The organism is Aromatoleum sp., assembly GCF_032027225.1.
Classification (GTDB): Bacteria; Pseudomonadota; Gammaproteobacteria; order Burkholderiales; family Rhodocyclaceae; genus Aromatoleum.
In genome coordinates, this window is the sequence record NZ_JAVSMM010000004.1 from 169,843 (window position 1) to 223,999 (window position 54,157).

Here is a 54,157-nt window from a genome sequence, read left to right on the forward strand (position 1 = left end):
ACAGGAACTGTCCTTGCGCCGCCGGGCGCCCCACCGCCATCAGCGCGAGCCGGTTGCGGTTCGCACCGATCATCGGGACGATCGCCTGCACCAGCGACAGGATCAGCGCGAGAATCAGGGAAAAGTGGCCGAGTTCGGGAATCATTGTTGCACCGTCTCAGCCGCTTTCTGTGCCTGCGCCTGGTCGACCGCGTGCTGCGCTTCCGGGGGCATGTAGTTCTCGTCGTGCTTGGCGAGAACTTCGGACGCCCGGAACTGACCGTCAGGCCCGAGCGTTCCCTGCACCACCGCGCCCTTGCCTTCGCTGAAGAGGTCGGGCAGCGAGCCTTTGTAGGAAACGGGAATGGCTTTCGCAGTATCGGTAATCGCGAACCGGACCGTGACGCCGTCCGCCTCGCGGCGGACCGAGCCGGTCTCTACCATTCCGCCGATGCGGAACGTCTTGCCGACCGGCGCCTTGCCGGCGGCAACTTCGGTCGGCGTGTGGAAGAACACCAGGTTCTGCTGGAAGGCGGACAGCACGAGCGCCACGGCGCCGACGAGCAGCGCGACCGCACCGCCGAGCAGCACCAGACGTTTGCTACGGGGTTTCATTCAACGATCTCCTCAAAAACTTGCCGCCCGCTTCGGCCATTCGCGCTGGCGCGACGAAGCCGCAGCAGTCGCCGCACGGTCTCTCTACGACGGCGCGCGACCATGATCAGTTCCACGACTACGAGAAATACGGTAAGTCCGTAGCTACCCCAAACGAAGGGGGCGGCTCCGCCCATCTGCCAGAAGGCACTCCACGACTCCCATTGCATCAGACCTTGCCCTCCAGCGCATTCAGCTCCGCGCCCACCCAGTCGGTGTGCCGCTCACGTTCGAGAATCAGCGGGCGCACGCGCCACAGCGTGATCGCAATCGTGTAGGCCCACGACGCGAGCGCCATCACGAACATGCCGGCGAGCATGGTCGCCGCCATCGACGGGGCTTTCGTCAGGCTCACCGACGCCCCCTGATGCAGCGTGTTCCACCACTTGACCGAGAAATAGATGATCGGGACGTTGACGGCGCCGACCAGCGCAATGATGGCGCCGGCGCGGTCGGCCCGGCGCGGATCCTCGATCGCCTGCGTCAGCGCGATGTACCCGAGGTAGAGGAAGAGCAGCAGCAGTTGCGACGTCAGGCGTGCGTCCCAAACCCAGTAGGCGCCCCACGTCGGCTTGCCCCACAGCGAACCCGTGACGAGCGCGAGGATGCAGAACATCGCACCGGTCGGCGCGAGGGCGCGCGCCATCAGGAAGGACAAGCGCGTATTCATCACGAGGCCGACCGCGGACCAGAAGGCCATGATCAGGTAGACGAACATCGACATCCACGCGGCGGGCACGTGGATGAAGATCACGCGATACACCTCGCCCTGCTGCGCGTCGGTCGGCGCGACGAAGAAGCCGAGCCACAGCCCGGCAATCGTGAAGATCGCCGCAACCGCTGCGAACCACGGCGCGAGCTTGCCGGCGAGCGGATAGAACAACTGGGGAGCGGCGAAACGAAACAGGCTCTTGCCTCGTTCTGGTCTGGTCATGGCTTCGATCAATCGACTGCGATTCTGAGGGCCGCCGCGCACGCGATCGGCGCGAGTGCCAGTGCACCGAGGAGTCCGCCGCCGAGCAGCAGGATGTGGGCGTCGGCGCCGGTTCCCGAGAGATGGGCATCGACCGCCCCGGCTCCGAAAATCAGCACCGGCACGAACAACGGCAAAACCAAAAGAGCAAGTAACATGCCACCTCCTCGCAGCCCGAGCGTCAGGGCCGCCCCGACGGCTCCGAGCAATGCCAGGATCGGCGTCCCGAGCGTCAGCGACAGGATCAGGATGCCGAGCGCGCCCTGGTCGACGTCGAACAGCATCGCGAGCGCGGGCGCGACGAGGACAAGCGGCAGCCCGGTCGCAATCCAGTGCGCGAGGATCTTCGCGACGACCCACAGCACCGTCGGCTCGGGCGACAGCAGAAGCTGTTCGAGCGTGCCGTCGGCGTGGTCCTGCGCGAACAGCCGGTGCAGCGACAGCAGGGTAGCGAGCAGCGCGGCAACCCACAGGACGCCCGGCGCGATCGAACGCAGCTGGTTCGTTTCGGCGCCGACCCCGAACGGGAAGAGGCACACGACGACGACGAAGAACGCGAGGGTGACGAGCACGTCGGCCCGGCCGCGCCAGGCGAGCAGCAGATCGCGGCGCAGTACAGCACCGAAAGGACCGAGCGCGCGACTCAAACGGCCACCTCGGCGAGATCGAGCACGCGAGGCGGCTTGGCGAAAGGGGCGTCCTGGTGCGTCGTCAGGATGACCATCCCGCCCGCGTCACAGTGGTCTGAAAGCGTCATTGCAAGATCGGCGACGGCGGCGACGTCGAGTGCGGTGAAGGGTTCGTCGAGCACCCACAAGGTCCGGCGGATGCCAAGAAAGAGCCGTGCGAGTCCGACCCGCCGCCGCTGCCCTTGAGACAGCACACGGGCAGGCAGATCGAGCTGCTGCGCGAGCCCGATGCGCACCAGCGCGTCCACGCAGCGATCCTCGTCGACGTCGTCTCCGGCAGAGGCACATGCGAAGCGGAGGTTTTCGAGCGGCGTCAGGAGGTCGTTCAGCGCCGGCGCGTGGCCGAGGTAGAGCAGCGAGCGGTGGAAGGCCTCGCGGTCGCTGCCGATCGGACGGTCGTTCCAGCGGATTTCGCCTGCTTCCGCGTGGGCGAGCCCGCACAGGATGCGCAGCAGGCTGGTCTTGCCGAAGCCGTTCGGTCCGGCGATCCTCAAAAGCTCACCGGGCACCATCTTGAGGGAGAGGCCACGAAACAATAGGCGGTCACCTTTCAGACAGGCGAGATCTTCGGCATAAAGCATGGGCGTGGATTTAACCACAGACGGACCGGCTCGGGGGGCGCGGCGTGACTGTGGAAAACCACGATTGAGCGCTTGGCGGACGCATACGGTCGGGGCGCGCGAGCTGTCCTGCTTCGACCCCGTTTCCGAAGCCTTCCGCCGGACGGAGTCGCACGCGAGGCGGATTTCCTCGACAGGCAACGACGAATGCATTGCCGTGTCGTCGCCAGCGGACACACGAGCGCCGACGCGGAATCGGAACGAGAACGCGGACACGGGGGACGACAGGCGGACACGGCGCTGCAAGAGTGCTCGAGCGGACGTGGTGGCGCGCGGCCTCACCGCTCGTTGCGCGGATTGGACACCGCCCACACGGCGGCCTCGACGCGGGAGCGGAAATTGAGCTTGCGCAGCAGGTGCTTGACGTGGACCTTGACAGTGCCTTCGGCGATGTTGAGTTCGCGCGCGATCAGCTTGTTCGACAGGCCGGCAGCGATCTTGTCGAGGATGCGCTGCTCCTGCTCGGTCAACCCGGCCTCGGCCGGCGTCTCCGGCCGGCGCTCCTGGCGCAGCGCCGCCGCCATCAGATGCGTCAGTGCTTCCGATACGACGATCTTCCCCGCCGCCGCCGCGCGCAGCGCCTCGACCATTTCCTCCGGCTCCATGTCCTTCAGCAGGTAGCCGTCGGCGCCGGCGCGCAGCACCGCGACTAGGTCCTCGGCCGCATCCGACACGGTGATCACGACGACGCGCGTGTCGAGATCGGCCTGGCGGACGAGCTTCAGCACGTCGAGACCGGACATGTCCTTCATGTTCAGATCGAGGAGCAGCAGGTCCGGCCGCAGGTGCAGGATGCGCGCCATGCCGTCCTTGCCGTCGGCCGCTTCGGCGACGAGACGGAAGCCGGGCACGGTGCGCAGCAGCTGGATCAGTCCCTTGCGGAACAGCGGATGGTCATCGACGATGACGACGGTTTGCGGGGACTCGATCATCTCGCCTCCGCACCGGCCGTTGGCGCCTCCTGCCCCCCACGGGTCGCGAAGCGCACGACGATGCGCGCACCGCCGCCGTCACGCTGCCCGACCTCGAGCGCCCCGCCTAGGCCGCGCGCCCGCTCGCCCATGATCGTGAGGCCGTAATGGTGCGGCTCGACGACCGGCAGTGGCGGGATGCCCCTGCCGTCGTCCTCGACGACGACACTGATTTCGCCGCCGGGCGACGAAAGCAGCTCGACCCGGATGCGCCGGGCCTGCGCGTGGCGCGTCGCGTTGGAAAGCGCCTCGCGGACGATGTGCAGCACGTGGATCTCCTGGTTCGGGTTCAGGTGGCAGCCCGAGAGGCGAATCTCGAGGTCGATCGGGAGGCCACTTCGGCTGGCGTATTCTTCGATCGTGCTGCCGAGAAGGCCGGCAAAATCGCCTTCGATCCGCAGACGAAAGGTCGACAGCAGTTCGCGCAACTGGCGGTATGCGGCGTTGATCCCCTCGCGCAGGTCCCCGAGGATGGCCACCGCCTCTTCGCGCTGGTGGGCCGTGGTCAGCGCAGGCGATAGCAAGCTCGCCTGGATCTTCATGTAGGTCAGCGATTGCGCGAGCGAATCGTGGAGTTCGCGCGCGATGATCGACCGCTCCTCCTGCAGCGCCAGCAGGCGCTTGCGCTCGCTCTGATGCGAAATCCCGAGCGCGACACCCATGTGGCGGGACACCGCCTCGAGCAGGGTGTGCTGCCACTCCTGCAGCCGCGCGCCCGGCGGCAGCGCGAGCCGCATCATCCCGTACAGATGCTCCGCGTCGCGCAGCGGGACCAGCAGCACGTCGCGACCCGGCTCTCTGCGATAGCTCCACGGCGACTCCCGGCCGGGACAGTTCAGGCACGCGTCGCCGCTCGTCTGGCGGCTGCCGCACTCGCCGATGCTGGAGAACAGCGTCTCGCCCGGGCCGCCGTGTTTCGGCAGCATGCACACGAAGCTGCCGTCGAGCCCGAGCAGCTGTTCGAGATCCTTCAGCGTGGAGGCATACGTTTCGGAGCTCGCCGGCGCGTGATAGAGCCGCGAGATCACGTGATAGAGCAGCTCGAGCGACTTGTTGCTGCGCGTCAGGTCCGCGGTCTTTTCCTCGACGCGGCGTTCGAGTTCGCGGTTCGCGTTGGACAGCCGGTCGGCCATTGCATTGAACGCCGCCGCCACCTGGCCGAGCTCATCGGCGCTGACGTTCGTGCTGCGCGCCGCGTCGTCGCCGTGCGCGACCCGCACCGCACTCGCGCGCAGGTCGCGCAACGGCAGGAACACGCGGCGGCGCAGCGCGTACAACGCACCGAGCATGCAGGTGGTCACGAGCGCCATCGCAACGCCGAGCGTCGCGCGCAAGCGCTCGATCCCGGCCTCTGCGTCGTGCTCGAGCACCGAGACGAGCGTGTCGATCTGCGCCGCGAACGCGTCGACGTCGGCCAGGAGCCCGCTGTAATGCTCCGCGTCACCCGCGCCGCCGCCTGCTCGTGCGCCGAGCAGCCGCGGCCTCATCCTCGCGCGCCAGTCGGCCTCGACCCCGCGGTAAGTCGACGAAAAGAGGCTTTCGGGCGAGCGTTCGACCTGGGCGCGCAGCACTTCATCATCGAGCCGTTCCTCGAACGCCTCGACCGCGGCGGCGAGCTCCACGTTGCTGATCCGCCCGTCGAGCGCACTTGCGACCGCAATGCTGCCCGCGCGCTGCACGAGCCGGCGAAGGCTTCCCGCGGCGTTGATCGCGCTACCGCTACCCTGCACCGTCTCGACGACGGCGACGGATGCACCGATACCGACAAGGCTGACGAGCGCGACCACCACGAAGGGGAGCACGAGCATCAGGAGAACGCTGCGCGCGGCGATTCTGCCGAACAAACCGCGCGTCGTGCCGCGCAGGCTCAATGGCATATCGCCGCCTAACGCTTCATGGAGATACCTCCATTTCCCCGAACGCTCCACCTGCACCTTCCGTCTGTATGAAAAATACCAATAATCAATTATTTACGATCTACCACCGATACCTCTGAAGTGGTAGTCCACATGCTCCTGCGCACTTTCGCCGAGCGCGGTTCGGTGTGTCGACAAGCTACAGTGGGCCCGCTTGGACCGGGCGGACGTCCCAAAGGAGCATACCCATATGGCGATCGTAATTCAGGCGCAAGCAATCCAGAACCTTTCGCGCATGGAACCGTTCCGTCGGCTCGACGCCGACGCCTTCGACGTGCTGGTGCAGGGCGCACGGACTTCGCGCGTGTCGCGCGGCGAGATGCTCATGAACCGCGGTGACCGCCCGTCGGGCATGAGCGTCGTCGTCGACGGCGAAGTCAAGCTGTTCCTGATCTCCAGCTCGGGGACCGAAAAGATCATCCGGCTCGCGAGCGCCGGCGATTCGTTCTGCGAAGAGAGCATTCTGAGCGACAAGCCGCAGATCTTCGCCGCGCAGGCGACGTGCAACAGCACGGTGCTGACGCTCCAGCGCACGGCGCTGCGCAAGACGATGGCGGCGCAGCCCGCGCTGACCGAGGCACTGATGACGAGGCTGTCTGAGCGCATGGGCGAGCTCGTCGAAGGCATGGAGCAGTGCATGCAGCGCAGCAGCACTCAGCGCGTCGCGCACTACCTCGTCCAGCACGCGGCGCCCGGGGCACGTTCGGCCGAAGTGCGCCTTTCGAGCGACAAGCAGACGATCGCATCGCAACTGAACCTGACGCCGGAAACGTTCTCGCGCGTGCTCAACCGGCTGCGCCGCGAGGGGTTCATCCTCCCGCATGGGCGCCGCTCGATCACGCTGACCGACGTCCAGCGACTGCAGTCGATCGCGGCCTAGCGCACCGCTGTCCTGGGCGGGCGCCCGCAGCGGGTCGGCATTGGCGGAGCGGAAGGCTCCGTCTGCGCGGGCCCGCGGCGCAACGGGCCCGCATCAGGCCGGATCGAGCGGCCTCACCGCGTCGATATTCGCGTCGGACGCGAGCCAGCGCACAAGGATGCGATAGACGTCGAGATCGAACCGCCGCGCCGGCGGATCGGCGACCAGCAGGTCGAGCGCTCCGCGATCCTCGACGCTGCCAAGCACGCACCAGTGGTCGACGAGGTGGAAGGCTTCGCGTCCCGAATGCGCGCAGCGCTCCTCGATGACGACCGCTCCCGCCCACGGCCACGCGCGCAGCCTGATCGAACCGAGCGCGCCGATCAGCCGCTCGTCGTGCGCCGCGAAGCTCTCGCGACCGACGCACACGCCAGCGCACTGCTTGGCGAGGTGCGCGCTGCAGGCGCAGTTGCTGCCACTCTCGAGCCCGAGCCGCTGCGGGCACAGACGGTAGTGCTGCGCGAGCTCGCGCAGCACGCTGTCAGCCTCCTTGCGGTGGCGGAACGCGCCGTGAATGTCCTGCCACGACGCGGGGTCGGTGTCGGTCAGCGCGACGCGCTCGAAAATCGGCGGCCGCCGACGGTTGGGGACGAAGCGCAGTCCGAAGACGTCCTCGCGCCCCGGCGCCGCACGGTTGTGCGACGGATGCTTCGCCCGCACGAGCGCGGTTTCCAGCAGCGAAGCGGCGAGGTCGCCGGCCGCCTCCTCCCACTCGACGCGGCGCACCTTGCGCGCAAGCGTTGCGTCCTTGCTGTTGCCGCCGGCCGAGGCCGAGAAATGCTCCGTGACGCGGGCGCGCAAGCTCCCGCCGCGGCCGATGTAGAGCACTTGACCGTTCTCGGCGAAGAACGAATAGACACCGGGAGCGTCCGGCAGTCCTTCGAGAATGCCCTCGGGCAATCCGGGCGGACGGGGCGCCGCCTTCATCGCGCGCTCGCAGGCGCGATCGAGCACCTCGGCCGGAAATTCGTCGCGGACCTTGCGCGCGAATTGCCACAGCACTTCGGTATCGCCCATCGCGCGGTGGCGCGCTTCGCAATGGAAGCCATGGCGCGCGATCAGTGCGTCGAGACCGTGCTTGTGATGTTCCGGGTACAGCGCGCGGGACAGTTTCACGGTGCACAGCACCGCGGCGTCGAACTGCTGCCCGAGCCGGGAAAATTCGTTGCGGACGAAGCCGTAGTCGAAGCGCGCGTTGTGCGCGACGAACACCGCGCCCGCGAGCCGTGCGCGCACCGCATCGGCGAGTTCGGCGAAAGTCGGCGCGGCCGCGACCATCTCGTCGGTGATGCCGATCAGCCGCTGGATCAGCGGTGGAATCCCCCGGCCCGGATTGACGAGACTCTCCCAACGCTCGACGAGTTCGCCGCGCTCGATGCGCAGCACCGCGATCTCAGTGATGCGGTCGGACACCGGATTCGCGCCGGTCGTCTCGACGTCGATCAGGACGAGGGAATCAGGAAGCGGCACGCGACAACCGGCCAGACGCGCGCTGCGGTGCGTCCGTCAGCAGAGAAACGGGAAAATGCGCCCGCGCGAAGCGCGACGCGAACTCAGTGATTCGTGTCGTAGTAATACCCCTTCGGCGGAACCTTCGTCTCGTCGAGCCGTGCCTGCGCCTCGACATCCTGCGGCTTGTCCCACCACAGCGCGCGGCCCTTGCGCTGCTCTTCGAGTTCCTGCGGATGCTTCTCCAGCCACTCGCGAATGAATTTCGTGTGTTCGGATTCGTAGATCGCCATTGCTTGCTCCGTCGGAAAGGCGCAATTGTAGGGCCGCGCCGGCGCCCGCGCCAATCGTGCCGCCGTTTCCGGTCGCGTTCTGTCGGGGGCGCAGCGGATCGCAATCGAACGCGGCGCATCCGAGCGCGTCGGTCCGCCCGATCGCGATGTCGAACCTGCGGCCATCCTGGACCGAAAACGTCTTGCGGGCGCAGAGCGACATCCGCGGCCTCCAGAAGCCTCGCCACCGCTCTTCGTCGACGGATCACACCAACCGACATTCCCAGCGCACGACATCGCGCCGGAACCACATTCCGCCGCCGGCAGCCCGCGCTTCAGCCCTCGATTCCGTGCGGCGCCTGTCCGCAGAAGCTCCCGAGAATGCTTTCGACTTCGGCACGCGGCAAGTCGCGCACGATGAACACCAGCCGGCTGCCGCGATCAGCGTCGGGCCAGGCGGACAGGCTCGCGGGCGGATAGGCGACGTGCTGCACGCATTGCACGACACGCGGCAGCGGGTCGCCGGCGACGTTCAGCAAGCCTTTCACGCGCAGGATGCGCGCGCCGTACACCTGCAGGATCAGGCCGAGACCATCGGAAAACCCAAACCAGTCGAGCGGTTCGTCGAAGCGCAGGACGAAGCTCGTGACGTCGCCGTCGTGCCGGGACGTCGGAACCGGCGCACCGCCCGCCCTTCGCCACGCCGATGACGGCGCCGCCCGCAAGCGCAGCGCTTCGTCACCGAGCCAGGCGGCAACGTCCGGGAGCTTGCCGGCCGGGTCGTAGAGGCCGCAGCCCGACACCGCGTCGACGCCAACTCGGCCCTCCGCGACCTCGATCTGAGCTGCACCGGGATTCAGCGCCGAGAGCCGTCGCGAGAGCTCCGCGCGCTGCCCGATCGGAGCAAGATCGCATTTCGTCAGCAGCAGCCGGTCCGCCATCGCGACCTGCCGCACCGCTTCGCGATGCGCGTCGAGCTGGCCGTCGGCAAGCGTGGTGTCGACCGCGGTGACAACGCCGTCGCAGCGGTAACGCTCGGCGATGAACGGCTCGCGCATCAGCGTATGGATTACCGGCGCCGGGTCGGCGAGGCCGGTCGTCTCGATCAGCACACGGTCGATCGCCGGGATCTCGCGGCGCAGCGCGCGCATGAAGAGGCCCTTCAAGGCTTTCACGAGATCGCCCTGCACGCTGCAGCAAATGCAGCCGGAGTCGAGCACGACCAGCGTTTCGTCGACCTTGTCGACGAGGTGATGGTCGATCGACACTTCGCCGAACTCGTTGATCAGTACCGCCGCGCGCGCCATCGCCGGCTCGCGCAGCAGGTGGTTGAGCAGCGTCGTCTTGCCGGCCCCGAGAAAGCCGGTGAGGATCGTGACCCGGATGCGGCGGTCGGCCGGCGCGTCGAGCGGAGCCGGCGCGACCCCCTGCCCGTCCGCCATCAGCTGCGCGTGTCGGCCTTCATCCGGCCGATGCGCACGACTTCGGGGACGCGGCGCACGCCCCGCATCACGCGGGCAAGATGCACCCGGTCATGCACCTGCAGCACGAGATTGATCGCGCTGTAGATGCCTTGTTCGCTGTCCATGTTGACGTTGCGGATGTTGCAATCCTCTTCGGAGATCGCGCTGGCGATGCGCGCGAGCACGCCGCGCGCGTTCTTCGTCAGCACGCGGATCGTCACGTCGAAGAGGCGCTCTTCGCCCGATTCCCACTCGACATCGACCCAGCGGCCGCGATCGCCGCGCAGCTTCGCGACCACCGGGCAGTCGTGCAGGTGCACTTCGAGGCCCTGCCCCTTGCGGATCGTGCCGATGATCGGGTCGCCCGGGATCGGCTGGCAACAGCGCGCGAGCTGCACCGCAATGCCCTCGCTGCCGCGGATCAGGATCGCGCCGGCGGGCTTCGGCTTGATCACGTTCGGCCGCCCCGACTCGAGGTCCTGAGCCTGCGCGACGCGACGAGCGACGATCGCCGGCAGGCGGCGGCCAAGGCCGATGTCGGCGAACACTTCCTTCTTGCCGCGTACGCCGCGCTCGCCCAGGAAGCGCTCCCACGCGAACGTGCTGATCTGCCCGAGCGTCAGCCCGTGGGGACGCAGCGCCTGGTTCAGCAGCCGCTCGCCGAGCGCGACCGACTCTTCCTGCTGCGCGCCTTTCAGGAAATGCCGGATCTGTGCGCGCGCCTTGCCGGTGCGCACGTACGTGAGCCACGCCGGATTCGGATTCGCATGCGCGGCGGTGATGATCTCGACCTGGTCGCCGTTGCGCAGTTCGGTGCGCAGCGGCATCAGGTCGCCGTTGACGCGGCACGCGACGCAGCGGTTGCCGATGTCGGTGTGCACCGCGTAGGCGAAGTCGACCGGCGTCGAGCCTTTCGGCAACGACAGGATCTTGCCCTGCGGCGTGAAGACGTAGACCTCGCCGGGAAAGAGGTCGATCTTCACGTGCTCGAGGAACTCGGTCGCCTCGCCGGACGCCGATTGCAGCTCGAGCAGCGATTGCAGCCACGAATGCGTCTTCTGCTGCAGCTCCGACAGCGTCTTTTCGTCTTCCTTGTACAGCCAGTGCGACGCGACGCCGCTCTCGGCGATGTGGTGCATTTCGGCGGTCCGGATCTGCACTTCGACCGGCGTGCCGAACGGGCCGATCAGCGTCGTGTGCAGCGACTGATAGCCGTTGGCCTTCGGGATCGCGAGGTAATCCTTGAACTTGCCCGGCACCGGCTTGTACATCGAATGCAGCGCGCCGAGCGCGAGGTAGCAGCTCGGCACGTCGCGCACGATGACGCGGAAACCGTAGATGTCGAGCACTTGCGAGAAGGTGAGCCGCTTCTCGGCCATCTTGCGATAGATCGAGAAGAGATGCTTCTCGCGACCCTTCACTTCGGCCGAGATGCCCCACTGCGGCAGCCGCTCCTCGATCGCGTTCAGGACCTTGCCGACGACTTCGCGACGGTTGCCGCGAGCGGCCTTGATCGCGCGCGACAGCACGCGGTAGCGCAGCGGGAACTTGTGCTCGAACGACAGCTCCTGCAGCTCGCGGTAAAGGTTGTTCAGCCCCAGGCGGTTCGCGATCGGCGCGTAGATTTCGAGCGTTTCGTTCGCGATCCGGCGCCGCTTCGCGGGACGCACGCAGTGCAGCGTGCGCATGTTGTGCAGCCGGTCGGCGAGCTTGATCAGGATGACGCGCAGATCGCTCGCCATCGCGAACAGCATCTTGCGGAAGTTCTCGGCCTGCGCCTCTTCCTGGGAGCGGAATTCGATCTTGTCGAGCTTGGAAAGACCGTCGACGAGCTCGGCCGCGGTGCGGCCGAAGCGGTCGGTGATCTCCTGCTTGGAGATGTGCGTGTCCTCCATCACGTCGTGAAGGAGGGCGGCGATCAGAGCCTGGGCATCCAGGTGCCAGTCGGCGACGATGTCGGCGACCGCGACCGGGTGCGAGATGTACGGGTCGCCGCTGATGCGGAATTGCCCTTCGTGCGCCCGGGCCGAGAAGTGGTAGGCGCTCTCGACCCGCTCGACGTCTTCGGGCCGGAGGTAGGCCGAAATCTTTTCCCTGAGCTCGGCGAGTCCGCAGGAGATTTCGGGCATCGGGGGCGAATCGGAGGCGGGGACCGCGGCGGCATCCATGGCGTGTGTTCCCCTCCCCCGACGGGGGATCAGGCCTGCCCGCGGTTCAGGACTTCGAGTCCGACCTTGCCGGCGGCGATTTCGCGCAGCGCGATGACGGTCGGCTTGTCCTTGTCGCCTTTTTCGAGTTCGACCTGCGGCGCGGAACCGATCGTGATCTGGCGTGCGCGGTAGGTCGCGGCGAGGGTCAGCTGAAAGCGATTCGGAATCTTTTTGAGGCAATCTTCAATAGTGATACGCGCCATAATTCAGTCCTGTTCAAGAAAATCGAAATATTGCAGGTGCCGCAGATGCTGGTTCGCGTAGCGCAGCCGAGCGGCGCGCACGACCGCAACAAGATCATCCACGGCGCACTGCAACTCGTTGTTCAGTATAACGTAGTCGAATTCGCCGACATGCCGCATCTCGCCGCGGGCACCGAGGAGCCGGCGCGCGATCACGTCGTCGCTGTCGGTGCCGCGGCCACGCAAGCGCGCTTCGAGTTCTTCGAGCGACGGCGGAAGGACGAACACGCCGACCGCCTCGCAAAACGCCTTGCGCACCTGCTGGGCGCCCTGCCAGTCGATTTCGAGCAGGATGTCGCGACCCGCGGCGATCTGCTCCTTCAGCCAGACCTTCGATGTCGCGTAGTAGTTTCCGTGCACTTCCGCCCACTCGAGGAACTCCCCGCGATCGCGCAGTTCGCGGAATTTCGCGATGTCGACGAAGTGGTAATCGCAGCCGTCCGCCTCGCCGGGGCGCGGTTCCCGCGTCGTGTAGGACACCGACAGCTGGATCTGCAAATCGCGTTCGAGCAGACCGCGCACCAGCGTCGTCTTGCCCGCCCCCGACGGGGCGGTGATGATGATCAGGGTTCCGGGCATAAGTCTTCGTGCTGAGTGGGCAGGCGACGGATCGCCCGAAGGGCGGAGCAGCCGATGCGGGCTTCGAATCTCCCCGCTCGCCACCGGGTTTCCGATTGTGCCAGCGCGCACGGCCTATTACCAACGGAAGATGCGAGGGCGGGCGCCGCAGCGGCGGAGCTTGCGGACCCCGGCAAGCGGTGAAGGACGCCCGAGGTCGGCACGGAAGCCGACGACGGGCGCTTCCCGTCGCCCGGTCGCGCTCGCCTCCCGCCGCGAACGTCCGCCCCTGACCCCGGCTGTTGAGGCGACGCCGATCGCAGAACCGGCACCGCGCGGGGCGCCCCTTCCGCGAGCTTTGCAGGATGGCAAAACAATCGGCCGTTACAGCGCCCGCTATCGGTTGCCGGATGCGCTCGGCTAAGCTTCCGCTTTGCGCTCTGGATACCCCTGATGCTCCGACGTCTTGTCCTGTTGTTCAATGTCCTGATCGCGCTCGGTGCCCCCGTCGCGGCTGCGGCGGACGCGCCGCCGCTGCCCGCGCTCGCCGCGGACGCCGGTCGCTTGACGGTGTCGGGCATCTCATCGGGCGGCTACATGGCGGTGCAGTTCCACGTCGCGCACTCGACGCTCGTCGACGGCGTCGGCGTCATCGCGGCCGGCCCCTACGACTGCGCCCGAGGCAGCGTCACGCGAGCCTTGACCAACTGCATGGCACCCGAAGCCGGTGCGCTCCCACCCGACCCGGCTTCGACGCTCGCGCGCGTCGAAGCCGAAGCGCAAGCCGGACACATCGACCCGCCCGCGGGCTTTCGCGGCGATCGCGCGTGGATTCTCGCGCTCGGCGCCGACGCGACGGTCCGGCGCCCCGTCGTCGACGCGCTGCTCGGCTTTTACCGTCGCGTGCTCCCGCCGGCAGCGGTCGGTTTCGTCGAGGTGCCCGACGCAGCGCACGGCTTCGTCTCGATCGCCGACCCGCAGGCGAACAGCTGTGACACGTCCGAATCGCCGTTCATCAACCGCTGCGGCGACATCGATGCGGCGGGTTTGCTGCTGGCACACCTGATCGGACCACTCGCACCGCGGTCGCCCGCGCCCGACGGCGAGCTGCTGAGCTTCGACCAGCGTCCGTTCGCCCCGCTCGCGCCGCTCGATCTTAGCCTCGCCGACCGCGGCTACGCATATGTGCCGCGTGTCTGTCGGAACGGAGGCTGCGCGGTCCACATCGCATTCCACGGCTGCCGGCAGACCGAAACACAGATCGGGCGGCGCTTCGTCGAGGGCGCGGGCTACAACGCGTGGGCCGACGCGAACCGGCTCATCGTGTTGTATCCGCAGGCGCGCCCCCGCAGCGGTTTCGCGTGGGGCTCGTGGCGCTGGGTGTACAACCCGCGCGGCTGCTGGGACTGGTGGGGTTACACCGGCCCCGCCTACGCGACGCGCGACGGCAAGCAGATCGCCACCGTGCGCGCGATGATCGAGCGGCTCGCGCAGCCGCCCACCCCTGCGCCCGTGGACCGCTGACCGGATGGACTCGCACGGTCTTCTCGGCCTGCCGCCGGACGCGGGCGAGCGCGAGGTCAAGCACGCGTTCCGGCGCCTCGCGATGCGCTGGCATCCGGACCGCAACCCGGATCCCGCCGCGCTCGAACACTTCAAGCGGTTGCGCGCCGCCTACGAAGCCATTCTCGCGCGGCTCGCCGCGGCGGATGACGACCGCTCGGGCGACGAGGGCGACGAGGGCGACGAGGGCGACGGAGATGCCGCCCACCCCGCCGACGACTCGGCCGCGGGTGCGACTCGCGGGTCTGCGGGCGGATCGACCGGTAAATCGACGGACGCCGGGCGCGACGAAGGCACGTACGGGCGCGGGCGGGATCGCCATCAAGAGCTGACGCTGTCGGTCGAGGAAGCCTTTCTCGGCGGCGAGCGCACCGTCGAGGTCGAGGACACGGCGGTTTGCGAGTGCTGCGACGGCAGCGGTGTGGAACAACTGACGCACACGCGCCTCTGCGCGGCGTGTCACGGCTCGGGGCGGCTGCGCAGCCGCAACGGGCTCGCCTCCTGCGGCAACTGTGGAGGCCGCGGCTATCTCAGCAAGCAGTCTTGCGGAGCGTGCGAAGGCACGGGCCGGCGCCGGGCGCAACGACGAGTGTCGGTGACGATTCCCGCGGGCGTCGTCGCGGGCGACGAACTCCGCGTCGCCGGCGCTGGCGACGCGGCGCCGTCGGAGCGCGGCGTCGCGGGCGATCTCATCCTGACCATCGTCCTCGCGCCGCATTCACTTTACCGGCTCGACGGGCGCGACCTCCTGCTGGACCGGCCTGTCAGCGTATTCCGGATGCTGCTCGGCGGCGAATTGCCGGTGCCGCTGCCGGGCAGCATCCGCAACGTGAAGCTCGCGCCCGGCAGCGCGACGCCGCGCGAGTTGCGAGTTCGCGGCGCCGGACTCCCCGGGCGCGACGGCACGACGGCTGGGGCGCTGATCATCAGACTCGTCCCGGTCATGCCGGACGCGGCGCCGCCGCGCCTGCGCGCCTTGCTCGAAGAGATCGAGAACGCGCTCGGCGTCGACCGCGACGCCGCGATGCCCGATCTGGCAAACTGGGAGGCGCGCTGGCTCGCAGACGATTGAAACCGGCGTCGGCCTCGCATTCGGACGGGAGCGTTCCGTCAGCACGGTACCGCTCGCCGAAGTCCTGCTATCGCGCTTCGGCGCGCTGCTGAAACTCGCCGAAGGGCCGAATGCGAACGTCGTGTGCCCCCGCCGGCTAATCGAACCGCCTTCGATGCCGACGACGCCGCAATCGCCATCCGGACTCTTCCCGCCGCTTCGCGGCGCTTCCGCTCCTTTTTCCCCAGGTTCCCGATGATTCTCGATATCGATCTTGTTTCCGACTTCGTCTGCCCGTGGTGCTTTCTCGGCAAGGTGCGCCTCAACCGCGCGATCGACCAGCTGCGTGCGGCGCGCCCGGATCTCGAAGTGCGGGTCAATTGGCTGCCGTTCTTCCTGTACCCGGATGCACCGGTTTCGGGCGAACCGTATCGCGCCTTCCTCGAAGCGAAGTTCGGCGGCGCCCGGCAGACCGACGAGGTGCTCGCGCGCGTGTCGGAAGCGGCGGCGCCCGACGACCTGCATTTCGCGTTCGACCGCATCGCGACTCGACCCAACACCCTGAACGCGCACCGGCTGAGCTACCGCGCGCAGTCGCTCGGCCAGACGCAGCAGCGCGTCGGCGCGCTCGGCGAAGCGCTGTTCGCGGCGCATTTCCAGCAGGGACGGGATATCGGCGACGTCGACACGCTCGTCGACATCGCCACTGCGACCGGCGACAACAAGGACGCCGTCCGCGCCTATCTCGACAGCGATGCGGACACGGCAACCGTCAAACGGATGGCCGCGCAGGTCCGGAACCAGGGGATCAGCGGGGTGCCCTTTTTCATCATCAACCGCAAGCTCGCGGTGTCCGGGGCACAATCGGCGACGGCCCTCGGCGCGGCGATCCTGCAGGCGCTCGGATAACGGGAGCTCGCCGGGAGGCGCACTTCGCGGACGAGGCGGGTTGCGACGCGGAAACCGCTCCTACCGCGATCGCTACCGGGAGTGCTCAAAAAAATCGAACACCTTCACCCGTGGCGGGTTGTGCGCGGCCATCGCCTGCGGCGACCGGGAGCGTTCAAAAAATCCCGCACCGCCACGACGTCTCCCCTGCACGGAGCTACGTCACGCGCTCGCTGCCCCGTCAGCGCCCGGCGGCCGCGCTTCCCTGCTGCGACACCGAGTGGCAGCGATAGCAGTTGCGATGCGTGACGAACGCGACGCGGTCGTGGCACATGCCGCAGAAGCGGCCGCGGAAGATGTCCTCCATCCGGATCGCCGTGCCACCGGCCTTCTCGGCGAACGGCGCCGGATGGCAGTTGCCGCAGTCGAGCCACTCGGTGTGCGCGCGATGCGGAAAGCGGACGTTCGGCATCTGCTTCGTGTTGCGCATGACGACGTCGAGATCGAGCGGGGCGGGGCGCGGGGCTCCGTCGATACGCTGGCGCGGCGCGATCGACTGCGAGCGCAGCGCGCTCATCCAGTCGGGCTTGCCGTCCGCGTCCCGCGGCATGCCATCGAGCGCTTCTCCGGCGCGCTGCAGCCGTGAAAAGCCCGGATTGTCGCGATCGTAGAACTCGTCGCGATCGTCGGCGCGCGGAGGCGCCGCACTCGGCGCCGGCGCGGGCGCAACATGCACGGCCGGCGTATCGGGCGGAATCTCGGCGGCCTTCAACGCCGCTTCGGCGCCGTGCATCGCGAGGATCCAAACCACGGCGGCGCTCGTTGCGAGCCGAATACGCTTGCTGCTTGCAGTCATGAAACCCGTGTTCCAACAGTCGTCGGCCGCCGACATGCAAGTTCGGCGCCATCGTTTGGCACGCATCTAGCTTTACTGTACGGATTCTTCATTCGATCGGTTCGTGGGCAATCCGATCCTGGCGCGTCTTTCCATGACCCGAACGATCCGTGGCCTCCTCTGGGGTACGGCGACGCTGCTGGCGGCCGTGCTCTTCGTGTTCGTCTTCGTGACGATGCATTTCGTGCAGGAGCGCTCGATCCGCAAGGACGCGTTCGCGGATGCGGAAGTCCTCGCGCGGGTGACGTTCAACAGCATGTTCCAGCTGATGAGCACAGGCTGGACCCGCGCCCAGCTCGAAGGCTACGTCGCCGGTCTCGATACCGCCGTCGCCGGAAGCCCTGTGCGCATCACGATCTTCCGCGGCGAGCCGGTGTCCGCACTGTTCGGCGCGGTCGAACAGGCGCCGGCGGACCCGACGGTCCGGGCGGCGCTGACGAGCGGCACGGCGGTCGAGAGCTTTCACGGCAATTCCGCGCGCTTCGTCTTTCCGCTCGCCGCGGAGGAACGCTGCCTGGTCTGCCACCGCAACGCCGCGGTCGGCACGATCCTCGGCGCGATCGACGTTTCCCAGTCGGTCGAGGCTGTCATTTCCGAGAATCGGGAACGGATGCTTCTCGCCTACCTGCCGACGATCCCGGTGTGCTTCATCGCGATCCTGCTCGTCGTCGGCCACATCACGCGGCGGCTCGACGGTGCGATCGGCGCGCTGCGGCAGGAAATCAATGCCGTCAATCGCGTGTCGGACCTGCGCCGGCTCGCCACCACCGACAATTCTCTCGGCTTCGCGGAGTTCAACCGTATCGGGCACGGCATCCGCCGGATGACGGAGCGCTTGCGCGAAGTCGCGGTCGATCGCGAGCTTCTCGAATTCGAGATTCGGCTGCTCGAACGCTTCGTCATCACCGCGGAGATTGTGCGCGACTGGCGCGAGCAGGTTGCCCACCTGCTCATCGAAATCGACGTGGTGCTGCCGAGCCGCGCGCTCGTGGCCTTGTTCGCCACCGACGACGGCGGATACGAGGTCGAAGTGTTCTGGCGCCGCAGCGCGGGCGCCGCAGCGCGCGAGGCAATGGCGTCGCACCTGCGCGCAGCGTTCGGACCGCTGCCCGGGCAGAACGCGCCGTCGCTTCCCGTCCGCCACACGATCGCGGACCCTGGCCATCCACTATGCGAAAGCGACGACGGCGCGGACTTCCGTCACCTGCGCCTGCTGACGCTGACCGCGCCGCGCGTCGGCGGCATCGTCGCGGTCGGCATCCACGCCTATCCGACGGATGAGCCGTCGCGACTGCAAGCCGTCGAGGCGGTGCTGTCGACGCTGCTGAACGTCGTCGGCTCGATCAAGGCGATCAACCGCTACGCCGGCGAGCTCGAATACCACGCGACGCGCGACCCGCTGACCGGGCTCTACAATCAGCGCGTGTTCTGGGACCTGCTCGGCGCGCAGGTCGCGCGCAGCCGGCGGCGCGGCCATCCGGCCGGCCTGCTCCTGATCGATCTCGATAACTTCAAGTCGATCAACGACGGCTACGGCCATGCGATCGGCGACACCTTCCTGAAGACGATCGCGGCGTCGCTGAAGCAGGCGCTGCGCACCGAAGACATCCTCGCGAGATACGGCGGCGACGAGTTCGTCGCGCTGCTGCCCGATACCTCGGCGGAAGACACGGCTCATGTCGCGCGGCGCATCCTCGACAACGTCGGCAACACGCAGATCATCACCGAAGACGGCTCGACGCTCGCCAGCACGGTATCGATCGGCATCGCGATGTTCCCCGACCACGCGGACGATTCGCACGATCTCTTCCTGCTTGCCGACAGCATGATGTACCGCGCGAAATCGGGCGGCCGAAACCAGGTCGCAGTGCCGAGCGCCGACGATCTCGCCGAGCAATTCCGCAGCGCCGGCGAACACACGCTGCGCATTCTCCGCGCGGTCGAACAGCAGCGCATCGAACCGTTCATCCAGCCCATCCTCGACACGCGCACGAACCGCGTCGTCGCCGTGGAGGTGCTGTGCCGTCTGCGCAGCGAGTCCGGACAGCTGATCGGCGCGCACGATTTCGTACCGGCAGCCGAGCGACTCGGCATCATGCACCGCATCGATCTCGTCGTGCTGCGCAAGGCGATCGAAGCGCTGGCGGCCGAAGGCTTCGACGGGCTGATTTTCGTCAATACCTCGCCGCGCTCGCTGGTGATGGACAAGGTCGTCGAGCAGATGACCGCGATCGTCGCGCGCACCGGCACCGACCCCGCGCGCGTCGTTTTCGAGATCACCGAGCGCGAGGCGCTGCACGACACGGACCGCTTCGATGCGTTCATCGCCGAACTCCGCGCCCCCGGCTTCAAGCTCGCGCTCGACGATTTCGGTTCCGGCTTCTCGTCGTTCCAATACCTGAAGCGCATCCCGGTCGATTTCCTGAAGATCGAAGGCGAGTTCATCGTGAACATGATGACGAGCCCGACCGACCATTCGCTCGTCTGCAGCATGGTGTCGCTCGCGCGCGAGCTGGGCATCCGCTGCATCGCCGAACACGTGGAAACCGGCGCGATCTTCGAGCAGGTCGCGAGCATGGGGATCGATCTCGCGCAGGGCTATCACATCGGCCGCCCGCGCCCCGCCGGTCCGGACGCCGCGAACGGCTTGCTGCCCGCCCTCGCCGCCTGAGGCGGCCGACCGCACATCGGCTTTCGACGCGAAAGCCGGCGCTGAGACGAAGCCGGGCGCCGCCCCGCAGCCTTATCCCGGCTGCCGCCGTTCGGCTCTGCGCGTCCCGCACCTTCCGCTTCATCCTTCGTTGCGACTGGCTTCGCCGCGTCCGCGCAAGCACGCGCTTCACGCGTCTATACTCCGTGCCATGCCCGGCGAAACCGAACTGCCTGCATTGCCCGAGGAAGAGCTGGAAGAGCGCTTCATCCGCTCGTCGGGGCCGGGAGGGCAGAACGTGAACAAGGTTTCCACCGCCGTCGAACTGCGCTTCGATGCGGCGCACTCGCCGTCGCTGACCGACGCGGTCCGCCAGCGCCTGATCTCACTCGCTGGCCGGCGGGCGACGTCCGATGGCGTGATCGTGATCACCGCGCAGCGGTTCCGCACGCAGGAGCGCAATCGCGCCGACGCGCGGACGCGACTGGCTGAGCTGATCGCCCGCGCAAGCGAGCTGCCGACGCCGCGCATCGCGACGACGCCGACGAAGGCGTCGATGAAGCGCCGCCTCGAGAGCAAGCGCGCGCAGGGAGAGCGCAAGCGACAACGCGCGGGGCGGGACTCCCTGGATCCTTCCGACTGACGGAAGGATCCGACCTCGACAAAAAGGGACGGATCGATGAACGAATACCTTCCGCGCCGGCGCGCCGCCGCTTGCGCACTCGCCGCAGTCGTTTTCGGGCTCGCGCCCGGCTTCGCCGCGCAGGCGCGCGCCGAACAGGTCGGCGAAGTCTCGACGGTCTGGAAGCTGATCGGTCCCGATCACAAGGTCGTCGTCGAGGCGTACGACGACCCGCGGGTGGAAGGCGTGACCTGTTACGTGTCGCGGGCCAAGACCGGGGGTCTGTCGGGCGCGGTGGGTCTCGCCGAGGACCGTTCGGACGCGTCGATCGCGTGCCGGCAGGTCGGGCCGATCCGCGTGCGCGAAGCGCTGCCGCGGCAGGAGGAAGTGTTCTCGGAACGCTTGTCGGTGCTGTTCAAACGGCTGCAGGTCGTGCGGATCGTCGATCCGAAACGCAACGTGCTCGTCTACCTGACCTATTCCGACAAGCTCATCGAGGGGAGCCCGAAGAACAGCGTGACGGCGGTGGCGGTCGATCGCGCAACGCCGATCACGTTGCGGCGCTGATCCCGCTGAGCGGGAAGCCTCGCTCCTGCCGCGAAGGCCAGGGCCTAGGTTCGGATCTGCTCGCGCCGGGTTTGGTCGAGACGCTGCTGCCGCCCTTCCACGGGCACGGGCGAACGGTCGCGACGGGCGCGGCGGTGAAAGGCGTATGAGGCGCAGGGTGGGAACAATCCCCGTTCAGCGCAGCCGCTAAGTGGGGATCGGGCTGACCATCTCATTAAAACCGGGAAGCGCAACGGCTCCCCGGCTTCCGACCTTACTGGATGACGCGCACCGCGCCGGCGAAGACGATTTCGCCGAAAGTGCGATTGAGCGAGCTGCTCTTGAAGTCGCGCATCACCATTCCGCTGTCCCAGCTCACCTTGTCGCCGGCCTTGACCTGCGCCTCCGGCGCCGCGACCCACAGCGTCGAGCCGTTCTGCTCGACTTCGAGGTAGCTGTAACCACCGGCGTTTGCGGCGCTCTTCACGACACCGATACTTTGCGCGGAAGCCCGAGCGGCGTCCGAAGCGGTCGTGGGCGCCGCGGCGTGCGGCATCGGTGGCTGGCCGGGCTGGACGCCGTGCGGCGCCACGCCGGTCGTCGCCCCGCCCGCCGGGCCCCATGCATTGACGAACAGGATCTCGTCGAACACGCGACCGAGCGATTTGGCGGTGAAATTGGTCATCACCGCGTAGTCGCCCCACTGCACCGTGTCACCCGGACGGACGTCGATGTGCCCGCCGGCGATCCACACCTGCTGCCCCCCGGTGGTTTCGACTTGCGCATAGGTATAGCCGCCGCCTTGCTCGAGCTGCACGACTTTGCCCGAGTTCGGTGTCGCCGCCGCGCTCGCGACGGGACCGGAAGCGGGCGCAGCGGACGGCGGCGCCTCTGCGGCCGGCGCGACCGGCTCTTCCTTTTTCGAACACGCGGCGAGTCCGACCGATGCGGCGACAGCGAGCAACAACCAACGATTCACAAGATTTCTCCGATTGGGGCAGCACCGGATGGCCTGCCGGGGAAGCGAATTTCGACATTTGGCGCCGTAGTGGCCGAAGCGTGCGGCGGCTGTCGAAAAGCAAGACCCGTTCCCGCGGAAGGCACGCTGCCCCAACTGCCCCAACTGCCCCAACTGCGTTCAGGCGTACAGCGCGGCCGCGTGGTGGCGCACGTGTTCCTCGATGAAGCTCGCGATGAAGTAGTAGCTGTGGTCGTATCCCGGCTGCATCCGAAGGACGAGAGGATGGCCGGCCGCCGCGCAGGCGCCGCGCAGCGCATCCGGACGCAGCTGTTCGGCGAGGAAGCCGTCGGCGTCCCCCTGGTCGACCAGCAACGGCAGGCGCTCGGGCGCATCGGCGATCAGCTCGCACGCGTCCCACCGCTTCCACGCTTCGCGGTCCTCGCCGAAGAAGCGGCCGAACGCCTTCTGCCCCCACGGCACCGCGACCGGGTGCGTGATCGGCGCGAACGCGGACACCGAGAGGTAGCGGCCGGGGTTGCGCAGCGCGGCGACGAGCGCGCCGTGGCCGCCCATCGAGTGACCGCTCACGGCACGCCGCGAATCGACCGGGAGCTCGGCCTCGACGAGCGCCGGCAACTCATCGACGACGTAGTCGTGCATCCGGTAGTGGCGATTCCACGGCGGCTCGCTCGCGTTGACGTAGAAGCCCGCGCCGAGGCCGAAGTCCCACCCGCCGTCCGGGTCGCCGGGGACTCCGGTACCCCGCGGACTCGTGTCGGGCGCGACGAGCGCGACGCCGAGCTCGGCCGCGACGCGGTGCGCCCCGGCCTTCTGCATGAAGTTCTCGTCGGTGCAGGTGAGTCCCGACAGCCAGTACATCGCGGGCACGCGTCCGTGGTCGGCCTGCGGCGGCAGGTAGACCGCGAACACCATTTCGCAGTCGAGGACCTTCGAGCGATGGCGGAACCGCTTGTGCCAGCCGCCAAAGCTGCGGTTCGCGGCGATCTGTTCCAGTGTGGTCGTCATGCGGGCCTCAGAAGTGGATCACGGTCCGGATGCTCTTGCCTTCGTGCATCAGGTCGAACGCGCGGTTGATGTCCTCGAGCCCCATCGTGTGCGTGATGAAGGGGTCGAGCGGGATTTCGCCTTTCTGTGCGCGCTCGACGTAGCCGGGCAGCTCGCTGCGGCCGCGCACGCCACCGAACGCCGAGCCGCGCCAGACGCGACCGGTGACGAGCTGGAACGGTCGCGTCGAGATCTCCTCGCCCGCGCCGGCGACGCCGATGATCACCGACTCGCCCCAGCCCTTGTGGCAGCACTCCAGCGCCGAGCGCATGACCTTGACGTTGCCGATGCATTCGAACGAGTAATCGACGCCGCCGTCCGTGAGGTCGACGATCACTTCCTGGATCGGCCGGTCGTAGTCGAGCGGGTTCACGCAATCGGTCGCGCCGAGCTGCTTCGCGATCTCGAACTTCGCCGGGTTCAGGTCGATGGCGATGATGCGCGAGGCCTTCGCCATCCCGGCGCCGATGATCGCCGCGAGGCCGATGCCGCCGAGCCCGAACACCGCGACCGTCGCGCCCGGTTCCACTTTCGCGGTGTTCAGCACCGCGCCGATGCCGGTCGTGACGCCGCAGCCGAGCAGGCAGACCTTGTCCAGCGGTGCCTCCTTCGGGATCTTCGCGACCGCGATTTCGGGCAGCACCGTGTATTCGGAGAACGTCGACGTCCCCATGTAATGCAGGATCGGCTTGCCGTCCTTCGAAAAGCGGCTCGTGCCGTCGGGCATCAGGCCCTTGCCCTGCGTCGCGCGGATCGCCTGGCACAGGTTCGTCTTGCCGGAGCGGCAGAACTTGCATTGGCCGCATTCCGGCGTGTACAGCGGAATCACGTGGTCGCCGACCGCGACCGACGTCACGCCCGGTCCGATCGCCTCGACGATGCCGCCGCCCTCATGGCCGAGGATCGCCGGGAACACGCCTTCCGGGTCGGCTCCGGACAGCGTGTAGGCGTCGGTGTGGCAGACGCCGGTCGCGACGATGCGCACGAGCACTTCACCGGCGCGCGGCGGTGCGACGTCGACTTCAGTGACTTCGAGAGGCTGTTTCGCGGCCCAGGCGACGGCAGCGCGGGATTTGATCATTTTGGTTTCTCCGTTGGTCGAACGAGGATGACAGCGGTCGCGCCTGCAAGTTGACTGCGCGCCGGCCGCGATGTCGGCGAAATCGCGCGAAGGCGGCATAATGCGCGGCTTCGTCGAAGAGTAGCAGCCCTCGACGAAAGCTTGCAGCGCGGGCGGCGACGTCCGTGCTGCCGGGGCACTTCAGGCCGATCGGTGTATCGGCTGCCCCGCAAGCGGTCCGAGTACCGCACAGAAAGTGGGATGCGCGCAGGCGCAGCCCCGTTTAAATCCCGGCGGCTTCCGCGCCGGGGTGGCTGACATCAATCGGGAGACGACATGTCCGATCTCAGTTGCGCGTCGCGAAGGCGCGCGCTCGCCGCTTTGGGCGGCCTCGCCGCGCTGGCCGCCGCGCCGCCGGCGTTCTCCGCGCCCGCACGCGCTGCCGTCGCTGCCGGCGTCGCCGCGCGCTTCGAAGCGCTCGATCTGCAAACCCCCGCGCCTGCCGCGCTGCGCGCCGCGCTCGAACCCCTGCGCGATCGTCCGGTGCTCGTGAGTTACTGGGCGAGCTGGTGCGAGCCGTGCCGCGCGGAGATGCCCGCGCTCGTCGCGCTCGACGAGGCCGAAACCGACCTCGCGCTCGTCACCGTCGCGGTCGCCGACCGCCTCGCGGACGTGCGGCGCTTCTTCGACGATCACGCGCTCGAGCCTGCCGTCGTCGTAGACCCGGAACAGGCCATCGCCCGCGCGTGGGACGTGCGCTACCTGCCGACGACGCTGCTCCTCGACCGCTCGCACCGCCCGCGCTACCGCGTCCGCGGCGAGCTCGACTGGGCCGATGCCGCGGTACGCCGTCACCTTCGGACACTCGTCGCCGCCGGCGGCGAGTCACGCCAACACTGAGATCAGGATCTTTGCCATGAACCGCAGAAACTTCCTCCGCTCGACCGCCGTCGCGGCGAGCTTCGCCCTGCCCGCCTGGAGCCGCGCCGCCACGCCGGCAATGTCGGGCGCCTTCGCGCCCCATCCGGCCAACGGCTGGCGGATCTTCGAACTGACAACGCACGTCGAACCCGCAGCGAGCGGTCCGACGAGCGTCTGGGTGCCGCTGCCGTCGATCTCCGACGCCGACTGGATCCGGCCGATGGGCAATCTGTGGCGGGGCAACGCGGAGTCGATGACCACCGTCACCGACCCGGAGTACGGCGCGACGATGCTGCACGCCGAGTGGCCCGACGCCGACAAGCCGGTCCTCGAGATCGTCAGCCGCGTCGCGACGCGCGACCGTGCCGTCGATCTTTCCCGACCCGGCGCGGTGCGCTCCTTGCCCGCTGCGGAGCGGGCGCTCTATACACGCGGGACCGAATTGATCCCCACCGACGGCATCGTGCTCGACACCGCGACCGAAATCGTCGGGCGGGCCCGCAGCGACGAGGATAAGGCGCGGGCGATCTACGAATGGGTCGTCGACAACACCTTCCGCAATCCGAAAACGCGCGGCTGCGGCCTCGGCGACGTGCGCACGATGCTCGAAGCCGGCGACCTGTCCGGCAAGTGCGCGGATCTGAACGCGCTGTATGTTGGGCTCGCCCGCGCCGCCGGATTACCGGCGCGCGACGTCTACGGCATCCGCATCGCCGACTCGCGTTTCGGTTACAAGAGCCTCGGCAAGAGCGGCGACGTGTCGAAGGCGCAACATTGCCGCGCGGAAGTCTGGCTCGAGCGCTTCGGCTGGGTGCCGGTCGACCCGGCGGACGTGCGCAAGGTCGCGCTCGAGGAGTCGCCCGGCGGGCTCGCGATCGACCATCCGAAAGTCGTCGCGGCGCGCCGGACGCTGTTCGGTGCGTGGGAGATGAACTGGCTCGGCTACAACTTCGCGCACGACCTGCGGCTGCCCGGAAGCAGCGGTGCCGCAGTGCCGTTCCTGATGTATCCGCAGGGCGAAAGCGCGGGCAGCCGCTTCGACAGCCTCGACCCGGCGGGCTTCCGCTACACGCTGACGGCGACCGAGCTCGGCGCGACCTGAGTTAGCGCGACCTGAGCGACGGCCGCAGCCACGCACGGAAGCGCCGCGCGAATTCCGGCATCGCGGCGCACAGCGCGACCGCGACGGCGGCGTTCAGCAGCGCGCCGACCATCAGCAGCTCGGCGACCGTCAGGCCGGCGGCGAGCAGGCCCGCGCCCATTCCGGCGGCGACGACCATGAAAAGCGCGTTGAGGATGTTGTTGCCGGCGATCACGCGCGAGCGATGGCCCGGCTCCGAGCGCGACTGCACGAGCGTGTAGAGCGGCACGATGAAGAAGCCGCCGAAGGCACCGATCATCAGCAGGTCGAACAGCACGCGCCAGGTGCCGGCCGAGCCGAGCAGCGCGCCCAATGCCAGCGGCACGCCGGACGCTGCGGGGGCCGGGCTCGCCCACCACAGATCGAGCGCGAACAGCGTCAGCCCGATCGAGCCGAACGGCACGAGGCCAACTTCGAGGCGCCTGCCGGACAGCCGCTCGCACGCGAGCGAGCCGACGCCGATGCCGACCGAGAACACCGCGAGCAGCAGTGTCACCGCGTACTCGTCGCCGCCGAGCACGTCCTTCGCATAGCCGGGAAACTGCGCGAGGAACAGCGCGCCGTAGAACCAGAACCACGAGATGCCGAGCACGCCGACGAAGACGTCGCGGTTTTCGCGCACGAAACGCAGATTGCGCACCGTCTCGGTCAGCGGGTTCCAGTTGACCGCGAGCTGCGGATCCGCAGCCGGCGCGTGCGGGATGCCGCGGCTCGCGACATAGCCGAGCACCGCGATCGTGACGACCGCCGCCGACACCCAGGCCGCGCCGTCGGGCAGCGCGATCAGCACGCCGCCGCCGATCGTGCCGAGCAGGATCGCGACGAAGGTGCCCGAGCCGACCAGCGCGTTGCCACCGACCAACTCGTCCTCTTGCAGATGCACCGGCAGCAGCGCGTACTTCACCGGGCCGAAGATCGACGACTGCGCGCCCATCAGGAACAGCGTCGCGAGCATCAGCGCGAGCGAGTCGACCGCGAACGCGACGACCGCGATGCCCATGACGGCGATCTCGAACAGCTTCGTCAGCCGGATCAGCCAGCTCTTCTCGTACTTGTCGGCGAGCTGGCCCGACGTCGCCGAAAACAGGAAGAACGGCAGGATGAAGAGCCCGGCCGCGAGATTGACGAGCACGCCGGGTGAAACCGTGGTGTATCGCGCCGCCTGGAACGTGATCAGCACGACGAGCGCGTTCTTGTAGACGTTGTCGTTGAAGGCGCCGAGGAACTGCGTGACGAAGAACGGCAGGAAGCGCCGTTCATTCATCAGTCTGAATTGGGTGGTCATGATCCTGCCATCGGTTTCGAGCAGCGCGGATTGTGCCACCGCGCCGCCTGCCGACGGCAGGAAACGTCATACCGTCTTGCCGATCCGTCCCATCAGCCCGCGCACGGTCTCGTGCAGATCCGCCGGCAGCACGACGAGCTTCGCGTTGTCGGCCGCGCCCATGCGCTCGATCGACGCAATGTACTTCTCGCCGAGCAGATACATCATCGGTCCGGCCTCGTTGCCGACCGCCGCGGCGACGCGGCGGATCGCCTCGGCCGACGCCTCGGCGAGCATCACTTGCGCGTTCGCGTCGCGTTTCGCGGATTCGAGCCGCGCCTCGGCTTCGAGAATCGCTGACTGCTTCGCGCCTTCGGCGCGCGTGACGACCGCCTTCCTCTCGCGCTCGGCCGCCGCCTGCATCTCCATCGCGCGCTGCATCGACTCGGACGGCTTGATGTCCTGGATCTCGACCGACTTCACCGTCAGGCCCCAGTCGACCGCCTCGTCGGCGATGCTCTCGCGCAGCCGCGCCTTGATCTTGTCGCGCGACGACAGCGCCTCGTCGAGCTCCATTTCGCCGACGATCGAGCGCAGCGTCGTCATGATCAGATTGCGGATCGCTTCCGAAAAATCGGTGACGCCATACACCGCCTTCACCGGGTCGGTGACTTTTACGAACGCGATCGCGTTCGTCAGGATCACCGCGTTGTCGCGCGTGATGACTTCCTGCTCCTGCACGTCGAGGATGATGTCCTTCGTGACGAGCTTGTACGCGACGTTGTCGAGGTAGGGAATGATCAGGTTCAGGCCCGGCTTCAGCGTCCCGTGGTACTTGCCGAGCCGCTCGACGATCCATTCCTCGCCCTGCGGCAGGATGCGCACGCCCTTCGCGAGGGTGACGCCGACGAAAATCAGTACTGCGATGACGACCAGCAAACCTTCGCTCACGTTTTCCCCTTTATGCCTTCGTGACTTTCAAGAAACTGCCTTCGACGGCGACGACCCGGACCCGCTCTCCCGCGGAAATCGCGACTTCCGACAGGCAGACCCATTCTTCCGCGCCGAGCACCGGGCGCTGGAAGCGCACCTTGCCGCGCGAAAATGGCGCGACCGCACCGACGAGCAGGCCAACTTCGCCGATCACGTCGCCGTCCGCGGTGCCGATGCGGGTCTTGTGCAGACCGGGCTTGAAGATGCTGAACCACAGCGACACCATCACGAGCGACGCGACGGTCCACAGCGCGAGCTGCGCGGTCAGCGACAGGCCGGGCGCGGCGAGCAGCACGCCGGCGACGACGAGGCCGCCGAAACCGAACCAGATTATGAAAAACGCCGGGATCGCCAATTCCGCGAGGATCAGCACGAGCCCTGCGATCACCCAGTGCCACCATTCAAGATTCATAACACCCTCCACGCCGCGATTGTATGCGGGCGGACACGGGAGGGGGGATGGATGACGGCCCGGGGTGTGACGGAGTGATCGGCGCGCAGCTTAAGCACGCCATGCGGCGGGGTCTGCGCGCCGTGACCGGCACGCGGTCGACGACATCGAAGAGTTCGGCGGCGAAGCGTTTTTCCGGCACGCCGCCGCGGCTCAGTGCCCCGGCTGCAGCCTCCCGAATTCGTCGCGAGCGCGCGATTCCTTGCGCCACCCGCCATGAGCCGTCGCGCCGCCCGGGAGCGGATGCAGCAGGTTGCCGACGCCGATCGCGGCCGGGGCGGGCGCGAACTGCTCGCGCCCGAACGCGAACGCGAGGAGCCGGCCGACGAGGCGCGGCGCGAGCGTGAGTCCGAGGAACGCCAGCCGCGTCGCGGCGCCGACGACGATCTCGCCGCGCGGGTGCCGCACCGCACGGACCAGCGCGCGGGCAACTTTTTCGGGACTATCGACCGGGCCGACCGGGCGCAGGCCGCGGCCGCTGAAATTCGCCGCCTGGCGCCACAGCGGCGTGTCGACGCACGCGGGCACGACGGTGCACACCTCGACGCGGGCCGTCTCGTCGAGCGCGAACTCCCGACGCAAGCTGTCGGACCACCCGAGGATCGCAAACGTGCTCGCGCTGTATGCGCTCTGGTAGGGCACGCCGACGCGCCCGCCGAGCGATGCGACGTTGATCAGCGTGCCGCGTCCCTGCCGGCGAAACTGCGGCAGCACCGCGCGCGCGCCGTGGATGTAGCCGAAGAGGTTCGTCTCGATGACGCGCCGGTAGGCATCCGACGGGCAGTCCTCGAACCTGCCGACCATCAGGACGCCGGCGTTGTTGATCCACGCGTCGATACGCCCGTAGGTGGCGACCGCGCGGTCGACCAGCCCCCGCAGCGCCGCCTCGTCCGCGACGTCGGCCGCGATCGCGATCGCCTGCCCGCCGCGCCGGCGGCACTCGTCGCTCAGCGCGCGCAGCGCCTGTTCCCGCCGCGCGACGAGGACGAGCTTCGCGCCATGCGCGGCGAAGCGCAGCGCCGCCGCGCGCCCGATGCCGCTCGACGCGCCGGTGATCGCGACGACGGCCTCCTCGATCCGAATAGCCATGATGTCCTCTCCATCGATCTCCCCAGATTGGGGGCAATCGGCGTGCCGTGCACGGGTCGGCATAGGGCTTGTCGTCGCCGAACCGCCGCGACAGACGTTTCGACGCGGCGGGTAAGCGCGTGTCGGCGAGGCGCCAGACGAAAGCGGCGTCGGGTCGGCCAATTGCGCAAACGCAATTCCAACGCCGCGAGTCGCCAGCGCTGCGGGCAGAACCTTTACCATCGCTTCGCCCGCCGCATCGTCGATCGCGTTCGGATCCGGCGCCGCCGCTGGGGAGCCGGGGGCGGTGCTCGCGTCGACGGCGACGCGCATTTCCCGAACGCATTGCGGAGTTCCGACGATTCCTCCCGCGCCGCCCCGAGCAGGCTTAACCCCCTTCCGCCCATCGCAGAAGCCATTCCGACGCCATGACACTTTCACTCAGCCAGATCATCACCCTCGCCGCCGCGTGGCTCGCTTACGCCGTCGTGCATTCCGTGCTCGCATCACTGACCGTGAAGCGGTCGATCACGGCGCGCTTTCCGGGTGCCGCGCACGGCTACCGGCTGCTGTTCAACGCCGTCGCGATCGTGCTCCTCGTGCCGCCGCTGTGGCTGACCTTCGCGTGGCGCGGGCCGCTGTTGTGGAGCTGGAGCGGCGGCTGGGGGTGGCTTGCCGACGGCCTCGCGCTCGCGGCAATCGTGGGTTTCGTTTGGTCGACGCGCTACTACGACATGAAGGTGTTCGCCGGCACCGCGCAGTGGCGCGACCGTGACGCGACGGCGAGCGACGACGGCGCACTGCGGCTGTCGCCGATGCATCGCTACGTGCGGCACCCGTGGTATGCGTTCGCGCTGGTGATCCTGTGGACGCGCGACATGGACGCGGCGCGGCTGACGAGCACGATCTGCCTGACGTTGTATTTCTGGCTCGGCTCGCTGCTCGAAGAGCGCAAGCTGCTCGAATTCCACGGCGATGCGTACGCACGCTACCGTCAGCGCGTGAACGGGCTGGTGCCGTGGCCGGGGAAGACCCTCGGCGCGGCCGAGGCGGACGCGCTGGTCCGCAACGCGCAGGCGACGCACGGGGAGGCACACAACGGTCGGCGCGACCGACCGCGACACCGGCCGGGGTCATCGTCCTGAGCGTGCAGCAGCGGCGCGCGAGGTCGGGATAAGCGGAACCGCTTCGCGCGGCCCTCGCCGACGTCGCACGTCGCAAGATGGCGTCGACGTGCGGGATTCCGGCGCCGCCGCAGGGGAAAAGTACCGAGCCGATGCTCCGGGGGCAGAAAAACGCACGCCCGCACGAAAACGAAGGCCGGCACCGCCGCCGGTGCCGGCCTTCGAATCGTGACGTCGTCTGCGTCAGAACTGCGTCGTGAGCGTCAGCCGCGCGTTGAGCGGCGCGCCCGGGCTGATGTTGTTGTCGCTGTGCGCGGTCGGGAAGTACTCCTTGTCGGTGAGGTTCTCGACGTTGAGCGCGAGGCGGGTCTTGCGGTCGTTGAAGGTGTAGTAGACCGCGCCGTCGACACGGGTGAAGGACGGCAGCTTCACCGCGTTCGTGAAGGACGTGTAGCTCGACGACTGATGCACGACGCCGAGGCCCGCGCCCCAGCCTTGACCGAGATCGAAGCGGCTCCAGATCGACGCCATCGACTCGGGGACGAGACCGACCTTGCGGCCCTTCGGCGCGCTCGACGTCGTCTTCGTGATTTCGGAATCCAGGTCCGCGTAGCCCGCGAACACCTGCCACCACGGCGTCACCTGACCCTGCAGGCCGATCTCGAAGCCTTCGGTGCGCTGCTCGCCGGTCTGCACGAAGAAGCCGGGGTTCAGCGGATCGGCGCTCCGCACGTCCTCGCGATCGAGGCGGAACACGGAGGCCGACAGCGTCAGCGCCTGCGCGAGATCCCAGCGCGCACCGACCTCGTAGTTGATCGCCTTCTCCGGATCGAGGTTTTCGGTGTTCGTCGCAAGGCTCAACTGCTCCCCCGCCGGCAGGAACGAATAGCTATAGCTCGCGTAGTAGGTCTGCGCCGCGCTCGGCGTCCAGATCACGCCGAAGCGCGGGCTCACTTCCTCGTCGGTGCTCGACGTGTCGGCGTTGGCCGCGCGCTTGTCGTTGAAATCGACTTCGAACTTGTCGTAGCGCAGGCCGGCGAGGACTTTCCACTGCTCGGACAGCGCGATCTGGTCCTGCAGGTAGGCTGCGAACGTGTCCGACTCGACGTTGTTGTTCGCATCTCCGCTAGTCGGATTGAAGCTGATCGCCCTCGCGAACGGACTGCTCGCCCGCACCGTGTTCGTACCCGTCGCGAACTGGCCGCTCTTGCGGCGGGTGTCGCTGTCCTGGTAGCCGAGTTCGATGCCGGCGAGCAGCGTGTGCTGCAGGCCGCCGGTCGCGAACTTCGTCGTGAGGTCGGTCTGGTTGAAGACGTTCAGGCGGTCGTTCGAGTTGTTGTAGGCCGAAATCGACAGAGCGCCCGCACCGTTGATCGCGCTGCCGGCAAAGACGTTCTCATAGAACTTGTCGTACTGCGTCACGCGCAAGCTGTTCTTCAGCTGCACGCCGCCGAAGTCGTGTTCGAGGACTGCGGACAGCGCGTCGAAGGTCGTCCGCGATTCGCTCTGATCCGCGTTGCCGAAGAAGCGGCTGTCGCTGTCGTCGAACGGCTTGCCATTGCGCGACGGCACGCCGCGGTCGGCGGTACGCTCGTCGCGGAAATGCTCGAAGCCGATGGTCAGCGCGGTGTTGCCGCCCGGCATGAAGGTGATCGTCGGATTGACGCCATAGCGCTCGAGATCGACACCGTCGCGGAAGCTGTTCGCCTTCTCGGCCACCGCGTTGAGGCGCCACGCGGCGGCCTCGTTGATCTTGTCGCCGACGTCGACGCTGCCGCGCAACTGGTCCCAGCTGCCGACGGTGAAGCTCGCTTCGCCGACATGGCCGAACACCGGGCGCTTCGTCACGCGATTGACGACACCGCCCGCGCCACCGCGGCCGAACACCATGCCGCCCGGCCCTTTCAGCACTTCGACGCGCTCGACGTTGTAGAGGTCGCGGAAGATCTGCGCGTCGTCGCGGATGCCGTTCACGAAGAAGTCCGCGGTCGTGTTGTTGCCGCGGATCACCATCTGGTCGCGGTTGCCTTCGCCCTGCGCGGCGGTCGTGCCGGGCACGTAGCGCATCACGTCGGACATCCCGCGCATCGCCTGGTCCTTGATGACCTCTTCGGGCACGACCGTGATCGATGCCGGCACTTCCTTCAGCGGCGTGTCGGTCTTCGTAAAAGTGGCCGAGCGCGTCGCGCGATAGCCCTGCACCGGCCCGTCCGCACGCTCCGCTTCGCCCTTGACGAGCACCGGGGACAGCACCGCGTCGGCGGCATGCGAGACGTTGGCGGCGCCGAGCGTGGCGAGTGCGCCGAGGACGGCGACGGTCGCCGGCCTCATGCGGATCTGAAACGACATCTGAAACTCCTTGCTGAATTTTGGCTGGCTTGGAGAGATGTCGCCTGGCTTGCCGGGAAAACGGGAGAACCAATCTGGAATGCCCGGGCAGTGCCGTTGCATAAGTGATGGCAGCTCGCATCATAAATGCGAAGCATTCTCAAAGGCAAGGCGTTTCCGGATGTGTTGCGCCCGAACCGGGAACCGTTCCCGGAGCCTAATTCCCTCGCGTAATGGCGGTCTCCGTCCTCGATCGGAGCGCTTCACGTTGCTGGAGGGGCGTGCGCCGCGGAAGCTGCCAGAGCACCAGTCGGCATCGACTGCATCGCTGCAGTCCGGTCGCCGCAGAAACGCATTCGCCCGCGCGCCCTGCAGTCGCTGCGCCGACTTTGCCACGACCGCTGGCCCTCTCGCCCCGACGAACGGAGGACATTCGGATGATCTACGAGCTGTATTACTGGCCGGGAATCCAGGGCCGCGGCGAGTTCGTCCGGCTCGCGCTTGAGGAAGCGGGCGCCGACTACGTGGACGTGGCGCGCGGACCGGACGCGGACGGCGGCGGCGTCGCTGCGCTCACCGCGCTGCTCGACGATGCCGGCTGCGAGCGTCCGCCGTTTGCGCCGCCGTTCCTGAAAGCGGGCGAGCTCGTGATCGGCCAGACCGCTGCGATCCTGCTGTTCCTCGGCCCGCGGCTCGGCCTCGCGCCGCCCGACGAGACCGGACGGCTATGGGCGCACCAGCTGCAGCTGACGATCGCCGACGCCGTCGCCGAAGCCCACGACGTCCACCACCCGATCGCCGGGAGCCTCTACTACGAGGACCAGAAACCCGAGGCGGCGCGGCGCGCGGCGGATTTCACGCAAGGGCGGATGCCGAAGTTTCTCGGCTATTTCGAACAGGTTCTCGCGCGCAACCGCTGCGGCACCGGGTGGGCGGTCGGCGATGCGGAGAGCTACGTCGACCTGTCGCTGTTCCAGCTCGTCGCCGGCCTGCGCTATGCGTTCCCGCACGCGATGGCGGGCCTCGAACCGGCACTTCCGCGCCTCGTCGAGGTTTACGCCCGCGTCGCCGCCCGTCCGAACATCGCCGCCTATCTCGCGTCGCCGCGCCGCCAGCCGTTCAACGAGTCCGGCATCTTCCGCCACTATCCCGAACTCGACCCGTGCCCCCCGCCGGCGCTCTTGTCGTCATAGAAGTGCAGCGTCGGAAAAACGCCGCCCTCGCGCAACTCGAGCATGCCCCACGAATAGCGCGGATTCGTCCGCTTGTCCGTCGGCGAGCCGGGATTCATCACCCAGACCTCCCCGTGACGGGCGCAGTACGGCGCGTGGCTGTGGCCGAACAGGATCACGTCGACGTCCCCCGGCGCGAACGCGTCGAGCGCCCGCGCGAGCGTGGTCCTGCCGACACCGTCGCCGTGCGTCATCCCGATTCTCACGCCGCCGACGTCGAGCACCTTGCGCCGGCCGAAGCGTTGCTGCAGTTCCGGCCCGTCGTTGTTGCCGGCGACTGCATCGAACGGCGCGACCGCGGCGAAGTGTCGAGCCACTTCGGGCGCGGTGAAATCACCGAGATGCAGGATCAGCCCGACCTCCTCGCGGGCGAACCCCTCGCGCAGCGCTCGCGGCAGCGCCTTCGCGAAGTGCGGCATGTGGGTGTCGGAGACGACGGCGATTTTCATGGCTGGCTCAGCGAGATGACCAGGGACTGGAAATTGGCGGCTCCGGACGACGAGTCGGGAGGCCGGGAGTCGGACAGCAGATGCGGCGGGCACGTTCATCGAGCACGCGCCCGTCGAACGGAGGACGGCTGAATGTGCGGACGCTACGCCTTGTTCGGGCCCTCGTCGCGGCTACGCGAGCAGTTCGGCATCCAGACGGAATTCGAGTGGGCCGCCGCCTACAACGTGGCGCCGAGCCAGACAGTGCCGGTGATCCGCGCCGCGCAGGGCGGCCGCCGCGAAATCGTGCTGGCACAGTGGGGACTGCTGTCGTCGCCGGTCCCGGCAATCGGCAAGGAACCCCGGCCGGTGAATGCGAAGCTCGAAACGGCGGCCGGCAAGCCGCTGTTCCGCGCTGCATTCCGGCACTCGCGCGTCCTCGTGCCGGCCTGCGGCTTCTATGAATGGCGGCGCGGGCCGGACTCCAAGCAGCCGTATTTCATCCGCCCCCCGGGCGGCGAGTCGCTGTTCGGCTTCGGTGGCCTCCTCGCGCACCGCGATGGCCCTGACGAGCCGGTGCGATCGTTCGCGATCCTGACGACGGCCGCGAACGAGTCCGTCGCGCCGATCCACGAGCGGATGCCGGTCATCGTCGCGCCGGAGCATTACGCCGCCTGGCTCGACCCGGAGGTCACCGACGTCGACCTGCTCGTCGATATCGCGCAGCGCTACGACCCCGAGCGGATCGAGGCATTTCCGGTCGACCGCGCGGTCGGCAACGCGCGCGCCCAGGGACCGCAACTCGTGGCTCCGATCCTGCCCGCGAAGGACCAGCCGTAGCGTCGACGGATGCAGCATTCGGGCTGCCATCGGGACGTGCGGGGAGTGTCCGGAATCTGCGGGGTGTCGCCTCGCTCGGGCGGTCGAGTCGGCGGGCCCGCTGCGGCAAAGGCCGGAATGGAGCGGGTCTGCGCCTTGCAGCGTGGCGCGCAACGGCGGCGCTGCTCGCGTCATCGCGCGCCCCCCGTGCCACCGGTTCTGGCTTGCCTCGGGTCGCCTCCCCGTATACCCTGCGCGTCGAAAGTAGAACTTAAAATACATCTTTAAAGGAGCCCTCCCCAATGCCCTCCCCTCGCACGATCGAACTCGTCAAGGCCACGGTCCCGGCGCTGCAAGCGCACGGGCTCGCATTGACGACCCATTTCTACGACCGCCTGTTCTCCAACGAGCCCGAGCTGAAGAACATCTTCAACCTCGGCAACCAGGCCGGCGGCCAGCAGCAGCAGGCGCTGGCGCTCGCCGTGCTCGCATATGCGCAGAACATCGAGAACCCGTCGGCGCTGGCACCGGTCGCGTCGCGCATCGCGCACAAGCACGCGAGCATCGGCATCCGGCCGGACCACTACCCCATCGTCGGCCGGCATCTGCTGGCGTCGATCCGCGAGGTGCTCGGCGAGGCTGCGACCGACGAGATCATCGCCGCGTGGGCCGAAGCCTACGGCGAGCTCGCCGACGTGCTGATCGCGGCCGAGACCGAGCTGTACCGCGCGTCCGCGGCGGCGCCGGGCGGTTGGAGCGGATGGCGTGAGTTCGTCGTCGACCGCAAGGTGCGCGAGAGCGAGCTGATCACGTCGTTCTACCTGCGCCCCGCGGATGGTGGCGCGCTGCCGCCGTTCGTCCCCGGTCAGTTCATCAGCATCGTGCTGTACATCCCGGAGCTCGGCGTCGAGCAGATCAGGCAGTACAGCTTGTCCGAAGCACCGAACAACAGCTATTTCCGCATTTCGGTGAAGCGCGAAGGCCAGGACCCGGCGGGTGCGGTGTCTAACCGGCTGCACGACGCGGTCGCGGTCGGCGAAACACTGGCTGTCGCCGCCGTACGGGGACTTCTACCTGCACGAGGAGCGTGACACGCCGGTCGTGCTCGTCAGCGGCGGCGTCGGCCTGACGCCGATGATCAGCATGTTGAACGCGCTCGCGCCGACGCATCGCCGCGCGGTATTCGTGCACGGCGCACGCAACGGACGCGTGCACGCGCTGAAAGGCCACGTCGAGCAGCTCGCCGCCGACCGCGCGCACGTCGAACACGTCGTGTTCTACGACGCACCGGCTGCGGACGACGTCGCGGGACGCGACTATCACTTCGAAGGCATCGTCGACCTCGAACGGATCCGCGCGCGCATCGAACTCGCCGACGCCGACTACTACCTCTGCGGCCCGCTGCCGTTCATGCTGAAGCAGCGCGACACGCTCCTCGGATGGGGAATCCCGCGCGACCGCATCCATTACGAAGTGTTCGGACCGGACCAGCAGATCGCCGCGTAAGCGCAGCCGGCGGCGGCGCCCGCGCGGGCGGCTGTGACCTTCGCAGGACGAGCTCGGTTGCGCGGTGAAGCGGCACGTCGCGGCCGCGCCGCCGCTCGTCCCGCCGCAGGGCCCTGAGCCTGGGCCCGTTCGGGGCCGAGTCGCGATCGATCTCGGCGCTCCGGTCGGACCGGCGGCCACCGCGCACTCGCGCCGTCGTGCCCCGCCTTACAAGCCCTTGTAACTTCTCCCGCAGCGATCTACGTTGAAGCGGGGCGAAAACCAGCAAGCACGCCGCCCGGCCTACGCGCCCCGCGGCCGACATCTGCCCGCCATGGGCACACCCATTGCTGATAGCGAACGGTCTGAGGGCCCGGCGTACCGAACGCGGCCCGCATCCAGACACGTTACACCCCGTTTTAATTGCCAGCTGAGGAGACGTTGAAATGAGATCGCAGCGTGAGCATGGACATGGTCAGCAGGGTTACGACCAGGAACGGTCCGGTCAGCATTCGCAACAGGGCCAGCAGGGCTGGGGCCAGCAACCGCAGCAGAGCCATGGCCAGCAAGGCTACGGCCAACACCAGTCCCAGCAGGGAATCGGCCAGGGCCAGGGTTACGGACAACAGGGCTACGGCCAGCAGGGCTGGGGCCAGCAGCACGAACAAGGGTTCGGCCAGCAAGGCTACGGACAGCAGCAGCCGCAGCAAGGGTTCGGGCAAAGCTACGGACAGCAGGGCTATGGCGAGCACGGTTACGGGCAGCAGCACGAACAGGGCTTCGGGCAGCAGGGTTGGGGCCAGCAGTCCCAGCAGGGATACGGCCAGGGCTACGGCCAGCATCAGCCGCAGCAGGGCTTCGGCCAGAGCTACGGGCAGCAGGGTTTCGGCCAGCAGCACGAGCGCGGCTTCGGTCAGCAGGGCTACGGCCAGCAGAGCTACGGGCAGCAGCAACCGCAGCAGGGCTATGGGCAAAGCTACGGGCAATACCAGCCTCAGCAGGGGATGGGACAAATCAGCTACGGGCAGTACCAGCCACAGCAAGGGATGGGACAAAGCTACGGCCAGCAGCACGAGCGTGGTTTCGGCCAGCAGCAGGGGCATGGCAGCCAGCAGGGCTACGGCATGTCCGGCCAGCAGGATTGGGGTCAGCAGTCGCAGCAGGGCATGATGGGCGGCCAGACCCAGACGAGCAGCGGCTACGGCGGATTCCGCGGCGGAATGCAGGCCGGCTGGGGCCAGACTGAAACCTCACGCAGCCGCAAAGGACCGAAGAACTACGCGCGTTCGGATGAGCGCATCCGCGAGATGGTCTGCGAGCGCCTGGTCGACGAGCAAGGCGTCGACGTCAGTGAAGTCAGCATCGAAGTGAAGAACGGCCGCGTGGAGCTGGAAGGCACGGTGCCGTCGCGCCAGATGCGCCACCGCATCGAAGACATCGTGGACGACTGCTGGGGCGTGCAGGACATCGAAAACCGCCTCCGCGTGCAGACGCAGCAGTCGGGCCAGTCGGGTCAGGAATCGCGCAGCGGCAGCGAACAGGGCCGCAGCGGCTCGTCGTCGGGCGGCTTCTCGGGCCTGTCGGGGTCGTCCTCGACGAAATCGGGCACCGAATCCCGGGGCAAGGGCAAGGAAGAGTAATAGCGCACGCAGCCGGTGCCGCGCCGAGCGGGCCGGCAGTGACGAAAGCCGCAGCGGTCGCTGCGGCTTTTTTTGTGCCGCACCTGGCCATTAGTTGTGCGCTGGTCGTGCGCCGCTCGTGCGTGGCTTGCGGTCGTGGCTTACGGTCATGCCTTCGAGGCCCTGGCCTGAGGTCGTGCCGCGGTCGCCGCCTAGCGCCTGGTTCTGGCGTCACGAGATCTTTCGCCGCAGCTTTTTGCAGCGCCGCGCGTCGCGTCTTTCGTGACGCTCTTCTCCGGGCCCAGGCGCGGCGCTCTTTCGCGACTCCGTCCCCGCCTATCTCTGGCGGGTCTCCCGGCGCGTCTGGGTCGAGCACGCGTCTTCGCGCAGCGCCTCGGCGGTGAGCTGGATTTTCTCCCAGTCGGGGTTGGGCAATTCGTCGAAGGCGTGGCGCAGTCGAGCGCTCCACAGCTTCCGAATGAGTTCGAAATACGCGTTGTCCTCGCGGATCGTCACATGGTGGCCGATCTCGAGCGCGTCGCGCTTGTAGACGAGCAGGTCCAGCGGCAAGCCCACCGACAGGTTCGAGCGGATGCTCGAATCCATCGACACCAGCGCGCATTTGACGGCGTCGTCGAGCGAGGTCTGGTGCGTGACGACGCGCACGATGATCGGTTTGCCGTACTTCGACTCGCCGATCTGGAAGTACGGCGTCTCCTGCGTCGCTTCGGTGAAGTTGCCGGCCGCGTAGATCTGGAACAGCCGCGGCTCCTCGCCGTTCACCTGGCCGCCGAGCAGCAGCCCGGCCGAAAAATCGACGCCGAATTCCTTCAACGCTTCGCCGTCGCGCGCGTGGACTTCGCGCAGGCAATCGCCGACGTGCTTCGCCGCTTCGAACATCGTCGGCACGTTGCACAGGTTGCGCGCGCCGCCGCCTTCGATCCGCTCGCGCAGCGTATTGACGACGGACTGGCTGATCGAGAGATTGCCGGCCGTCATCAGCACCAGCACGCGTTCGCCGCGGCGCTCGAAGAAATGCATCTTGCGGAAGGTGTTGATGTGGTCGACGCCCGCGTAGGTGCGGGAATCCGACAGGAAAACCAGACCTGCGTCGAGACGCATGGCGACACAGTAAGTCATGAGCCCCCCGGTTCGAGCGAGGAAGACGCCGTGCGCGGCCCGCGCGAAGGCCGTCGCGGCGGGATCTCCCGGTTCAACGGATAGTCGGGTACAGCGGACGCTACTTTGTGTTACACGGAACAGGCTGCGCCGTTTAGACCGGGCCGCGGCGGTTTTGTGCAACGGATCTGCGCGTCGGGCGCGAAAACGATCACTGCAATCGCGGCGCCCGGGTCGATTCTGCGCCGATTCCCGGTAATTCGCCGTCGCATTGCCACTCGCTCCGGGCCGAATGCGCGTCGATCCCGCGCCGTCCGTTTCAATTACGCGGCGAACCGGCCTCCGGCGACGGGTGGCGCGGCGCGTCGGACAGCAGTTCCGCGAGGTAGCCGCTGCGCGCGAGCGACACGATCCATGCGAGCGGCACGATGATCGCGAGCGCGACGAGCCCGCGACCTGCAACGGTCTGCTGGTCGAGCAGGTAGAAGTTGCACAGCCGCGCCGGCGCGTCCGTGTAGAGCAGCCCCACGACGGCGCTCATCCACGCCCAGTTGCCGACGAAGAACGCCTGCACGACCGGCGGCGCAGCCCGCCACGACAGCGCCAGGGCAGCGCCGGCCGCAACGAGGGACGCGAACTTCGCGACCTCGATCGCGGGCGACAGCAGCGCCTCGTCGAGCGCCCGCGGAATCATCCAGAACGCGGTGACGAGCAGGAACAGCGTGAAGCCGGCGAGGCCGTGCGCGTTGAACGCCGCGACGCCCTTGCGAGCGCGCGGCGGCAACGACCTGCCGAGCAGCGCGCCGGCGCCGACGAGCAGCGGAAACTGCACGAGCATGTGGCGCGCCATGTCGGCTTCGAGCCAGCCGCGCACCGGCGGCAGCGCGCACGCGGCGATCGTCGCCAGCGCAAGGAGCGCGCTCAGCCGCGGGCTCATCCGCGCGCTCCCCCCGCAAGCCCCGCGGCGTCGTACAACGCCTGGCGGAACTCGCCGAGATCGTGGATGCGCGCGAGCCGCCCGCCGGGAGTGACGACGTGGAGCGCGGCGTTATGCACATAGCCGCCGATCCCGTCCGGAATGACGACGATGCCGAAGCTCGCGAGCAGCGGCGCAAGTTCGCCGGCGTCGGCCGCGGTCGCGAAGCGCCATAGCGCCAGGTCGGCCGCCATCCTCTTCGCGTAGCCGGCGAGCACCGCCGGATCGTCGTGCGCCGGATCGAAGCTGATCGTCAGCAATCGCACGCGGTCCTGCAGGCCCTGCGCGACGATCTCCCGCTGCAACTGCTGGAACTCGTTGCCGAGCACCGTGCAAATCGACTCGCAGCGCGTGTAGATGAAGTCGACGATCGCGATGCGACCGTCGCTCGCTAGGTCCGCGTGCAGCGCATGCACCTTGCCGGCCGCGTCAACGAGCGGGGCGTCCGCGACCTCGATCGGACGCTCGACCGCCGCGAGTCGCCGCGCCGATTCGCTGGTGACGACGCGAAAACCATTCGTCATTTCGGCGAACGCGGCGAGTGCGAAGACTGCGAACAGCGCGACGACGACGACGGTGCGCACTGCCGGCGCCTTACTTCAACGCGGCGAGTTCGGCGCCGCCGTTCCACGGCGTCGTGCGATCGGCGCTCGCCTTGCGCTGGGCCTGCACCAGGTCGGCGGTGACCGGTCCGGCAGTGTTGCCCCACGCGCTGCGCAGGTAAGTCAGCAGCGCGGCGAGCGCCTCGTCGTCGAGCTTGTCGCCGAACGCCGGCATCGCGCCGTTGTAGCTCGCGCCGGCCACCTCGATCGGGCCGGTCACGCCGTGCAGCAGCACCTGGACCAGCTTCCGCTCGTCGCCGGTGACCCACTCGGAGCCGGCGAGCGGCGGAAACACTTGCGGGATGCCGGTGCCGGTCGCCTGATGGCAGGCGGCGCAGTTCGCCGCGAAAATCTGGCCGCCGTCGACCGCCTTCGTCGGCACCGCCGCGAGGACGCCGAGGCCGCGACGGTCGCCGAGCGCCGGGTCGGTGTCGGGTTGCGCGATGTAGATGTAGGACACCGCCCAGATCAGCAGCCCGCCGATCATCGCCAGCAGGATCTTCGGCACCGGGTGCAGCGCTTCGTGCGGGTCGGGGTTCTCACGTCGCTGCGGACTGTCGTTGAAATTTCGTTCGGTCATCGTGGTTTTGGATGTCATTGGGCGGACGCGGGCGCCGCGGCGAGCGGCGCGAGCGCCGGGAAGGTACGGTCGAGCGCGAGCAGGTACGCGACGAGGTCCTGCGCCTCGCGGGTCGCGACGACGACGCCTTGCGCCGGCGCGAACTCCGGCGGCAGCGCGACGACCTTGTCGCCCGGCTCGGCCGCGTCCTTGACCTCGAAGAGGTAGGGGTAGGCCGGCATGATGCTGCCCGGGGCGTACGCGCGCGGCTGGTACAGGTGACCCAGCTGCCAGTCGACGCTCGGCTGGCGCGCGCCGATGTTCATCAGGTCGGGCCCGGTGCGCATCGTGCCGAGCAGGTGCGGCCGGTCGTAGTAGTAGTCGCTCGCGACCGACGGCCGGCCCCAGCCGCGCTCGCCGTCGGGCGCCTGGCTCGGGTCGCGCGGCTGCTGCGAATGGCAGTACATGCAGCCCTGCTTGATGTATTCCTGCCGCCCGCGCAGTTCGACTTCGGTGTAGGGCTTCAGGCCCGGCGTGGGCGGCACGTCCTGAAGCTGCAGGTAGGGCATGACCACGAGCGAAGCGGTCGCGATGGCGAGCGTGACCAGCGCGCCGGAGATGAGTTTGACGCCGTTTTCCATGATTCAGACCGCCTGAACGAGGGGACGGAGCAAGGCGGCTTCGTTGCGCTGCGGCCCCCGACGCAGCGCCATCACCGTGAAGTGCGCGGCAAACACGAGATGACCGAGCGTCATCAGCGCGCCGCCGATCGAGCGGCCCTGCAGGTACGGCAGCGTCACACGCACCGATTCGATGAAGGGCTGGCTGGCGTCGAGCATCGCGAGGCCCTGCAACACGCCGCCGGCCGTCAGCGTCACAAAATAGATCGCGAAGCCGACCGTCACGAGCCAGAAGTGCGCCGCGATGAGCTTGGGATAGGGCCATTCGCGCGACACGATGCGCGGCATCGCGAAGTAGATCGCGCCGAACATCACCAGCGTGACGAAGCCGTACAGACCGAGATGCGCGTGGGCGACGGTGAAATGGGTGAAGTGCGTGACCGTGCTGATGCTGCGCAGCGCCTCGAACGAGCCCTGGATCGAGCTCAGCGTGTACATCATTCCGCCGAGCACGACGAAGCGCAGCGTCGGCGAATGACGCAGCGCCGAGAAGCGGCCGCGCATCGTCAGGTGCTGGTTCACCGAGAACGCGACCACCGGCACGATCATCATCATGCTCTGCACGATCGACAGCGTGACCAGCCACTCGGGCACCGGGCCGCCGACGAGATGGTGGCCGCCGACCTGGCCGTAGAAGAACGCGAGGCACCAGAAGCCGATCAGCGACAGGTTGTACGACTGGATCGGCCGGCCGATGACTTTCGGCAGGAAGTAATAGACCGCGGCGAGCGACAGCGGCGTGTAGAAGAGGCCGAGCACGTTGTGGCCGAACCACCAGTTCATCGTCGCCTGCTCGACGCCGAAGTGCACGCCCGGCAGCTTCGCGACGAGATACAGCACCGGGAACCAGAACAGCGCCGCGCCCATGTACCACACGGACACGTACAAGTGCTCGACCTTGCGGCGACGCAGCGTGAACACCAGCGGCAACCCGATCAGCGCGCCGCCGACCACGAACAGCGTGCCGACCTGCCACGGAATCTCGAGCCACTCCATGCCGTCGTTGATGCCGAGCGCGATGCATACCAGGCCGATCACGAGCCCGATGTTCCACAGCACCGCGCCGGCGATCGCGAAGCGCGCGCCGACGAGCTTGGTCTTCAGCAGCCGCGGCATCATCCACAGCGCGATCCCCAGCGCCGCCATCGGCGCCCAGCCGTACGCAACCGCGTTGAGGTGCAGCGTGCGGATGCGCCCGAACGTCAGCCATGCGTACTGCGTCAGCCAGTCCGGCTCGTGCAGCTTGATCGAGCTCGTCAGTCCGGCGAACGATGCGACCAGCAGCCACAGCACCGCGAAACCGAGCAGCACGAAGGCCGGCCGCGACGCCGAGCGGTCCGCTTCTAGCCGCGCCTGCAGTTCGTCGGCATCCGCTTCCGCGGGTACCGCGGCGGTGACGCTGCGTTGCAGTTCACGTTCGCTCGCGGCCGATACGGCCGGCTCCTCGACCCGGCCGATCTCGCCTTTCGAGAAGATCACCTTCGCGGCGGCCGGATCGGGATCGAGCACGCCCTTGCGCAGGGACCAGATGAAAAAGAGCAACGCGGAGACGGCTATAACAAATGACGAAAGCAGTAAGGTCGGGATGTCCATGGCTGTCGGAGTCGGGGAGAGGGTCCCTTGCGGGGTTTTAAAGATATATTTGGCACGAATGTTATTGCGGTGCACGAGAAAAAGCAATTGACCAAATATACTTCCACGGAGATCGCACCCTTCGCGCGGGGGCGACCGTTCGAGCCTCCCGAAACTGCGTCGCAGCAAGCCGCGCGACACCCGGCGGATCGGCGAGGGCCCCCTTAACCCGCCCGTCTGCAGCCTGCGCATCGACGAAACCCGGAGATTCCCGATGAACCCAGACCCTTCTTCCGCCCTTCACCGGCTGATCGCCGAACAGATGGGCGACGCGCTGATCTACGCGGACCGCGAAGGCGTCATCCGCGAATGGAACGCCGGCGCCGAAGCGCTGTTCGGCTACCCGAAGGCCGAGGCCGTCGGTCGGAGCCTCGACCTGATCATTCCCGAGCGGCTGCGCGCCGCGCACTGGGCGGGTTTCGACCGCGCGATGCAGAATGGCGCGACGAAACACGGCCGGCGCGCGCTCCTGACCCGTTCGATGAACCACGCGGGAGAAACGATCTACGTCGAAATGACGTTCGCGGTCGTCGCCGACGCTGGCCGCGTCCTCGGCTCGGTCGCGATCGCCCGCGACGGCACCCGCCGCCGCGAAGACGAGCGCCGGCTACGCGAATGCGAAGCCGCGCTGGACGTGGGCCGCGCGCCGGAGCAATCGGCGCCGTCGAAGGATTGAATGGACCGATTCGTCGCCGGTAGGAGACGAGCTGCAGGCGACGGGCGACGCCGATGCCCGAGCCACTGGGGTCGGACTTCGCTCCGCTTGTCGGACCTGCGCGTCAGCTCGCTCCGCCGCCGACCGATTCGCTGTTCGCCCGCGTGATCACGAGCTCTTCTGCATCTGCTCGAATCCCTCAGCCGCCTTCTGCACGTCGGGCGGGAAGTCCTCCATTTCCTGAACCTGGCGGATCTCGATGATTTCGTTGTCCGACATCGGGCAGCGCGACGCCCAGTGGATCGCTTCCTGCTTCGAACTCACGCGGATCATCCAGTAGCCGCCGAGGACTTCCTTCGCGTCCGGGAACGGCCCGTCGGTGACCGTCGGCTTGCCGCCCGAAAACGACACCCGTGCGCCCATCGACGGCGGGTGCAGGCCGTCGAGCGCGATCAGCACGCCGGCCTTCTGCAGTTCCTCGTTGTATTGCATCATCGCCTCAACCGCCTTCGCGTCGGGCATCGTTCCCGGCGGCGCGCTCTCGTAGCCCTTCGGGATCACCAGCATCATGAAGCGCATCGCGGCCCCCTCACTGATCCTTCTCGCAGTTGATCATCCACGGCACGCCGAAGCGGTCGGTGCACATGCCGAAACGCACCGCCCAGAACGTCTGCTCGAGCGGCATCATCGCCGAGCCGTTTTCGGACAGAGCGTTGAAGAGGCGCTCGGCCTCGGCGATCGAGTCGACGTTGAGCGTGACCGAGCAGCCCTTGATGCCCTCGTGCGGATACTGCGGCGTCGTGTCGGACGCCATCAGCTTCTGGCCATCGATGACGAGGCACGCGTGCATGATCCGGTCGCGGTACTCGGGCGGGATGTCGCCGCACTCCGGCGACTCGCCGAAGCGCATCAGCGCTTCGAGCTTGCCGCGGAAGCACTGCTCGTAGAACTTGAAGGCCGCCTCGCACTGGCCGTCGAACATCAGGTACGGATTCAATCGCATGATTCGCTCCTTTGCCTGAACGGCGATGTCGCCGGGCCGGTCACGGCTCGAGCCACAGCACCTTGCTGCTTTCCATGTCGAACGGCGCCGAGAAGTGCTCGTGCACGACCTGCCACCGTCCGTTCGTCCGCCGGTAGCCGACCGTCATCCGCATCCAGCCGGTCGTCTCCTTGCCGTCGGGGCCGGTGCCGCCGCATCGGTTCAGCGCATGCGCGAACGCGACGTCCTCGCCGGCGAAGATCTGCAACTCGTGCAGCTCGAACACCGTCGGCCCGGTGCACATCGTCATGCACTTCTCCCAGTGCTTGCGGTACGCGTCGACGCCGCAGAACTGCAGTTGCAGGACCGCGTCGTACGCGACGATGTCCGGCGCGTAACGCGAGACGATGCGCGCAATGTCCTGGGCGCAGACGGCCTGCCGCCAGTCTTCCAGAATCGCGCGGATTTCGGCTTCGGCGCCGACCCGGGTGGCTTCGGCATTCATGATCTGTCCTCCTCCCCCGGAACGGTTGCGGATGCGAGCCTCTCGCACCTTGCCGGCCGTCGCCGCGCCGGCGCGCGCCGCACCGGTTCCGGCGCGGCAATGAGCAAGCGCTCGTCGAAAACGACTCTGAAGACTAGAACAAGGTTCGCGTTGCCGCAGCCCGAGTTTTCGGATTTCCGCGACGATGGCGGCGATCGCGACGATTGCGACGACCGGTACCGTCACGGCCCCCTTCGCCGGGGCCAAATCCGGCAGAGGACACCCAGCCGCGAGCTTCGGAGCGTTGCGCCATGCTCTCGGTTCGACACGCAGCACGGTTTCGCATCGGCCCTCGCCCCACGACAGCGGAAATCCCACATCGCCGACCGATGAGGGACTCCCGCGTGTGTAGCCATGAAAAAAAAAACGGGCGCGAACCGGAAAACCGGTCGCGCCCGTATTCGCCGCCGTCGCGGCGCGGGTCACATCGCCCGCGTCACGCGGACTGCTGGATGCCCGCGACCGCCCAGCCGCGATTGCCCGCGACCGGCTTCGTCAGGTGCCAGCGCTCGTCGAACGCGACCGGCGCCGCGTCCTTCTCCTCGCGGATCAAGCCGTGGAAGCGGACGCTGACGAGGTAGCGCTGCGCTTCCTCGATGCACTCGACGATTTCGGCGTGCAGGTCGACGACCTCGGTGCGCTGCGCGACGTCGCCGCGCTCCTGCAGTTGCAGTTGCAGCTCGGCAAACATCTCCGGCGTGACGAACTCGCGCAGGTCGTCGAGGTTGCCTTCATCGTTGGCCGCCTGCAGCCGGACGAAATTGACTTTCGCCTGGCGCACGAAGCCGTCGGCGTCGAAGCCCGCCGGCAGCGCCGAAGATGGCGAGGCCGAGCCGCCGGCGAGCGCCGCCGCGGCCGCCGGCGGCGCAGACATCGGCATGCTGCCGCCGCCGGCGCCCATGCCGGCGTACTGCATCGCCTGTGGCGCCGCGCGTTTGCGCGTCAGCATGCGGAAGACGACGAACGCGGCCATCACCAGCAGCGCAATCATCAGCATGTTCGCGAACCCTTCGCCGAAGCCGAGGCTCGACGCGAGCGCCGCGAGGCCGAGACCGGCGGCGAGGCCGGCGACGGGTCCGAGCCAGCTGTTCTTCTTCGCCGCTTGCCCGGCCATCGCGCCGGCGGCCGGTGCATCGGCGGTACGGGCGCTCGGTGCGGTGGGCGCCTGCGGCGTCGCGTCGCGCTGCGTACCGAAGGATTTGCCGCCGCCGAGGCGTTTCGCCTCCGCGTCCGGCATCGTCAGCCCCACGCTCAGCACGAGCGCGAAGACGGTCAGGAGGATGCGTTTCATCTAGGTGGGAACTCCAGTGGGTTGAACGGCACGGAACAAGGTTTCAGAAAGCCGTCGGCGACGAGGCCGCGGATGAGGGCGCGGCGCCGAACGGGGCGGCAACGATTTCGCAAAGCTCACGGAGGAATCTTTCAGCCGGCATAAACGCGCCGGTACTTGCGCTCGAGCCGCCGCGCCGCGCTCCTCAGCGCGTCGTCGATCGACTGCAGCCAGTCGCGCGACGTCGCCGCGACGACGACGTCGCCGGTGCCGACGACGTTCAGTCGCACTTCGCAGCGCTTGCCGGCATCGCCAGCGTCGCGCTCGACTTCGGACAGACGGACGACCGCACGCGGAACGAGCCAGCCGAGACGGCGCAGCGCAAAGCGCAGGCGCGCGTGAATCGCTTTGGACAGTCGGCTCGCAGTGCGGCGCGGGGCTTCGACGAGTACCTCCATCGGGATCCTCCTGTGGCAGGACAAGCCACGCACCATACGCGGCCTTTCACTTCCAATGAAGGTGAATTTGTCGTAACTTAGGTTCGTAAAAACGGAACCTAAATGCACCCGGTCAACTTTCGTCATCTCTATTACTTCTGGGTTGCCGCCAAGGAAGGCGGCATCGCGCGCGCGGCCGAGCGGCTCGACATGGCGGTGCAGACGGTGAGCACGCAGGTCCGCGAGCTCGAGCGCTCGCTCGGTCACGCGCTGTTCCGCTCCGCCGGACGCGGCGTCGAGCTGACCGAAGCCGGGGCCGTCGCCGCCCGCTACGCCGAGCAGATCTTCGAGCTCGGCGAGGCGCTGCCGGCCGCGGTGCAGGAGGCAGCGGCGGCGAAGGGCATGCGCCTCGCGGTCGGCATCTCGGACAGCCTGCCGAAACTCGCGGTCCGCCAACTGTTGCAGCCCGCGGTGCAGACGCCCGAGCTGCGGCTGGTGTGCTACGAAGACAACTTCGACGATTCGCTCGCCGAACTCGCGCTCCACCGCCTCGACGTCGTGCTCGCCGACCGTCCGGCGCCGCCGAACCCGAACCTGCGCCTCTTCAGCCACCGGCTCGAAAAGACGTCGCTCGCGTGGTACGCGCCCCCCGCGCTGCTGGAGGGCGAGAACGTCGAATTTCCCGCGTGTCTGGGGCGGCTCCCGGTGCTGATGCCGACGACGCGTTCCGCGGTGCGCGCGCGCCTCGACGACTGGCTCGCGCGTCATGGCATCCGCCCGAGAATCGTCGGCGAGTTCGAGGACAACGCGCTGCTCGCGACCTTCGGCGAAAGCGGACTCGGCGTCTTCCCGGCGCCCGAATGGTCATCCGACGAGCTCACTCGCCGCCGCGGCCTGACGCTCCTCGGCCGCTGCCCCGACGTCGTCGAAAATTTCTACGCGATCCTCGCCGACCGCAAAGTCGAGCACCCGGCGATCCGCAAGCTGCTGGCGCGGGCCGACAGCGCATCGGCTAGATCCGCCGGCACGGCGGGCGCCGCGCAAGATCCCGCTCCGGGCGCTGGAGGGCAGGCGTAGGTCGTGCGAATCAAGGGCGACGCCGGCGCTCGGTCCAGGCGCAGCAGGCGTAGACCGGCAAGCGAAACGAAATCCGACGTGCGCGGCTTCCGCACGCCTCCCGCCTGCGGCTCACGCCCGCGCCCGTCGCCGCAAGCCCGATCCGCAGGTCCAGCGAGAACAGCGGAGTCCGATGACCGATCCCCGTCCCGGTCCGCAGCGTCGGCGCCGCGGCTCAAACCGTCACGAGAACATCGCACTGCGACTCGGCGAGCACGTGCTTCGTGACGCTGCCGACCAGCAGATCCTCGATCGCGCTTTCACCATGCTTGCCGATGACGATCAGGTCGCAGTCGTGCTCCTGCTCCTGCTCGACGACGTTGCGCGACGCATCGCCGTGGACGACGACGAGCCGCGTCGTCTCCGGCGCGAGCCCCGTGTCGTCGCGCAATTGCCGCAGTTTCGCGAGCGCGTCCTGCTTCGCGGCGACGCGGTAGCGGTGGATCAGGTCGGCCTCGACGCCCGCCAGCCGCAACTTGCCCTCGACCGGGACTTCGAACGCGTGCAGCAGCACGATGATCGCGCCGGGGGCGACGGCTTGCGCAGCCTGCACCGCACGCGCCGAGTACGCCGAGAAATCGACCGCCACGAGCAGGGTGCGGTAAGGCTCGTGCGGCGGCTGCTTGACGACCAGCATCGGTCGCGTCGTCTTGCGCAGCATGCGTTCGGCGGTCGAGCCGAGCAGCAGGTGGCGCATGAAACTGCTGCCGCGCGCACCGAGGACGAGCAGATCGACCGCTTCGGCCTGCGCGGTCAGTTCCTGGATCAGCGGCCCGGTCGCGACCTGCACGCCCGCGGTGACGCCGCGGTGCTTCGACACGGTCGCACCCAGCTTGCGCAGTTCCTCCCGCGTCGCGTCGAGCACGCGCTGCTCGAGCTCCGCGGGCATGTCGGCGACGAGCTGCCGCAGCTTTTCGATCGGCGCGGGATTCACGACGTGAAGCAGGTCGACGCTCGCGCCGAGTTCGTGGGCGAGGAGCGCGGCGCGTTCCGCGGCATGGCGCGCCGGCGCGGAAAGATCGGTCGCGGCGAGCAGGCGCTTGAAGGGAGTCACTGCGAATTTCTCCATTCGACGTTTTTTGGAGGACGGCCAGGGTCCGCCGGGTTGATCGTAGCGGCGGTGGGCAGCCGTACGGTGAGAATCGGCCTCGAACGTCCGTCGCCGATCTCGCCGCACCGGGCCGGTCCACAGTTTAGCCTTCCGCTGGCGATCTCCCGAACGGGCGCGCGTCCCATGACGTAATCATTCTCGGGCTTGCGACGCTCGACGAACGTTGACGGCGCTCGCCCGCGGCCTGCGGTTGTCGGACGGGGAAGGGCGACAAGCGATCCCGCAGCCCGCGGGGCCGCCGGACGAATGATGCTGCGCTACTCATTTTCGGTCCGCTGGCGACGAGGAGGCTTGTCGCGCCCGCCCCTTCTTCGCTACCCTGCATTGCGTTCGAATTTGCCGTGGTAAGGTTCGCGGTCACTTTCGTCGCGCTGCGCGGGTGAGGATCGGGACTGCCGTCGCGTCCGTCCGTGCTGGTCGAATAGTCCCGCTGAATAGTTCGTTTCCCGCTCACGGCCGATGCTGCTCGCTTCTCTCGTTTTCGTTCCCTTCATCGGCAGCCTGATCGCGGCCCTGCTGCCGCAAAACGCGCGCAATGCCGAGGCGTGGCTCGCGATCGGCGTGGCCGGCTGGGGCCTGCTAGTCGCCGCGCTGTTTTACCCGGAGATCTCGGCCGGCGGGATCCTGCGCGCGGAGTTCGACTGGCTTCCGGCGCAAGGTCTCCATTTCCTGCTGCGGGTCGACGGGCTCGCGTGGGTGTTCACGCTGCTGATGCTCGCGATCGGCCTGCTGGTGATCGTGTATGCGCGCTACTACATGTCGCCGGAAGATCCGGTGCCGCGCTTCTTCTCGTTCCTGCTCGCCTTCATGGGGTCGATGCTGGGCATCGTGCTGTCGGGCAACCTGGTTCAGCTGGTGGTGTTCTGGGAGCTGACCAGCCTGACGTCCTTCCTGCTGATCGGATACTGGCATCACCGCGCAGATGCGCGCCGCGGCGCGCGGATGGCCTTCACGGTGACGGCAACCGGCGGGCTGTGTCTTTTCGCCGGCGTGCTCGTGCTCGGACACATCGTCGGCAGCTACGACCTGGATGCGGTGCTGGCGGCGGGCGACACGGTTCGCGGCCACGACCTCTATCTCGTCGCGCTGGCGCTGATCGCGCTCGGGGCGCTGACGAAGAGCGCGCAGTTTCCGTTCCATTTCTGGCTGCCGCACGCGATGGCCGCGCCGACGCCGGTGTCGTCCTACCTGCACTCCGCGACGATGGTCAAAGCCGGCGTGTTCCTGCTCGTGCGGCTGTGGCCGACGCTGTCGGGAACACCGGAATGGACGTGGATCATCGGCGGGGCGGGTGTCTGCACGATGCTGCTCGGCGCGTTCATCGCGATCTTCCAGCACGACCTCAAGGGTTTGCTGGCGTATTCGACGATCAGCCACCTCGGCCTGATCACCGTGCTGATCGGGATCGGCACGCCGCTGGCGATGGTCGCGGCGCTCTTCCACATCCTCAACCACGCGACGTTCAAGGCTTCGCTGTTCATGGCGGCCGGGATCATCGACCACGAAACCGGCACGCGCGACCTGCGCGTCCTCGGCGGGCTGCTGCCGAAAATGCCGCACACGGGAGTGCTCGCGATCGTCGCCAGCGGCGCGATGGCGGGCGTGCCGCTGCTGAACGGCTTCCTGTCGAAAGAGATGTTCTTCGCCGAGACGATCCTCGTCGGCGGCGACCGGAACTGGTGGATGTCGGTGGCCGCGGTTGCGATGGGCATGTTCGGCGTCGCGTACTCGCTGCGCTTCATTTCGATCTTCTTCGGCCGGCCTTCGGAGGAGCTGCCGCGCGAGCCCCACGAGCCGCCGCGATGGATGCGTTTCCCGGTGGAGCTGCTGGTGCTCGCCTGCCTTGTCGTCGGCATCATTCCGGCGCGCAGCATCGGGCCGATCCTCGATATCGCGGCCACCGCGACGCTGGGTGCGGACACGCCGCGATACGACCTCGCCGTCTGGCACGGCGTCAATCTGCCGCTGATGATGAGCATCGTGGCGCTGCTCGGAGGCGTGAGCTTCTACGTCGTGCTGCGTCGGCACTTCAACCTGCGGCAACGGACGAGCGTGCCGGTGATCAACCGCTTCAACGGCGCCCAGGCATACGAGACTTCGATGGCGTACATCACGCGTTCGGCGGGATGGCTGCTGCGCCACCTCGGCACGACGCGCCTGCAGCCGCAGTTGCTGATGATGATGCTCGCGCTGCTGGTCGTCCCGCTGCTGCTGGCCGGCGCGCCGCCGCAGTGGACGGTGCTGCCGGTGCAGGGCTTCGACCCCCTCTTTGCCGGCATCTGGGTCATCGGCGGGACCTGCGCGATCGCGGGCGCGTGGATGGCGAAATTCCACCGCCTCGCCGCGCTGATGCTGATCGGCGGCACCGGCATCGTGACCGCGGCGACTTTCCTGTGGCTGTCGGCGCCCGATCTCGCGCTGACCCAGTTGATGGTCGAAACCGTCACGACGGTGCTGATCGTGCTCGGCCTGCGCTGGCTGCCGCCGCGCATCGAGCCGAAAGTGCTCCAGCTCAGCATTCCGCGCAGCGTGTGGCTGCGCCGCTCGCGCGACATGACGATCGCGGTCGTCGGCGGCCTCGCGATGGCGGCGCTGACTTACGCGGTGCTGGTGCGCCCGGCGTCGGACACGATCGCCGACTTCTTCCTGCTCAACGCGCTGAGCGGAGGCGGCGGCAGCAACGTCGTGAACATCCTGCTCGTGGACTTCCGCAGCTTCGACACGCTCGGCGAGATCACGGTGCTCGCGGTCGTCGCGCTCACCGTGTACGCGCTGCTGCGCCGCTTCCGGCCCGCGCCCGACAGCGCCGAGATTCCGCCGCAGCAGCAGAACGAACTCGATCCCGCCTCCCGGCAGACGCCGGCCGAGCAGGCCAACCGTGGTTACCTGCTGGTGCCCGGCATCTACCTGCGCCTGCTGCTGCCCTTCATGGGGGTGATCGCCGTGTACTTCTTCATGCGCGGGCACAACCTCCCCGGCGGCGGCTTCGTGGCCGGCCTGATCTTCGCGGTCGCGATCCTCGTCCAGTACATGCTGGCCGGCACCGTCTGGGTCGAGAGCCATCTGAGCCTGCGGCCGCACCGCTGGCTCGGCTCCGGACTGATCCTCGCGTGCGCGACCGGCCTCGGCGCCTGGTTCTTCGGCCATCCCTTCCTGACCACGCACACCGCACATGTCGATTGGCCGGTGCTCGGCGAACTGCATCTGCCGAGCGCTTTCGTGTTCGATCTCGGCGTGTTCACGGTGGTCGTGGGGACCACGATGCTGATGCTGGTCGCGCTGGCGCACCAGTCCCTGCGGGGCCACCGCGTGCCGGTAAATGGGGCACCCGACGTCGAGCGCCCGACGCCCGGCGGGAGAGCCGCCTGATGGAAGCGGTGGTTGC

General features: G+C 68.0%; 55 protein-coding genes (2 of these 55 running past the window's edge). 19 read left to right on the forward strand and 36 right to left on the reverse strand.

What is annotated here, in order from left to right; all coding sequences use genetic code 11:
• The 8 genes from ROZ37_RS07000 to ROZ37_RS07035 form a co-directional block, all read right to left on the reverse strand.
• On the reverse strand, nt 1–145 hold the beginning of the coding sequence (locus ROZ37_RS07000) for a heme lyase CcmF/NrfE family subunit (RefSeq protein ID WP_312658502.1). It extends 1,832 nt beyond the left edge of the window; 145 of the gene's 1,977 nt are visible here — the first part of the coding sequence; the start codon lies at nt 143–145; its stop codon lies off the left edge, out of view.
• Complete coding sequence (gene ccmE / locus ROZ37_RS07005) at nt 142–594, reverse strand: cytochrome c maturation protein CcmE (RefSeq protein WP_312658503.1); 453 nt, start codon at nt 592–594, stop codon at nt 142–144. Before ccmE ends, ROZ37_RS07000 begins: the two co-directional genes overlap by 4 nt.
• Entirely contained in the window at nt 591–803 is a 213-nt protein-coding gene (gene ccmD, locus ROZ37_RS07010) for a heme exporter protein CcmD (RefSeq protein WP_312658504.1), read from the reverse strand. The genes ccmE and ccmD overlap by 4 nt, the downstream gene beginning before the upstream one ends.
• Entirely contained in the window at nt 803–1,567 is a 765-nt protein-coding gene (gene ccmC / locus ROZ37_RS07015) for a heme ABC transporter permease CcmC (protein ID WP_312658505.1), read from the reverse strand. Before ccmC ends, ccmD begins: the two co-directional genes overlap by 1 nt.
• An 8-nt stretch (nt 1,568–1,575) precedes the next feature.
• The gene (gene ccmB / locus ROZ37_RS07020; protein WP_312658506.1) at nt 1,576–2,253 is read right to left on the reverse strand and encodes a heme exporter protein CcmB; all 678 of its coding nucleotides are present in this window, start codon (nt 2,251–2,253) and stop codon (nt 1,576–1,578) included.
• A complete protein-coding gene (gene ccmA, locus ROZ37_RS07025; RefSeq protein WP_312658609.1) occupies nt 2,250–2,876 on the reverse strand; it encodes a cytochrome c biogenesis heme-transporting ATPase CcmA in 627 nt (208 codons plus the stop codon). Before ccmA ends, ccmB begins: the two co-directional genes overlap by 4 nt.
• A 317-nt stretch (nt 2,877–3,193) precedes the next feature.
• Entirely contained in the window at nt 3,194–3,847 is a 654-nt protein-coding gene (gene narL, locus ROZ37_RS07030) for a two-component system response regulator NarL (protein ID WP_312658507.1), read from the reverse strand.
• On the reverse strand, nt 3,844–5,763 hold the full coding sequence (locus tag ROZ37_RS07035; protein WP_312658508.1) for a histidine kinase: 1,920 nt from the start codon (nt 5,761–5,763) through the stop codon (nt 3,844–3,846). The genes narL and ROZ37_RS07035 overlap by 4 nt, the downstream gene beginning before the upstream one ends.
• Nucleotides 5,764–5,992: 229 nt before the next feature.
• Between ROZ37_RS07035 and ROZ37_RS07040 the strand changes: the two genes are divergently transcribed.
• Entirely contained in the window at nt 5,993–6,682 is a 690-nt protein-coding gene (locus tag ROZ37_RS07040; protein WP_312658509.1) for a Crp/Fnr family transcriptional regulator, read from the forward strand.
• A 93-nt stretch (nt 6,683–6,775) separates the two neighbouring features.
• Here the strand turns inward: ROZ37_RS07040 and ROZ37_RS07045 are convergent, their stop codons facing one another.
• From ROZ37_RS07045 to gmk, 6 genes are all read right to left on the reverse strand, one after another.
• Nucleotides 6,776–8,191, reverse strand: a complete 1,416-nt coding sequence (locus tag ROZ37_RS07045) for an exonuclease domain-containing protein (protein ID WP_312658511.1) — start codon at nt 8,189–8,191, stop codon at nt 6,776–6,778.
• An 83-nt stretch (nt 8,192–8,274) separates the two neighbouring features.
• Nucleotides 8,275–8,463 carry a DUF3460 family protein gene (locus tag ROZ37_RS07050; RefSeq protein ID WP_312658513.1) on the reverse strand — a complete coding sequence of 63 codons (189 nt, stop codon included), beginning with the start codon at nt 8,461–8,463 and terminating at the stop codon, nt 8,275–8,277.
• A gap of 314 nt (nt 8,464–8,777) precedes the next feature.
• The gene (locus tag ROZ37_RS07055; protein ID WP_312658515.1) at nt 8,778–9,884 is read right to left on the reverse strand and encodes a GTP-binding protein; all 1,107 of its coding nucleotides are present in this window, start codon (nt 9,882–9,884) and stop codon (nt 8,778–8,780) included.
• On the reverse strand, nt 9,884–12,034 hold the full coding sequence (locus ROZ37_RS07060) for a bifunctional (p)ppGpp synthetase/guanosine-3',5'-bis(diphosphate) 3'-pyrophosphohydrolase (protein ID WP_312658516.1): 2,151 nt from the start codon (nt 12,032–12,034) through the stop codon (nt 9,884–9,886). Before ROZ37_RS07060 ends, ROZ37_RS07055 begins: the two co-directional genes overlap by 1 nt.
• Nucleotides 12,035–12,102: 68 nt before the next feature.
• Nucleotides 12,103–12,318: a DNA-directed RNA polymerase subunit omega gene (gene rpoZ, locus ROZ37_RS07065; RefSeq protein WP_312658517.1), complete on the reverse strand. Its 216-nt coding sequence runs from the start codon at nt 12,316–12,318 to the stop codon at nt 12,103–12,105.
• A gap of 3 nt (nt 12,319–12,321) precedes the next feature.
• Nucleotides 12,322–12,936, reverse strand: coding sequence for a guanylate kinase (gmk, locus tag ROZ37_RS07070; protein WP_312658518.1), 615 nt, complete (start codon nt 12,934–12,936; stop codon nt 12,322–12,324).
• A 432-nt stretch (nt 12,937–13,368) separates the two neighbouring features.
• Between gmk and ROZ37_RS07075 the strand changes: the two genes are divergently transcribed.
• From ROZ37_RS07075 to ROZ37_RS07085, 3 genes are all read left to right on the forward strand, one after another.
• Nucleotides 13,369–14,439, forward strand: coding sequence for a poly(3-hydroxybutyrate) depolymerase (locus ROZ37_RS07075; protein ID WP_312658520.1), 1,071 nt, complete (start codon nt 13,369–13,371; stop codon nt 14,437–14,439).
• Between the two features lie 4 nt (nt 14,440–14,443).
• Nucleotides 14,444–15,550 carry a DnaJ C-terminal domain-containing protein gene (locus tag ROZ37_RS07080; RefSeq protein WP_312658521.1) on the forward strand — a complete coding sequence of 369 codons (1,107 nt, stop codon included), beginning with the start codon at nt 14,444–14,446 and terminating at the stop codon, nt 15,548–15,550.
• Between the two features lie 234 nt (nt 15,551–15,784).
• A complete protein-coding gene (locus tag ROZ37_RS07085) occupies nt 15,785–16,438 on the forward strand; it encodes a DsbA family oxidoreductase (RefSeq protein WP_312658522.1) in 654 nt (217 codons plus the stop codon).
• A 220-nt stretch (nt 16,439–16,658) separates the two neighbouring features.
• Here ROZ37_RS07085 and ROZ37_RS07090 read toward each other — a convergent pair whose 3' ends face one another.
• Complete coding sequence (locus tag ROZ37_RS07090) at nt 16,659–17,273, reverse strand: c(7)-type cytochrome triheme domain-containing protein (protein ID WP_312658524.1); 615 nt, start codon at nt 17,271–17,273, stop codon at nt 16,659–16,661.
• Nucleotides 17,274–17,406: 133 nt separating this feature from the next.
• On the opposite strand from ROZ37_RS07090, the gene ROZ37_RS07095 reads away from it, so the two are divergent.
• The 3 genes from ROZ37_RS07095 to ROZ37_RS07105 all read left to right on the forward strand — a co-directional run bounded on the left by ROZ37_RS07095 (nt 17,407) and on the right by ROZ37_RS07105 (nt 21,151).
• The gene (locus ROZ37_RS07095) at nt 17,407–19,983 is read left to right on the forward strand and encodes a bifunctional diguanylate cyclase/phosphodiesterase (protein WP_312658525.1); all 2,577 of its coding nucleotides are present in this window, start codon (nt 17,407–17,409) and stop codon (nt 19,981–19,983) included.
• Between the two features lie 190 nt (nt 19,984–20,173).
• Nucleotides 20,174–20,605: an alternative ribosome rescue aminoacyl-tRNA hydrolase ArfB gene (arfB, locus tag ROZ37_RS07100; RefSeq protein ID WP_312658526.1), complete on the forward strand. Its 432-nt coding sequence runs from the start codon at nt 20,174–20,176 to the stop codon at nt 20,603–20,605.
• A gap of 36 nt (nt 20,606–20,641) precedes the next feature.
• On the forward strand, nt 20,642–21,151 hold the full coding sequence (locus ROZ37_RS07105) for a CreA family protein (RefSeq protein ID WP_312658527.1): 510 nt from the start codon (nt 20,642–20,644) through the stop codon (nt 21,149–21,151).
• 253 nt (nt 21,152–21,404) lie between these two features.
• On the opposite strand, the gene ROZ37_RS07110 is transcribed toward ROZ37_RS07105, so the two are convergent.
• The 3 genes from ROZ37_RS07110 to ROZ37_RS07120 all read right to left on the reverse strand — a co-directional run bounded on the left by ROZ37_RS07110 (nt 21,405) and on the right by ROZ37_RS07120 (nt 24,237).
• Nucleotides 21,405–22,109, reverse strand: coding sequence for a GW dipeptide domain-containing protein (locus tag ROZ37_RS07110; RefSeq protein ID WP_312658528.1), 705 nt, complete (start codon nt 22,107–22,109; stop codon nt 21,405–21,407).
• A gap of 159 nt (nt 22,110–22,268) precedes the next feature.
• On the reverse strand, nt 22,269–23,117 hold the full coding sequence (gene fghA, locus ROZ37_RS07115) for an S-formylglutathione hydrolase (protein WP_312658529.1): 849 nt from the start codon (nt 23,115–23,117) through the stop codon (nt 22,269–22,271).
• 7 nt (nt 23,118–23,124) lie between these two features.
• Nucleotides 23,125–24,237, reverse strand: a complete 1,113-nt coding sequence (locus ROZ37_RS07120; RefSeq protein ID WP_409449936.1) for an S-(hydroxymethyl)glutathione dehydrogenase/class III alcohol dehydrogenase — start codon at nt 24,235–24,237, stop codon at nt 23,125–23,127.
• Nucleotides 24,238–24,552: 315 nt separating this feature from the next.
• Between ROZ37_RS07120 and ROZ37_RS07125 the strand changes: the two genes are divergently transcribed.
• Both ROZ37_RS07125 and ROZ37_RS07130 read left to right on the forward strand, forming a co-directional pair.
• Nucleotides 24,553–25,116, forward strand: coding sequence for a TlpA disulfide reductase family protein (locus ROZ37_RS07125; RefSeq protein WP_312658530.1), 564 nt, complete (start codon nt 24,553–24,555; stop codon nt 25,114–25,116).
• Between the two features lie 16 nt (nt 25,117–25,132).
• Nucleotides 25,133–26,239: a transglutaminase domain-containing protein gene (locus ROZ37_RS07130; protein ID WP_312658531.1), complete on the forward strand. Its 1,107-nt coding sequence runs from the start codon at nt 25,133–25,135 to the stop codon at nt 26,237–26,239.
• A gap of 1 nt (nt 26,240) precedes the next feature.
• Here ROZ37_RS07130 and ROZ37_RS07135 read toward each other — a convergent pair whose 3' ends face one another.
• From ROZ37_RS07135 to ROZ37_RS07150, 4 genes are all read right to left on the reverse strand, one after another.
• Entirely contained in the window at nt 26,241–27,563 is a 1,323-nt protein-coding gene (locus tag ROZ37_RS07135) for an MFS transporter (protein ID WP_312658532.1), read from the reverse strand.
• A gap of 66 nt (nt 27,564–27,629) precedes the next feature.
• Nucleotides 27,630–28,493, reverse strand: coding sequence for an SPFH domain-containing protein (locus ROZ37_RS07140; protein ID WP_312658533.1), 864 nt, complete (start codon nt 28,491–28,493; stop codon nt 27,630–27,632).
• 10 nt (nt 28,494–28,503) lie between these two features.
• Complete coding sequence (locus tag ROZ37_RS07145) at nt 28,504–28,947, reverse strand: NfeD family protein (protein WP_312658534.1); 444 nt, start codon at nt 28,945–28,947, stop codon at nt 28,504–28,506.
• 192 nt (nt 28,948–29,139) lie between these two features.
• Nucleotides 29,140–30,075: an SDR family oxidoreductase gene (locus tag ROZ37_RS07150; RefSeq protein ID WP_312658535.1), complete on the reverse strand. Its 936-nt coding sequence runs from the start codon at nt 30,073–30,075 to the stop codon at nt 29,140–29,142.
• Between the two features lie 407 nt (nt 30,076–30,482).
• Between ROZ37_RS07150 and ROZ37_RS07155 the strand changes: the two genes are divergently transcribed.
• The gene (locus tag ROZ37_RS07155) at nt 30,483–31,199 is read left to right on the forward strand and encodes a hypothetical protein (protein ID WP_312658537.1); all 717 of its coding nucleotides are present in this window, start codon (nt 30,483–30,485) and stop codon (nt 31,197–31,199) included.
• 222 nt (nt 31,200–31,421) lie between these two features.
• Here ROZ37_RS07155 and ROZ37_RS07160 read toward each other — a convergent pair whose 3' ends face one another.
• Nucleotides 31,422–33,527, reverse strand: a complete 2,106-nt coding sequence (locus ROZ37_RS07160; RefSeq protein ID WP_312658538.1) for a TonB-dependent siderophore receptor — start codon at nt 33,525–33,527, stop codon at nt 31,422–31,424.
• A gap of 416 nt (nt 33,528–33,943) precedes the next feature.
• On the opposite strand from ROZ37_RS07160, the gene ROZ37_RS07165 reads away from it, so the two are divergent.
• Complete coding sequence (locus ROZ37_RS07165; protein WP_312658539.1) at nt 33,944–34,699, forward strand: glutathione S-transferase; 756 nt, start codon at nt 33,944–33,946, stop codon at nt 34,697–34,699.
• Here ROZ37_RS07165 and ROZ37_RS07170 read toward each other — a convergent pair.
• Nucleotides 34,651–35,187 (reverse strand): metallophosphoesterase family protein, encoded by a 537-nt coding sequence (locus tag ROZ37_RS07170; protein WP_312658540.1) that lies wholly within the window; start codon nt 35,185–35,187, stop codon nt 34,651–34,653. The genes ROZ37_RS07165 and ROZ37_RS07170 overlap by 49 nt on opposite strands.
• 132 nt (nt 35,188–35,319) lie before the next feature.
• Between ROZ37_RS07170 and ROZ37_RS07175 the strand changes: the two genes are divergently transcribed.
• The 4 genes from ROZ37_RS07175 to ROZ37_RS07190 all read left to right on the forward strand — a co-directional run bounded on the left by ROZ37_RS07175 (nt 35,320) and on the right by ROZ37_RS07190 (nt 39,110).
• Nucleotides 35,320–36,006 carry an SOS response-associated peptidase gene (locus ROZ37_RS07175; protein ID WP_312658541.1) on the forward strand — a complete coding sequence of 229 codons (687 nt, stop codon included), beginning with the start codon at nt 35,320–35,322 and terminating at the stop codon, nt 36,004–36,006.
• Nucleotides 36,007–36,287: 281 nt separating this feature from the next.
• Nucleotides 36,288–37,076: a globin domain-containing protein gene (locus ROZ37_RS07180; protein ID WP_312658542.1), complete on the forward strand. Its 789-nt coding sequence runs from the start codon at nt 36,288–36,290 to the stop codon at nt 37,074–37,076.
• Nucleotides 37,077–37,086: 10 nt separating this feature from the next.
• Nucleotides 37,087–37,491, forward strand: coding sequence for a hypothetical protein (locus ROZ37_RS07185; protein WP_312658543.1), 405 nt, complete (start codon nt 37,087–37,089; stop codon nt 37,489–37,491).
• A gap of 425 nt (nt 37,492–37,916) precedes the next feature.
• Nucleotides 37,917–39,110, forward strand: coding sequence for a BON domain-containing protein (locus tag ROZ37_RS07190; RefSeq protein WP_312658544.1), 1,194 nt, complete (start codon nt 37,917–37,919; stop codon nt 39,108–39,110).
• Between the two features lie 315 nt (nt 39,111–39,425).
• Here the strand turns inward: ROZ37_RS07190 and ROZ37_RS07195 are convergent, their stop codons facing one another.
• The 6 genes from ROZ37_RS07195 to ROZ37_RS07220 form a co-directional block, all read right to left on the reverse strand.
• Entirely contained in the window at nt 39,426–40,229 is an 804-nt protein-coding gene (locus ROZ37_RS07195) for a proteasome-type protease (RefSeq protein ID WP_312658545.1), read from the reverse strand.
• A 298-nt stretch (nt 40,230–40,527) separates the two neighbouring features.
• Complete coding sequence (locus ROZ37_RS07200; protein WP_312658546.1) at nt 40,528–41,145, reverse strand: hypothetical protein; 618 nt, start codon at nt 41,143–41,145, stop codon at nt 40,528–40,530.
• Nucleotides 41,142–41,768: an SCO family protein gene (locus ROZ37_RS07205; RefSeq protein WP_312658547.1), complete on the reverse strand. Its 627-nt coding sequence runs from the start codon at nt 41,766–41,768 to the stop codon at nt 41,142–41,144. Before ROZ37_RS07205 ends, ROZ37_RS07200 begins: the two co-directional genes overlap by 4 nt.
• Nucleotides 41,769–41,778: 10 nt before the next feature.
• Nucleotides 41,779–42,366, reverse strand: a complete 588-nt coding sequence (locus ROZ37_RS07210; protein WP_312658548.1) for a cytochrome c — start codon at nt 42,364–42,366, stop codon at nt 41,779–41,781.
• A 14-nt stretch (nt 42,367–42,380) separates the two neighbouring features.
• Nucleotides 42,381–42,986 carry a cbb3-type cytochrome c oxidase subunit II gene (locus tag ROZ37_RS07215; RefSeq protein ID WP_312658550.1) on the reverse strand — a complete coding sequence of 202 codons (606 nt, stop codon included), beginning with the start codon at nt 42,984–42,986 and terminating at the stop codon, nt 42,381–42,383.
• A 3-nt stretch (nt 42,987–42,989) separates the two neighbouring features.
• Nucleotides 42,990–44,618, reverse strand: a complete 1,629-nt coding sequence (locus ROZ37_RS07220; RefSeq protein WP_312658551.1) for a cbb3-type cytochrome c oxidase subunit I — start codon at nt 44,616–44,618, stop codon at nt 42,990–42,992.
• 253 nt (nt 44,619–44,871) lie between these two features.
• Here ROZ37_RS07220 and ROZ37_RS07225 point away from each other — a divergent pair, with 253 nt between their 5' ends.
• Nucleotides 44,872–45,333 (forward strand): PAS domain S-box protein, encoded by a 462-nt coding sequence (locus ROZ37_RS07225; protein ID WP_312658552.1) that lies wholly within the window; start codon nt 44,872–44,874, stop codon nt 45,331–45,333.
• Nucleotides 45,334–45,480: 147 nt separating this feature from the next.
• On the opposite strand, the gene ROZ37_RS07230 is transcribed toward ROZ37_RS07225, so the two are convergent.
• The 5 genes from ROZ37_RS07230 to ROZ37_RS07250 form a co-directional block, all read right to left on the reverse strand.
• Nucleotides 45,481–45,891 carry a YciI family protein gene (locus tag ROZ37_RS07230; protein WP_312658553.1) on the reverse strand — a complete coding sequence of 137 codons (411 nt, stop codon included), beginning with the start codon at nt 45,889–45,891 and terminating at the stop codon, nt 45,481–45,483.
• Between the two features lie 10 nt (nt 45,892–45,901).
• Entirely contained in the window at nt 45,902–46,315 is a 414-nt protein-coding gene (locus ROZ37_RS07235; protein ID WP_312658554.1) for a VOC family protein, read from the reverse strand.
• A gap of 40 nt (nt 46,316–46,355) precedes the next feature.
• Entirely contained in the window at nt 46,356–46,799 is a 444-nt protein-coding gene (locus ROZ37_RS07240; RefSeq protein WP_312658555.1) for a nuclear transport factor 2 family protein, read from the reverse strand.
• Between the two features lie 475 nt (nt 46,800–47,274).
• Nucleotides 47,275–48,129, reverse strand: coding sequence for a Tim44-like domain-containing protein (locus ROZ37_RS07245; protein WP_312658556.1), 855 nt, complete (start codon nt 48,127–48,129; stop codon nt 47,275–47,277).
• 131 nt (nt 48,130–48,260) lie between these two features.
• On the reverse strand, nt 48,261–48,566 hold the full coding sequence (locus ROZ37_RS07250; RefSeq protein WP_312658557.1) for an HPF/RaiA family ribosome-associated protein: 306 nt from the start codon (nt 48,564–48,566) through the stop codon (nt 48,261–48,263).
• Between the two features lie 102 nt (nt 48,567–48,668).
• Here ROZ37_RS07250 and ROZ37_RS07255 point away from each other — a divergent pair, with 102 nt between their 5' ends.
• On the forward strand, nt 48,669–49,622 hold the full coding sequence (locus tag ROZ37_RS07255; RefSeq protein ID WP_312658558.1) for a LysR family transcriptional regulator: 954 nt from the start codon (nt 48,669–48,671) through the stop codon (nt 49,620–49,622).
• A gap of 214 nt (nt 49,623–49,836) precedes the next feature.
• Here ROZ37_RS07255 and ROZ37_RS07260 read toward each other — a convergent pair whose 3' ends face one another.
• On the reverse strand, nt 49,837–50,715 hold the full coding sequence (locus tag ROZ37_RS07260) for a universal stress protein (RefSeq protein WP_312658560.1): 879 nt from the start codon (nt 50,713–50,715) through the stop codon (nt 49,837–49,839).
• A gap of 516 nt (nt 50,716–51,231) precedes the next feature.
• On the opposite strand from ROZ37_RS07260, the gene ROZ37_RS07265 reads away from it, so the two are divergent.
• Together ROZ37_RS07265 and ROZ37_RS07270 are read left to right on the forward strand one after the other, a co-directional pair.
• Nucleotides 51,232–54,141 carry a monovalent cation/H+ antiporter subunit A gene (locus tag ROZ37_RS07265; protein WP_312658561.1) on the forward strand — a complete coding sequence of 970 codons (2,910 nt, stop codon included), beginning with the start codon at nt 51,232–51,234 and terminating at the stop codon, nt 54,139–54,141.
• On the forward strand, nt 54,141–54,157 hold the start of the coding sequence (locus ROZ37_RS07270; RefSeq protein ID WP_312658562.1) for a Na+/H+ antiporter subunit C. The gene runs 325 nt beyond the window's last position; the window shows 17 of its 342 coding nt (coding positions 1–17); it begins with the start codon at nt 54,141–54,143; the stop codon falls past the right edge of the window. Before ROZ37_RS07265 ends, ROZ37_RS07270 begins: the two co-directional genes overlap by 1 nt.

What these genes read in the sequence shown, in the direction of transcription:
- ROZ37_RS07075 (WP_312658520.1), top strand. Translation starts at nt 13,369, where the DNA reads ATGCTCCGACGTCTTGTCCTGTTGTTCAATGTCCTGATCGCGCTCGGT.
- ROZ37_RS07085 (WP_312658522.1), top strand. Translation starts at nt 15,785, where the DNA reads ATGATTCTCGATATCGATCTTGTTTCCGACTTCGTCTGCCCGTGGTGC.
- ROZ37_RS07165 (WP_312658539.1), top strand. Translation starts at nt 33,944, where the DNA reads ATGATCTACGAGCTGTATTACTGGCCGGGAATCCAGGGCCGCGGCGAG.
- ROZ37_RS07160 (WP_312658538.1), bottom strand. Translation starts at nt 33,527, where the DNA reads ATGTCGTTTCAGATCCGCATGAGGCCGGCGACCGTCGCCGTCCTCGGC.
- ROZ37_RS07225 (WP_312658552.1), top strand. Translation starts at nt 44,872, where the DNA reads ATGAACCCAGACCCTTCTTCCGCCCTTCACCGGCTGATCGCCGAACAG.
- ROZ37_RS07230 (WP_312658553.1), bottom strand. Translation starts at nt 45,891, where the DNA reads ATGCGCTTCATGATGCTGGTGATCCCGAAGGGCTACGAGAGCGCGCCG.
- ROZ37_RS07210 (WP_312658548.1), bottom strand. Translation starts at nt 42,366, where the DNA reads ATGACCGAACGAAATTTCAACGACAGTCCGCAGCGACGTGAGAACCCC.
- ROZ37_RS07120 (WP_409449936.1), bottom strand. Translation starts at nt 24,237, where the DNA reads ATGATCAAATCCCGCGCTGCCGTCGCCTGGGCCGCGAAACAGCCTCTC.
- ROZ37_RS07170 (WP_312658540.1), bottom strand. Translation starts at nt 35,187, where the DNA reads ATGAAAATCGCCGTCGTCTCCGACACCCACATGCCGCACTTCGCGAAG.
- ccmE (WP_312658503.1), bottom strand. Translation starts at nt 594, where the DNA reads ATGAAACCCCGTAGCAAACGTCTGGTGCTGCTCGGCGGTGCGGTCGCG.
- ROZ37_RS07150 (WP_312658535.1), bottom strand. Translation starts at nt 30,075, where the DNA reads ATGGCTATTCGGATCGAGGAGGCCGTCGTCGCGATCACCGGCGCGTCG.
- ROZ37_RS07255 (WP_312658558.1), top strand. Translation starts at nt 48,669, where the DNA reads ATGCACCCGGTCAACTTTCGTCATCTCTATTACTTCTGGGTTGCCGCC.
- ROZ37_RS07240 (WP_312658555.1), bottom strand. Translation starts at nt 46,799, where the DNA reads ATGAATGCCGAAGCCACCCGGGTCGGCGCCGAAGCCGAAATCCGCGCG.
- ROZ37_RS07155 (WP_312658537.1), top strand. Translation starts at nt 30,483, where the DNA reads ATGACACTTTCACTCAGCCAGATCATCACCCTCGCCGCCGCGTGGCTC.
- ROZ37_RS07080 (WP_312658521.1), top strand. Translation starts at nt 14,444, where the DNA reads ATGGACTCGCACGGTCTTCTCGGCCTGCCGCCGGACGCGGGCGAGCGC.
- narL (WP_312658507.1), bottom strand. Translation starts at nt 3,847, where the DNA reads ATGATCGAGTCCCCGCAAACCGTCGTCATCGTCGATGACCATCCGCTG.
- ccmA (WP_312658609.1), bottom strand. Translation starts at nt 2,876, where the DNA reads ATGCTTTATGCCGAAGATCTCGCCTGTCTGAAAGGTGACCGCCTATTG.
- fghA (WP_312658529.1), bottom strand. Translation starts at nt 23,117, where the DNA reads ATGACGACCACACTGGAACAGATCGCCGCGAACCGCAGCTTTGGCGGC.
- rpoZ (WP_312658517.1), bottom strand. Translation starts at nt 12,318, where the DNA reads ATGGCGCGTATCACTATTGAAGATTGCCTCAAAAAGATTCCGAATCGC.
- ROZ37_RS07035 (WP_312658508.1), bottom strand. Translation starts at nt 5,763, where the DNA reads ATGCCATTGAGCCTGCGCGGCACGACGCGCGGTTTGTTCGGCAGAATC.
- ROZ37_RS07095 (WP_312658525.1), top strand. Translation starts at nt 17,407, where the DNA reads ATGACCCGAACGATCCGTGGCCTCCTCTGGGGTACGGCGACGCTGCTG.
- ROZ37_RS07200 (WP_312658546.1), bottom strand. Translation starts at nt 41,145, where the DNA reads ATGAGCCCGCGGCTGAGCGCGCTCCTTGCGCTGGCGACGATCGCCGCG.
- ROZ37_RS07145 (WP_312658534.1), bottom strand. Translation starts at nt 28,947, where the DNA reads ATGAATCTTGAATGGTGGCACTGGGTGATCGCAGGGCTCGTGCTGATC.
- ROZ37_RS07220 (WP_312658551.1), bottom strand. Translation starts at nt 44,618, where the DNA reads ATGGACATCCCGACCTTACTGCTTTCGTCATTTGTTATAGCCGTCTCC.
- ROZ37_RS07130 (WP_312658531.1), top strand. Translation starts at nt 25,133, where the DNA reads ATGAACCGCAGAAACTTCCTCCGCTCGACCGCCGTCGCGGCGAGCTTC.
- ROZ37_RS07235 (WP_312658554.1), bottom strand. Translation starts at nt 46,315, where the DNA reads ATGCGATTGAATCCGTACCTGATGTTCGACGGCCAGTGCGAGGCGGCC.
- ROZ37_RS07090 (WP_312658524.1), bottom strand. Translation starts at nt 17,273, where the DNA reads ATGACTGCAAGCAGCAAGCGTATTCGGCTCGCAACGAGCGCCGCCGTG.
- ROZ37_RS07175 (WP_312658541.1), top strand. Translation starts at nt 35,320, where the DNA reads ATGTGCGGACGCTACGCCTTGTTCGGGCCCTCGTCGCGGCTACGCGAG.
- ROZ37_RS07250 (WP_312658557.1), bottom strand. Translation starts at nt 48,566, where the DNA reads ATGGAGGTACTCGTCGAAGCCCCGCGCCGCACTGCGAGCCGACTGTCC.
- ROZ37_RS07265 (WP_312658561.1), top strand. Translation starts at nt 51,232, where the DNA reads ATGCTGCTCGCTTCTCTCGTTTTCGTTCCCTTCATCGGCAGCCTGATC.
- ccmC (WP_312658505.1), bottom strand. Translation starts at nt 1,567, where the DNA reads ATGACCAGACCAGAACGAGGCAAGAGCCTGTTTCGTTTCGCCGCTCCC.
- ROZ37_RS07050 (WP_312658513.1), bottom strand. Translation starts at nt 8,463, where the DNA reads ATGGCGATCTACGAATCCGAACACACGAAATTCATTCGCGAGTGGCTG.
- ROZ37_RS07040 (WP_312658509.1), top strand. Translation starts at nt 5,993, where the DNA reads ATGGCGATCGTAATTCAGGCGCAAGCAATCCAGAACCTTTCGCGCATG.
- ROZ37_RS07105 (WP_312658527.1), top strand. Translation starts at nt 20,642, where the DNA reads ATGAACGAATACCTTCCGCGCCGGCGCGCCGCCGCTTGCGCACTCGCC.
- ROZ37_RS07180 (WP_312658542.1), top strand. Translation starts at nt 36,288, where the DNA reads ATGCCCTCCCCTCGCACGATCGAACTCGTCAAGGCCACGGTCCCGGCG.
- ROZ37_RS07190 (WP_312658544.1), top strand. Translation starts at nt 37,917, where the DNA reads ATGAGATCGCAGCGTGAGCATGGACATGGTCAGCAGGGTTACGACCAG.
- gmk (WP_312658518.1), bottom strand. Translation starts at nt 12,936, where the DNA reads ATGCCCGGAACCCTGATCATCATCACCGCCCCGTCGGGGGCGGGCAAG.
- ROZ37_RS07195 (WP_312658545.1), bottom strand. Translation starts at nt 40,229, where the DNA reads ATGACTTACTGTGTCGCCATGCGTCTCGACGCAGGTCTGGTTTTCCTG.
- ROZ37_RS07060 (WP_312658516.1), bottom strand. Translation starts at nt 12,034, where the DNA reads ATGCCCGAAATCTCCTGCGGACTCGCCGAGCTCAGGGAAAAGATTTCG.
- ROZ37_RS07245 (WP_312658556.1), bottom strand. Translation starts at nt 48,129, where the DNA reads ATGAAACGCATCCTCCTGACCGTCTTCGCGCTCGTGCTGAGCGTGGGG.
- ROZ37_RS07215 (WP_312658550.1), bottom strand. Translation starts at nt 42,986, where the DNA reads ATGGAAAACGGCGTCAAACTCATCTCCGGCGCGCTGGTCACGCTCGCC.
- ROZ37_RS07125 (WP_312658530.1), top strand. Translation starts at nt 24,553, where the DNA reads ATGTCCGATCTCAGTTGCGCGTCGCGAAGGCGCGCGCTCGCCGCTTTG.
- ROZ37_RS07135 (WP_312658532.1), bottom strand. Translation starts at nt 27,563, where the DNA reads ATGACCACCCAATTCAGACTGATGAATGAACGGCGCTTCCTGCCGTTC.
- arfB (WP_312658526.1), top strand. Translation starts at nt 20,174, where the DNA reads ATGCCCGGCGAAACCGAACTGCCTGCATTGCCCGAGGAAGAGCTGGAA.
- ROZ37_RS07055 (WP_312658515.1), bottom strand. Translation starts at nt 9,884, where the DNA reads ATGGCGGACGGGCAGGGGGTCGCGCCGGCTCCGCTCGACGCGCCGGCC.
- ccmD (WP_312658504.1), bottom strand. Translation starts at nt 803, where the DNA reads ATGCAATGGGAGTCGTGGAGTGCCTTCTGGCAGATGGGCGGAGCCGCC.